Below are 49476 nucleotides of genomic sequence, written 5' to 3'. Positions count from 1 at the left end.
CATCGCGAACATCGCATCTTCATCGCCGGTCGGCGTCATGTCCTCGATGACGAGATTGGCGCGCGCCTCCGCTACATCTTCACGCCAAAGCGCTACCTGCTCGGGGGAGCCGCGTTCGAAATCCATTTGCCGGACGCGCTCGCGCAGCTTTTCAAGATCGATCTGAGCCACCGCGTCATCCTTTCTTCGGTTAACCAATACGCCTTCCAGCGCGATTTCTCAACAAATCACTCGCCAAAATCGCCATTCCCCTCGTCTCACGCCGCGCCCGAATGGGCGCGGCGTTTCGCGACGGCCGATCAGTATTCGCTCGCGAGCATGATCGTCAGCACCCGCTTTGTCTGCTGTTCATCCCACGGCGCTTCACTGCCATAGGTCAGGCTGGCGTCGTAGTAATCGACCTTCCAGAAAACGGTTTCGCAAATCTCCTTGTCGTCGCCGGGCCGGTCCTGCGTCCATTGCCCTGATCCAAGGCGATAAACCGCACCGAAATCATGCTCGCCATAAGGGTCGTTGTCGCTCTCGAATTGCGAGTAGCTCACAATCGCCGCCAGAGCCGTAAAGCGGTCCGCATCGGGGAGTGCCTGAAAACCTAAGGTGACGTTGGCAATCGAAGCGGTGCCAGGATGGCTCCGCGCCGCGTCGTTCAGTCGACGGATGGCATCTAGATGTTCGGGGATATGCATATCGTTCCTCCTGCTGGCATGGGCCGCAAGGCCACTCGGGCCTCACGGCCCTGCCTTTCCGGCGAGGAACGGGATGGGGAGGGGGAGCGAGAATCTACGCCGCTGGCGCGGGCGAGCCGCCCTAGCGCGGCCGACGCCTGCAGGGGCGACGGGCGCCGCGCTTGGCGGATTACACGGGCGGTAAGATTGTCGTTCGGGAACGAAAGGGCAGGGTGCCCTTGGTGTTCCCCCCGCCGACGCGATGATCGCGACCGGCACAAAGGCGCGGTGCGAATGTCGCACGGCCTTTGGCAAGCGAGGTTTGCTACTCGCGATATTCTGCTTTCGTTCTCGTTCGGACTGACTCATAGAATCGTCATGCCGATCATGGCCGAACATCGCTGGCTCTACCCGATCGACTGGCCCGAGCTGTCGAGGCTTATCCGGTTCGACCGCGCTAAAGGGCGCTGCGAACATTGCCGACGCCCGCATGGCGGTCATGTATTTCATCTAGGCGATGGGCGCTGGTGGGACGCGGCTGCACGGCAATGGCGTGATGGGAGAGGGCGCCGGGTGGGCGTGCCGCGTGCGGATCTTGCGGCAGTCGTGCGGATCACGCGGGTCTATCTGGCCTGCGCGCATCTCAATCATGACCCCACCGACAATGCCGCGCGCAACCTGGCCGCACTTTGTCAGCGATGCCATATGATCCATGACGCGGCCGAACATCGGCGCCGGCGCTGGTTGAATGCCTATCGCCGCCGCGCCTTGGGCGATCTGCTCGATGTTCTCGGCGCGCCCTACGCAGCGCCAACAGGGTGTGCCACATGGCACACCCCTATCCGTATCAGTGACCTGTCGCCGCTGCGCATAATCGCCAAGGCGCCGCCCGTCCCTTGTGGGCGGGCGGCGCGCGCGGGCCTGAAAGGGCCGTGAGCGCGCCCGCACCGCATCGCGGTGCGGGCGCGCCGGCGATGGGCTCGATATGCGGATGCTCTAGCAAACCGGAAAGATGGGAGCCGATTGGAACCGGCCCCCATCCACTCGTCATGCCATTTCGTCGGTCATATCCTCTGCCTCGCTGTCGGCGTCGTCCATATCGGGATCGAAATCGTCCGCCTCGCCCTCGGGCTGATCGAACGCTCCGATCTGCATGGGCGCGGGGAGCCAGTGTGCCGGAAGCCGCTCCGATACATTGACCGCCAAGTCGCTCTTCTTCTTGATGGTGGCGCAATTTTCGGCGCTGGGGGCACCGCATTCCTCGCGCAGCAGGTCGATCAGCGCGGCCCGACGCATCTTGTCGAACAGGGCGATGGGGGCGCTCCAACGGGCGGCGACGTCCACACCGCTTGCACGGGCGATCTGCTCGAACTGATGATGCCGCTGACCGGGGCAACCGCCCGCAAACACCGTCCCGTCCACCGTCATGGCGACCAGTCCGGCCAGCAACGCCATCTTGTCCTCGCTGCTCATGGCGCGGATCGCCTCGAAGCGGCCCTGCGCGGGGATCGACGCGAACCGGGTCGCCATCATATCCTCGACGGGCCGAACATCGCTGGTTGCCATAAGCTCGTCGGGCACATCGGTCGTGACGGTCTTGGCCTGCACTTCAATCGCCATCTGATAGCTATGTGCGCCGTGGAGCAACTGGCCTGCGAGGCTGTCCAGCATGATGTCGAGCGCCAGCGCCGGGTCGGCCGCAACCGCTTCCTGCACGATCTGCGTCTTGATGCGGGTCAGGTCCGCGAACAGGCTGTTGGGATAGAGCGGGGCAGGGCCACCCTGCGCGCCGCCCGCCTTGGGCTTCTTCTCCGCCTTGGCGCGATAGATGCGCTTGCCAAGCGAGCCGTCCCGCTCGATCCAAAGCGCAACGCCACCAATGGCCTTCTGCTCGGCATTGTAGAAGCGCAGCGCGTCGGTGATGGCTTCGCGTTCCGCCATAAGCGGTTCGATGCGGTCGCTGTCTTCGCCCTCGGCTTCGGCAATCGCTTCCATTTCGGCATCCAGTTCCGCCAACCGTGCGGCCTCCGTCTCGGACGGCTCGCGCTCACCGGGATAGAGATAGCCCTTGTTGTAGAGGTCATAGGGCTGGCTGATGGTCGCGCCGACTTCGAACCAACCGATCGCACGATAGTCGGCAGCAAGCGCGTCCAGCTTGGCTTCGGCAAGTTCCTGCACGATTTCGGGCTGATCGGCGTAACCGCCGTCCCCTTGGCTGAACAGGTCCGGGGTGATGGTGCCGCCCTGATCGGCATAGGCGTCGCGCCCGACGAACAGGAACTCACCGCTTTGGGTCGTCAGCTTTTCTTCGGTGAGCATCCGGCGGATGGTATGGGCCTGACCGTTCGACGCCTTGAAAACGCGCATCTGCTCGGCATGGTCGCCGGTGAGGGTGAGCGCCTTGGCCGCGTCGATGGTCAACTGATCCTTGGCGAGAATATCGATCAGCTTGGGATTGAGCGCGGAGAGCCGCAGCATCCGGGCAACATGGCTTTCGCTATAGCCGAACCGGGCAGCAATATCGGAGGGGTCCATGCCGATGTCGCGCATCCCTGCGAACGCGCGGATCGCGTCGGCGGGGTGCATGTCCTCGCGCGCCGCATTTTCGGCATAGGAAAGCTCGATGGCTTCTTCCTTGGTCCGCATCTCGACGGGGAAGAGATCGCTATTGCTGACCTTCTTGCGCTTCACCAATTCCTTGAGCGCCCGATAGCGCCGCCCTCCGGCGAACACCCAGAAAAGGTCATCTTCCTCATAGACGACGAGGTTCTGCAACAGGCCATGTGCGGCGATGTCGTCGGCCATGCTGTCGATGGCGGAAGGCTTCACGCGGCGGCTGTTGAGGGGGGAAAGGCGAAGCTGCGACAGCTTGACGGTGATGATAGCCATGATGAAACTCCTATGATCTGTATCGATGGGGAGGGGTCAGCCTTCGAGGCTCGCGAGTTCGTCAAATTCGACCGATGCGCGCTGGGCGCTTTCGCCCGCGTAGGTCGCGCCGGATCGGGGATAGAAGAAAACCCGGTCGCCCTTGGCGTAGGGGGTGCCGTCCACGCCGGTCCCGTCCACCTTGGCCCGCTTCCAATAGGGGTCGCCCTTGTATCGAGTGTAAGCCATTGTCCTTTCTCCTTCTTTCGAGGCGCAGCCGGTTGCCGCTGCAACCGGGGTTGCCTCTCCGGCGAGGAGCGGGACGGGGAGGGAGGAGGAAAATCGATGGCCTGGTGCGGGCAGGCCGCCCTAGCGCGGCCGACGCCTTCAAGGCGTCGGGTGCCGCGCTTGGCGGACCACACGGGGCTGTCGATTTTGCTTCGGGAACGAAAGGGCAGCAGCCCTGGTGTTCCCTCGCGCCTGACGGGCCTCCGGGGGAGGGCCGTGGGCGCAAACAGGCCAGCACCGCGCCCTGCGCGGCCTTAGGTGTGCCACATGGCACACCTCACGCGAGGATCGTCACCCTCCTGGGACGAGACGCCGGCACGGTGGCTCGGTCGGCGCGCAGCGCCGATAGAGCCGTGCCCGGCAGGGTCGCGCCCGAATTTGTTGTCTTGGGATCGTTGCCGCTCTAGCGTCAGCTCCGCGTCTGCCGGACTGAGCGTGGTTCTCTCGATCGAAGCCGTTGATGCGGGGCTACCCACCCCATGATGCGGGGAGGAATGCGCGCGCGACGATGAGTTGGACCCTGTTCATTGATGAGTCCGGTCAGGATCAGCGCCATTCGCCCTATGAGGTGCTTGCGGGCATCGCGATCGAGGATCGGCGGGTATGGCCACTGATCCGCGATCTGTCCGACGCACAGCAGCATATCTTCGGAATGCGGTTGTTCGAGGCGTATGGCCGGGAAGCCAAGGCGCAGAAGCTCCTTGATCGCAAGACGTTCAAGCATGCGGCGCAGCTCGATGCGTTCGAGCATGCCGAGCGAACCCAGCTCGCGCGCGAATTGCTGATCGACGGGACAGCGGTGACGCGCAATCGGCTGACCGCCTTGGGGCAGGCAAAGATCGAATATTGCCGTTTCAGCCTCGATCTGGCGCGGCGTCATGGCGCGAGGGTCTTTGCAACGATCGTCCCGCGCGAAGCGCCACGGCCCGACCGCAGTGACGCGCTGCGCAAGGATTACGCTTTCCTGTTCGAGCGCTTCTATTATTTCCTGAACGGCCTTCCAGGCGACCCGATGGGCTATATGGTATTCGACGAGCTGGACCGCAGCGCCGCGCATATCCTGCTTGGTCAGGTATCGAGCTATTTCGTGAACACGCGCAACGGCCGAAGCCGTTCACGCCTCATCATTCCCGAGCCGTTTTTTGTGCATAGCGATCTGACGACGCTGATCCAGACGGCTGATATTGTGGCTTACGTCATCAGTTGGGGTCTGCGGCTACGCCGCATGACGGCACCGGCGCGGGAGGAGCTGCGCCCGCTGGTGGATCTTGTCCACCGACTGCAATTCAAACGGGAGACGGAAGGGGGCGATCGGATCTACGGGATGAAGCTGATCAACGATCTACGGCCAAGGCCCTTGGCCTGAAACGAGAGAAGGCAATGCACGCGTCGCCGCGAACAAAGCCTCCGCGATCCTATTTAATCGATTCGCCCCTATTTTCAATTAAGATTCGACGAGATGCCGCGCCGCTCGCCCGCCAGCGGGCGAGCGGCGCGCGATTTCCGGGGTCTGGTTGGGCGCGCCGCCACGCCCCGGCCCTCATCGGGCCGGGATCATGGAGGGCGATCACGCCGCCGCATCCAATTCGGAGACTGTCTCGATCGCCATGCGGCTCAACAGCCAGTCGGAAGCATCCTGCGCGAGCCGCGCGGCGGTGAAGATACACCTTTTGTCATTGCGAAGGGCCGCCAGCCAGCTCGCCAGATAGGCGGCATGGTCCTCGCGGTCGTGGAGTTTGATTCCGATCGTCGCGCTGATGAACGCGGCCCCAAGCTCGGCCACCAATTCCTCGCGGGCATAGTCTTCGCGCTTCGTGGAAATGAGGGTCGAACGGGCGAGCCGATCCACATGGCCGCTGGCGTGACATAGCTCGTGCGCGAGCGTCGAATAATAGTCATCGCTGGTGTGGAAGTCGGCAAATTCCGGCATGACGACATGATCGCCGCTTGGCTGATAATAGGGCTGCGCGCCGTGATGACGCACCGTGACGGGTACGCGGGCAAAGAGCGCATCCAGTTCGGCGTCCCGCTCGTCGGGATTGGTCGCGGTGATGATCGGGGCTGGGGTAGGATATTTCGCCTCGATGCCGTCGATCTGCTCGGCATTGAAGACGGTGTATCGCTTGAGAAACGCCACCTGACGCTTGCCGTCCTCGCCTCCCTGATCGCTGCCACGTTCGCCCTTGTCGGCGTCCACTTCGATCTTGTTGGCATAAACGACGGTCGAGCCCTTTTCGCCCTTGCGGACGCATCCGCCAAGCGCGAGCGCCTGCTTGAATGTTAGCCAATGCGGGGAAGCAAAGCCCTTCGTCATGGCGGCGACCCACAGAGACAGGACATTGATGCCGCGATAGGGCACGCCGGTCGAGCGCAGCGGGATATTCGGCGCGGTGCGGCCGTTCCACGACTTCGACCAAGGCCGGGTGCCTGCCTCGATCATGGCAATCATCTGGTCGGTGATCTCCTGATAGATGTCGGCGCGGTTGTCGTTGATACGTCCCATGATTTTTCCTTTCCTTTGAGGCTGAAAGCCGGTCGCAACAGCAACCGGCTCTGCCTTTCCGGCGAGGAACGGGATGGGGAGGGAGAGCGGGAATCTTTGCCGCTGGCGCGGGCGAGCCGCCCTAGCGCGGCCGACGCCCTGCAAGGGGGTCGGGCGCCGCGCTTGGCGGATTACACGGGCGGTAAGATTGTCGTTCGGGAACGAAAGGGCAGCCGCCCTTGGTGTTCCCCGCGAACGGTGGCGTCCGGGGGACGGCTCCGTGTCGTCACGGGGTCACGCCGCGCCGGAGAGCGCGTCGAATTGATCGAGCAGCGATGCCAGGGTGGACGTTGCGCGATCGGCGCGCTCATGGTTCCAGTCTGTCCGCCGCTCCCGATGAAAGCCACCCTGCATGAAGAACGGGTGCGTGTCGTCGATCAGGGCACAGAGCGGCGATGCGAGGATAAGTCCTTCGGCTTCCGCAGCGGTAGTGGCACGCCGCAGGTCGTGCCCGATAGCGCGGTTGCTCTCGTCGGTATGACCGTGAATGACGAGATAGCATTTCAGCGCCAGCTCGAGCGCGATAGCGAGCCGATAGAAGCGATCCTGTAAGGGGCGATCAATCGTCCCAGGCGACGGATAGCCCAGAAAGCCGCGCGCATTGCCCGCTAACGTCCTTGCGAGATCCAGGTCAGGGTGTGCCATGTGGCACATATGCGGCCGCTCGATCACAGCCATTGCCCCCCAAGCCCGGCCCTGAACTCGTAGGCGAGGACGGCGCCTCCGGCGACCAGGGCGGCGAGCGCGAACAGCGCGAGCCGCGCCGGGATGCCGGGGCGCGATCTGCCGTCATCGGTAATGGCAATGGCGGGGCCGATCACGAGCGCGAGGATCAGCGCCGGCCCCAACTCGTGGAGGACCAGGCCGGGAAGACGGTTCGGGAGCAGGTAGGGGTAATTACGGAGGACACGGCCGATCAGGACCGCGCCGACGACCAGCGACAGCGCCGCGCCCCAACGGCCGATCAGGATCGCCGCCGGGGAACCGCGTTCAAGCATTGGAGCTGTTTCCCGATGAACGCCGCCCGCCCGCAGGGGCGGTCTGCTGTGGCCTAGCCCGATCGTCACCCGGATGGGCGGAAACCCGGTGGCGGGGTTCCGCGGAGCGCCGCGATAGCGGCGCGCAGTAGAGCGCGGGCCGAAGGCAGGCCCGGCCTATTGCTTGATCGTTCCGACGCTGCATCCTTGTGGCACCTGTGCCCGGCGAACTGCGAGTTGACGCATCCGCTCATAATCAACGCCCCATAACCCGGCCCGTCGAGCGGCTGCTTTCTGCATTAGATCAACATACGCCCCGCCAGAAAATACGCGGTAGTCCACCGCATATCCCTGGGCGACCATTGTCGCACCGACACTCGCTTTATTGGCGGGAAACCGGCAGGCGAGGTTGAGACGTCCATAACTTTTGGGGTCCGTCCGGCACTGATTTTCCCGCCGCATCGCATAGTCGAACATCGACACCGAACAGTCCATTCCACCATCGCGCACCGCCAATTCGCTCAGTGCCTCGCTGGAAATCGTCTTGAGCTGCGGCAGATCGTCGTCCGGCGCATCGATCCCGACGATCCGCACCCGTCCATTGGGAAAATCGACTGTATCGCCGTCTATGATCCTCGGGTTAGGCGACGTCAGCCGCGTTTTCGAGACTTCAACAAGCGCCTGCTTGTTCTGCGAAATCGCGTAAGTCGCTACGATCAGGAACGTCGCGCCCATCGTCCATCGCTGGAATCGCGTCGCTCCGGGAAACAGCTTCATAGCGAACGGATCTCGCGCAACAGATCATTCCAGTCGCCAGCATGGGGCGGCGGCTTGGCGACGAGCTGGCGGCCGTCCGCCGTCAGGTGCGGGGTGGCGCGCTCGATCGCGCGCGCTGCCTCGCCGCCATGCTGGCTGTAAATGACGATGGTGTGGATGCTCTGCGGGATGGCGACGGCCTGATACCGCTCGATCCCGAGTACCGGCCATACAAAGTGGCCAGGCCCAAGCAGGTTCATGACGCTCGCGGCATCTTCGACGCCTTCAGCAAGGCGTAGGATGCCGTCACGCGGGATTCCGCCCCAGCGGACGGCCCCAACGCCGGGATTGCCCAGCATCCGCTTGGGCTCGTCCATATCGGCTTTCCAGCGCCCATCGGGCGTCAGGAAGGTCCGGTGGATGGCGATCACGCCGGCGTCTTCCTCGATCGGCACGATCAGCGCTGGCGCAAACGCCTTGGCCGCTCCGGCGCCGCATTGGCAGCGTGGATCGAAACGAGCATTGATCCCATCGGAAATGATCGAGCGTCCCTCCCGCAAATAGCGGTCGGCGAGCGTGCCTGCAAAAGGGTCGGCATGGCGCCAGACCGCCACAGCGAGCTTGTTGAGGTCGGCCTTGCCCTCCTGACGCTGGCCCGGGTCATGGTCGGCGGGTGCGAGGATCTTGCCCGACCGCAGCGCCGCCATGATGGCGTCGGCGGTGCAGCCGGCGAAGCAATGGAACAGCACGGCCCGATCGCCGACACGGATCGACAGGCTGGCCTTGCCGTCTGTGTGGGCCGGACAACGGCACATGGCGAAGTCGCCTTGCCATTTGCCGCCGAGCTGACGGACGATGCGGTCCGCCTGCTCTTCAATCGATGATGTGTCGCGCCGCGCCATCTATGGACACCTCCGTTGCAGGACGGATATTTGGTTACAGCGCGGGGGCGTAGGCGCGCCAGCGAAAACTTATGAAATCGCTTTAGCAGGGTAACAATGGAATTAGAGCTTATACTGGAACGCGAGCTCACGACGCAACGTCCGCCGGGCGGGTCGATAACAGACGTTCATGTCTGCCAGCATGAAACGGGCAAATGGCACATCAATGTTCGCGTGAGTTGGCGCGGCACCGGCCTCTACCATGTCGGCCTCTATGACAAGAAGCGTATCCGATTGTATAAAAAGGCTTCTTCTGCCATTCGCCATATAGTTCTGGGCTATGGTTATGAGGGGGTCATTCACGTCCATCCCTGCCAGGGATTACAGGATGCAAGCAGTTTCTGACCCAAATCGGACTTATCTGCGAACCGTTCTCAAAAAAGGATGAAGCGAGCCATGGGAGCGTTTTCACACTAGCCCCCGGCAACATCGCGATTTAGCCTAAATCACCAGTGGAGTGAAAACATGGCTAATCGCTTGTTTGCGTCGCTCGCGGCTACCGCCCTTGTGGCGGCACCGTTCGCCTCTGCACCCGCCCGTGCTGAAAACACATGGGCCTGTGAGGTGCTGCTGTGCGCCAGCAACCCTGGCGGATGGATGCAGTTTGCCGAGTGCGTTCCGCCGATCCGAAAGCTGATCTCGCATCTGGCGCTCGGGGGAGGGTTCCCGACCTGCAGCGCCGGTGGGGTGAGCAAAGCGGACTATACCAAACCGAAGAACGGGCGGCCTGGCTACGTCATGATGACGATGACCGACGGCACGCGGACGCGCTATACGGTGCCGACAGCAGCGCAGGTGGCTCAGGCGGAAGCCTCGGCCCAACCGGGCGCTCCGCTCGGCTCAGAGACATTGGAGCGGTAATGACGCTCCCCGCCGCAGTCGTCATGGGTCTCGCAGCGCAATGTGCGCCGCAAGTGGCACCCGAAACGATCGCGGCGATTGTGCAGACCGAAAGCCACGGGTTCGAACTGGCGATCGGCGTCAACGGCCTCAAGCGTCAGCCGTCGCCAGCCACGAGCTTGGCGCAGGCAGTCGAGACTGCCCGCTACTATGTCGGCAAGGGTTATTCGGTAGATCTTGGCCTTGGGCAGATCAATTCCCGCAACATGAAGACCCTCGGCCTGACGTGGGACAATGTATTCGACCCATGCACGAACATCGCCGCTGCCGGCGCCGTCTTGTCCGGCAATTACCATAGCGTGCGCGCGGGGCTTCATCCCCAGCGCGCCCTCCGCGTCGCTCTGTCCATGTATAATACCGGGTCGCAGTCGCGCGGCTTCACCAATGGCTATGTCGAGAAGGTCGTCGGCAATGCCGGTGTCTCCGATGGAATCCGCCCCGTCGCAGCGCGCGTGAGCGCGTTCACGGGTGCAGCGAATACCGGCGAAGGGGCGAGCGCCGCTGCGCAGCTCGCCGCGCTGGTCGAGGAAAATACGTCCACTTTGGAGCAGCCTGAGGCTGCGCCATCCCCACCGCCGCCATCGTGGGACGTGTTTGCGAGGGCGGAATATGAGCGAGCGCGGCTCGCCGGAGAAGGAGAAAACCGATGAATCTCGCATCTTTCGGTGGGCCGGCGCTGGCCCTCCGAACCCGCGTCACCAACCATGTCGACGCGATGACCCCGCGCCAGCGCAAGGTCTCGCGGGTGCTGTCGATGTTCGGTCTGGTGGCGCTGACGTCGCTGCTGTCGGCCGAGCCCGCCTTCGCGCAAACCAATCTGGAGAGCTTCGGCAATGCGGTCCTCGGCCTGCTCAGCAACGGGCTTCTGCGTATCGTGGCGATCCTGGCGCTGATCGCAGCGGGCTTCGGGTGGCTCACGGGGCGGGTGAACACCGGCGCGCTCGTCACCGTCATCATCGGCATCGCAATCATCTTCTCGGCGCCGTGGATCGTCGATCAGCTCCAGGGCTGACGCTTATGGAGGCGGGGCGTCCGCGACGCCCCGCTTCATCTCATGTGTCGTGGAGTGCGTAGCGTGGATGAAGAACGGGAAGTGATGGCGCGCAATCCGCTGTTCCTGGCGGTGACGCGGCCTGCGCTGTTCGCCGGTATCCCGATCGAGGCGGCGGTGGTGATCCTCCTGGCCTCGGTCATCACCCTGATCGGCACGACCAATCCCATTTATGGACTGGTCGTCGCCGCGGTGATGTTCGGCATCTCTCGCCTCGTGGTCCGCCACGACGTCAATGCCTTCCGGCTCATCTTCCTATGGGGTCGCACCAAAGCTGCGAACCGCAACCGGGCCTTTTGGGGCGGGTCAAGCTACACGCCGCTTCCTCTGAAAGGCATCAAGCGAAAGGGGTTCGGCCGCAATGGCTAGGGCCAATCGCCTGTCCGATCAGGTGCCGATGAAGGTCGCGCTCAAGGAAGTGATGCCGACCAAGTTCCTGCCGTATGCGCGGCACGTCACCGACGAAATGGTGATGCTGGATTCCGGCGCGATCATGCTGACGTTCGAGCTGCAGGGCCGTGCTTTCGAGACGGCCGACGTGCGCGATCTGAACGACTGGCACGCGAAGCTCAACGGCATGCTGCGCAACCTGCATGACGATCGTCTGTCGATCTGGACGCATCTCGTGCGGGCACGGGTCGAGCAATATCCCGGTGGCAACTTCCGCTCGCGGTTCGCGCGCGAGCTGGACGCTGCCTACTTCGCACGGATGAACAAGGAGCGCCTGTTCATCAACCGCTTCTTCGTGACGCTGGTGCTTCGTCCCTCGGTCCACGGCGCCGACAAGCTGGTCCAGCTCTTCAAGAACAAGGCCAAGGCGGAAGCGGAGGCCGATGAAGTGGATGCCGATCTGCTGGAGGCGCTGGAGGACAAGGCGCGTGACTTCGAGAAGCTGATGGATCGCTGCTCGCCGCGCCGGCTTGCGATCTATGGGCACAACGGCCTCAAATTCTCCGAAACGCTCGAAGTCGTGGAAATGGTGATGACGGGGCGGCATCGCCGCGTCCCGATCATCCGCGGGCATCTGGGCAGCGCGCTCTATCGACAACGGGTCATTTTCGGCGGCGAGACGGTCGAGGTCCGCGATGCTGATCGCAGCGCGTTCGGCGGAATCTTCGGCATTCGCGAATATCCCGCCTTCACGACGCCGCGTCAGTTCGAATCCTTGCTGGCGGTCGATTTCGGCTTCGTGCTGACGCAATCCTTCACCTTCCTTGGCCGCGCAGCGGCATCGGAACGCTTCCGGCTGCGGCAAAAGCAGATGGAGAACGCCGACGACCGCGCCGTCAGCCAGATGCTCGATCTCGTCGGCGCGGCCGACGATCTCATGTCCAACCGCTTCGTCCTGGGCGATCATCACTTCACGCTCGCGGTCTATTCCGACAGCCTCAAGGGGCTGCGCGACAATATGTCGATCGCCCGCGCGGCATTGGCCGACACGGGCATGGTGGCAGCACGCGAGGGCGCGGCGCTGGAAGCGGCCTACTGGAGCCAGCTCGTCGGCAATTTTGCGTGGCGCGCGAGGCCGGCGCCGATCACGTCGCTCAATTTCGCAGCGTTCTCGCCCTTCCACACATATCCCGCTGGCCTCGCGACGGGCAATCATTGGGGCGACGCGATCGCGCTGATGAAGACGAGCGCGCGCAGCCCCTATTTCTTCAGTTTCCACAAGCGCGACATAGGCCACACGCTGATCGTCGGCCCGACCGGGGGCGGCAAGACGGTCATCGTCAATTTCCTGATGGCGCAGGCCGAGAAGACGGGCGCACGCCAGATCTTCATCGACAAGGATCGCGGCGCACAGATTTTCGTGCTGGCATCGGGCGGCACCTATCTGACGCTCGAGAACGGCAAGCCGACGGGTTTCGCGCCCTTGAAGGCGCTCGAAAACACGGCGGAGGATCGAGCCTGGCTGTCGCTTTGGGTGCGCCAGCTCGTCCGTGCGGAAAGCCGCCCAATCACGGTGCAGGAAGAGCGGATGATCGACGAGGGCATCGCCGCAGTGATGCGGCTCCCGCGCGAAGATCGCTCACTCGACGCGCTGCGCACGATGCTCGGCATGGCGGATGCGGGCGGCATCGGCGCCCGCCTCGAAAAATGGACGTCTCGCGGATCGATGGGATGGGTGTTCGACAACCCTTCCGATCTGCTGACTCTCGATGCGCGCTTCATCGGCTTCGACATGACGGACTTTCTCGACAATGGCGAGGTCCGCACGCCGCTGATGCTCTACCTGTTCCATCGGATCGACAAGCTGCTGACCGGCGAGCGCACGATCATCGCCATCGACGAGTTCTGGAAGGCCCTGCAAGACGAGGCGTTCCGGGGCTTCGCGCAGGACGGTTTGAAGACATATCGCAAGCGTAACGCCATGATGGTGTTTGCTACGCAGTCGCCAGCGGACGCGCTCAAGAGCGATATTGCCCATTCGATCCTCGAACAGGTCGCGACCCAGGTGATGCTCCCCAATCCCAAGGGTGCGCGCCGCGACTATGTGGAGGGCTTCTCCCTCACCGATGCCGAATATCAGCTCATTCGCGAGGAATTGTCGCCGGAATCGCGCAAGTTCCTCGTCAAGCAAGGGCACGACAGCGTGGTGGTCGAGCTGGACCTAACCGGCCTCGATGACGAGCTGGCCGTGCTGTCGGGCCGGGCCGAAACGACGTCTATCGCCGTCGCGGCCGCGTCCGAGTTTGGCCCGGACCCCGCCAACTGGCTCCCCGTATTCCACCAACGTCGTCGTCCAAGCTGAAGGAGAAGGGACATGCGTAGATTGAAGGTTTTCGCTCTCGCACTGTCGGCATCGGCACCGATGGTGGGAGGCTCGGCACATGCGCAGGGCATTCCCGTCCACGACGTCAACTCGATCCTCCAGCAGATCGAGCAGGTGCGGCAGGGCGTTCAGGTCATCCAGCAGGGCGCTGACCAAATTCGTGAAGCTCAGAAGCTGTACCAAGACCTCAACAAAGCAACCGACATCGGCAATGTCGCCAGCCAGCTCAAGAACGACGTGCTACGAACCAGCACTGTGTCGTCCAGCAGCCTCGACGGCTATACCAATGGCGACCTCAACGTCATCGGCGGCCTGCGCGGCAAGGCGAACGACGTCTATCAGGATCTTCTCGGCCGCGGCCCGCAAACCATGACGCCGGAACAACGCGCCGCCTATGAACAAGGCTCGCGCGAGGCCGCTGTGACAACGGGCCTGGCCGGGAATGTCGGCGATGCGGTGACGAGCCGGCGCCAGGGCCTCGAAGAGCTGCGCAACCGTCTCAATGGCTCGACGTCGGCTGCTGAGCGCGCCGATATGTCGGCGCGCCTCCAGCTCGAACAGGCGCAGATAATGAACGATCAGATGGGCTTGCAGGCGATCGAGCTTCAGCGCCGCGCGAAGGCTCAAGCCGATTATCAGCGCAGCCTCGCGTCGAACAAGGCCGAGATCGACAAGCTGCGGACTGAGGCCGGGGTCAATCCATGACGAAGGGGCTTTGGATCATCCCCGGCCTGCTGGTGCTGGCAGCGTGCGGCAAGAATGATTCCGTCCCTGAGAATCGCGAGCTGCGATCTGACATGCCGGCTCGGATGACAAAGTATTACCTCCAGCATCGGGATGAACTCGCGGAGATGGATAAGATCTGTGGAGCGTGGCGAGCGTCTCAACGCCCGCCCGCTTCATGGCCCGCCGTGGTCATTGGCAATTGCAACAGTGTGAATGCGGCAAAAACGTCAATTTCAAATGGTGCCGAGACGGACAAGCTTCGCAAGGAAGCCGGCATCTAATTTACGTTTAACAATCCGGGGTCGGGTGATGGGTTTCAATATCTACACGGAGATGTTCAACCAACTCAACGCTGCTTTAGCGGGCGTGATCGCCACCTATGCGGGCGTGATCGGTTGGATTTCCGGCCCGCTCCGGGTGGGTGTGACGATCTACATCATCCTCCTCGGCTTCGCGATTTTGCGCGGCGCGGTCGAGTATCCGTTCCGAGAGTTCGTCTATCGCGGCATGAAGCTCGCCGCCCTCGTGTTCGCGGTGACGACGCTCTACGGCGCTTCGGTCGGGCTGCTCGCTATGAATGGTCTGCCAAGGGAAGTTGCGAACGCCGTTGGCGCACAGGACGTTAATGGCCTGGGCGGCTTTTTCGATGGCATTCTGAAGGGCGCGGTTCGCGCTATCGCAAACATCAAAGAGATCGTGGCTGCCCACACTGCTGAGGAAGGAGAGAATCTCGTCGGAATCCCAAATAATTGGGATGAGATCATTGTCAGCGAGATCATCAACGTCGTCATCATGCTGGCCGCGTTACTGGCCTCGGCCCTTGGCTTCGCGATCTGCGCATTCGCCCTTTTCGCGCTGTCTCTTCTCGCTGCTGTTGGGCCACTTTTCGTCGCCGCGCTGCTATTCGATTCAACCCGGCCATTCTTTTTCCAGTGGCTCGGCAGCATCGTAAATTACGTCATCCTCGTGGCTTTTTCGCTATTGGTGACGGTATTCATCGCCAACGCTGCTGACGCCTTTATCGACGCTATCACGCAAGACGACTCTCTGATCCTTGCGGCAGTCAAAGCCCTTGGATTCTACGCGCTCGGGTTTTTCTTCTTCCTACAAATACCGGCCATGGCAGCGGGTCTCGGCGGCGGCGGCGCTTCATTGGCATCGCAGTTTGCCAACGCCGCAACAGGCGGCATCGCACCGATGATCGGACGCGCATGGTCAAACGCACCGCAGCGTGCCCTCAATCGCTGGCAGCAAAGTCGTGCTCGGCGAGCTGAATCACGTGCCGCTGGCGGCACCCTCTACAATAACAGCTAACGGGAGACCCGGCATGAAGCTCGGCTCGGCACTGGCCTTTCTCGCCCTCGCGGCCCTTACTCCATCGGTCCCGGCAAGCGCCGCCAAGGACGAAAAGCTGCCTCGCTGTAACGGGCGGCAAAAACGGCCTGCCAACCCTTATGGGACGGTGTTGCCGACGATCCCGGCCCGGAACGCAGCCTCGGCCGCCACGGTGCCGTCCGCTGGAGGTGTGCCACGTGGCACACCCTCGCCACAGCCTGCGCCTCCGCCCACTACCAACCTTTTCCCTCCTGAGAGCGCCACGCCGGCCCCTATAGGGCCGGACACGTCGCGCAACGAGAAGGTGCCCCCTATCGGCGCCTCCGCCACAGGCACCGGCCCCGCCGTGGCGCTCCACACCTCATATGCGAGTTGCTGACATGGCGATCGGCGTGAAGGATAAAGAGGAAGATCTGAAGGCTTACTTCGCGGAAGCGGAAAGCTGGGACAGGGACCGGTTTGTTGCTGCGGTCCGCTCGCGGCGGATTGCCTGGATCGTCGCGGTCGTCGCGATTGTGTTTGCCGCGATCTGCGCCGCCGCCGTGCTGGCGCTGTCGCCGCTCAAGACGGTCGTGCCCTATGTCGTGACCGTCGACCGCTCAACGGGGGCCACGGAAGTCACCCAGGAGCTGCGCGGTGACAAGACGATCACCTATGACGAGGCGATCCGTAAATATTTCCTCGCGGACTATGTGCGCGCTCGGGAGGGCTGGATTCCCCAAGCGCGCGAGGAGTTCTTCCGCAAAGTGTTGGCGCTGTCGGCGCGGGAGGAACAGACTCGTTGGACGGCCTTCTACAAGAAGGACAATCCAGATTCTCCGCAAAATCAATTCACCGCCAGCGATGCGGTGTTCGTAGCGATCAAGTCGGTCGCCTTTATCTCGCCGAACGTGGCGCAGGTCCGGTTCATCAAGCGGCTCCAGCGCGATCAGCAGGTGATCGAGACACCAGCCATCGCCACCATCACTTTCGATGTGCTGTCGAAGCCGGAAACGGAGTCCGGTCGCTACGCCAATCCGCTCGGATTTCAGGTGAAGACATACCGGGCCGACGTGGAGGTTCCCGCACGATGAAGACGATCCTGCTTCTGGCCGCGGCGATCGGCGCCGCGACGGCCACACCGGCGCTGGCACAGACCCCGGCGCAGCGCGGCCCCGACGCCCGCATCCGCGAGGTCAATTACACCGACGGTAACGTGATCCAAATTCGGAGCGCGTTCCGGACCGCGACGCAGATTGAGTTTGCTCCCGGTGAGGTCATCAAGTTCGTAGCGATGGGCGACACGGTTTCCTGGGAGGTCGCGCCGGCTGAAAACTCCCTCTTTGTGAAGCCTCGCGAGCGTGCTGGTGCCACAAACCTGATTGTGGTGACGGATTTCCAAGGGACCAAGCGCAATTACACTTTCGAACTATCGGCGGTCGCGTCCGCGCGGTCGCCGGGTACGTTCTTCAAGGTCCGACTCCGCTACCCTGAATATGAAGCTGCGCAGGCCCGGTTGGCGGCGCAGCGCCAACAGCTTGCCGCCGCCCTCGCAGCGCAGAACGGCGCGATCAAGGCGGCGCTCGATATAGGCGTCCTCGAAGGCACGCGCAATCTCAACTACAAGGTCCAGGGCTCGTCCGACCTTCAACCGTCCGAAGTTAGCGACAACGGGCAATTCACGGTCCTGCGCTTCCCAAACCAGCGCGAGATCCCCGCCATCTTCACCGTCAATCCGGACGGAAGCGAGGCAACTGCGCCGTTCGACGTTCGCGACGAGTTTGTCGTCATCCACGGTGTTTACAAGGAATTGCGCCTCCGCCGGGGGAAGGTGGTGCTGTGCATCTACAACGAAAGCCCGAGCTTCTACGGCCGCGATCCCAAGACGGACACGGCCTCGGAAGCGGTTGAGCGCACGACGGAGAACTGACGTGTCCGATAAAAGATTCGACGTCGATGCGACGCCCGACGTGAATGAAATCGACCGCGCCCCTGCAGCCGATCGTCCGAACCGCATCCCGTCGCTCAATGCCGTCCAATGGGACAATAAGAAGATGGTGGTGGGCGCGGCCCTGGCCGGCGCTGTCGTGTTCGGCGTTCTGTCGCTCGTCACCGGCTCGGGGAGCGACAACAAGGCGCTCGAAGCTCGCAAGGCTCCTCCTCCCGCTGCGGAAGCGCCCTACGATCCCAATTCGGTCATAGCGCCGACGCTGGCGACGGCGCCCCGCGACCCGAACGCCCCGGTCCAGCTCGCCGGCGAACAGGTGCCGGCGATCGGCCCCGATGGACAGCCGATCACGCCCTATGGATCAGCAGGCGGTCAGCAAAGTCGGGGCGTCAGCGAAGCCGAGCGGCGCGCTAACGAGGCGCGTGAGCTGCGCGACAATGCCCGGCGATCGACCCTGATCGCCTACAATGCCAATCAGGGCGTCAGCCGCGCGCTGAGCGACGTCGCCGGCGTTGCCTCCGGCAATGGTCAGAACGACGGAGGTAGCACGCCACCCCGGACGACGAACCTCGATACGCTGAAACAAACCTCGTCGATCGGCACGGCCTCGGCGCGCATGATCGGGGACCGTAACTATCTCGTCACCGCAGGCGCCATCATCCCCTGCACGCTGCAGATCGCAATGGACAGCAGCGTGCCCGGCTACACGACATGCATCATTCCTCGGGACGTCTATTCCGATAATGGTCGTGTCGTTCTGCTCGAGAAAGGCACGCGGGTCTTCGGTGAGTATCAGGGCGGATTGCAGCGCGGCCAAAATCGGCTGTTCGCGATGTGGACCCGCGCTGTCACCCCTCGTGGCGTCGCGATCGACATCGGCTCGCCGGCCTCCGATCCGCTCGGCCGCGCCGGCATCACCGGCAAGATCGATCGATTCTTCTGGCAGCGCTTCGGCGCCGCGATGCTGTTCAGCGTGCTTGACGCTGGCGGGCAAATCGCCGGCCAGGCCGTCAGTCCGCAAGGCTCGTCAGTGTTCCGCACGCCGGGCGATACGACCTCGCAAATTCTCCAGGACACCCAGAACATTCGCCCGATCGTGCGCGTCAACCAAGGGTCCGAGCTGGCGATCACCGTCGCCAAGGACTTCGATTTCTCGCAAGTCTATGGCCTGGGTCTGAAATGAACGCCCCGTTCCGCAACACGGCAATCCTCGATCATGCCGTTCGGCCGCTTCGGCGCTACCTCGATGACGACGGCGTTACCGAAGTCATCATCAACGAGCCTACAATCATCGGCGTCGAGCGGCGCGGAGGCTGGACCTGGGAGAGCGAAGAGGATCTGACGCTCGAAGCGCTCAACCAACTCGCGCGCGCAGCGGCGGCCTTCACTTCGCAGGACGTGACGCGCGAAAATCCGATCTGCTCGACAATTTTTCCGACCGGCGAGCGCGTCCAGCTCGTGCTGCCTCCTGTGGTGCCCGACGGCACGGTGTCGATCACGATCCGCAAGCCGTCGACGAAGACGCTCACCATGCAGGATTTTGAGGCGGGCGGCCTGTTCGCGGACACGAAGGTCGCGAGCAAGCGCGTCAGCCCCGTCGAAGAAAGGCTACTCGGCCTGCTCCATGCGGGGAGGCACGTGGAGTTTTTCGAACTCGCAGTGCGCAGCCGGCTCAACATTCTGATTTCCGGCGCCACGGGCTCAGGCAAAACGACATTTTCCAAGGGCCTGATCCAGCTCATCCCGGAGCATGAGCGCCTGCTGACGATCGAGGACACGCGCGAACTGGTGGTGCCGCACAAGAATGTGGTCCACATGATCTACAGCAAGGATGGCACCGGCACCGCCAAGGTGACAGCCAAGGAACTGCTGGAAAGCGCGCTGCGCATGAGGCCAGACCGGATCCTGCTCCAAGAGCTGCGCGACGGCACAGCATTCTTCTATCTCCGCAACGTCAACAGCGGCCACCCCGGCTCGATCACCACCATCCACGCGGACTCGGCCGAGCTGGCGTTTGAGCAATTGACCCTACTCGTGAAGGAAAGCGAGGGCGGCGCTGACCTCGCACGCGACGACATCCGCTCGTTGCTGAAAATCCTCGTCGATGTCGTGGTGCAGATGAAAAAGGAGGAAGGCGAGTTTCGGATCACCGAGATCTACTATGATCCGGCAGGGCGCCATGCAGCCTAGAAAGGGCACCATCCTCGCGATGGGCATTCCCGTCGCGCTGGTCGTCGCCTTCCTCATCGCATCGGTCGTGGCGTGGATTTACCTCGGCCTCCCCAGCGCAAAGTTCGACATTTTCAAGATGCCGGCGTTCTTCTGGTATTATCGGCATGATCCGGTCGTGCTGAAGGCCCTCGCCGGCGGTGGCTTGGTTGGTGTTCTCATCGCGCGCCTCATGCTGTGGTGGGTCTTGAAGCGGAAGCCGCCGCTGCACGGCGCGGCGCGCTTCGCGAAGGAAGGCGAGATCCGCCACGCCGGTTTCCGTGCCGGCAGCGGCATCGTCCTTGGCAAGAAGGGTGGCAAATTCCTCACATTCGGCGGGAGCGAACATTGCATCGTCGAGGCCCCTACCCGTTCGGGCAAAGGTGTCGGCATTGTCATTCCGAACCTGTTGTCGTGGCAGGAATCCGTCGTGGTTCTCGACGTGAAGCGCGAGAATTGGGACGCCACGGCAGGGTTTCGGCAAACCTATGGGCAAGCGGTTTATCTGTTCAACCCGACCGACCCGGAAGGGCGGACCGCTCGCTACAATCCCCTCGGCTATATTGATCGCACCGACACCGACCAAGTGGTGATCGAGCTGCAGAAGATCGCCACCATGCTGTTCGTGCCGCCTGAGCGTGGCGAGCCCTTCTGGACGGACTCGGCGCGCACGGCCTTTGTCGGCGTCGGGGCGTATCTCGCGGTTGCCGATCAGCCGTTCACCATCGGCGCGATCTACCGGCTGATGACGACCGGCGACACGCGGGGCTTTTTCCGCCGCGTTCTTGACGATCGCTCGCTCGTTCTTTCGCAGGGGTGCCGTAATGCGCTCGCAGATTTCACATCGGGCGCGGACAACACGTTCGCCGGCATCGTCCAGACCGTCACCTCCAAATTGAGCCTTTGGCTCAACCCGCGCGTCGATGCGGCAACAGAAGAGTGCGACTTCGATCTGCGCGAACTGCGCACCAAGCCCATGTCGATCTATCTTGGCGTCTCGCCCGACGAACTGGATCGGGTCGCCCCCCTCTATAATCTCCTTTTCCAGCAGCTCGTCGATCTGAACGTGCGCGATCTGCCGGATGAAACCACGCCCCTGAAAATCCTCGTCATTCTCGACGAGTTTGCGCGCATCGGCCGCGCCCAGGTGATCGCCAGCGCCTTCTCCTATGTCGCCGGCTACGGCATCCGTCTTCTTCCGGTGATCCAGTCCCGATCGCAGCTCCGCGCCGTCTATGGCGAGCATGTCGCCAACGAAATCGTCGCCAATTGCGGTGTCGAAGTCGCCTTCACGCCCAAAGAGCTGCGGGTCGCTAATGAGTTATCCGAGCGGATCGGCTACATCGGACAGGAGTCCATCACCAAATCGCTTACGATACACGGCGTCCTCGCCAACCGCTCCAAGTCGATGTCGGACCAGCGCCGTGCGCTCCTGCTCCCGCAAGAGCTGATGCAGTTTCCCGACGACGAACTATTGCTGCTGCGCGGCGGAATCCCGCCGATTCATGGCGACAAAATCCGCTACTATGCCGACAGCCTGTTCCGCGCGCGCGTGCATCCCGCGCCCGTGGTGCCGCAGATTCCGCGAACGCTGCGCGACGATGAGGACCTGCCCGATTGCGTCATGCCGACGTTCGACCAGCTAACCGATCCTGATCCTTTCACGTTCGCGATGGATTGCGTCGTCACCCAAGATCACCCGGACATGCTCATCGACGTGTTGGCCGAGCAACGTGGCAACGAGGTTGTAGGTGTAATCGAACAGGAGCGGTGACATGGTTGAGAATGTCGAAGCGACCGGCGCTGGCAAGGAAGGCGAAAGCCGTCGCCGGCGACCGATGGAAGTGCCTGCTGAGCTGGACTCTCGGTTCCTCCGCGTCGGGAACAAGCTCTATCGCAGCGCGCATGACAAAGAGGCTGTGGCCACACTCACCCCCGATCGGATCAAGGCAAAGGATCGGGACTCACTGCCCGACCTGATCCGGCTCGCCAAGGAAAACGGATGGACATCGATCAAGGTCAGCGGCGATGCCGAGTTTCAGCGCGCCGCCTACCTCGCCGCCTCGGCGCAGGGGATCAAAGTCGATGGCTATAAGCCTGATGAGAAGACCAGGGCTGCGGCTGAACGCGAGCAAGCGCGTCAGGCCGGCACCCCCGACAACCAAGCCCGATCTACGCGAACGGCGAACCAGGCTCGCGATACGAAAGAACAGGCCGAGCCTCGCTCCGATCTGGCCGAGCGCTTCCGTCGGCAGTCTGATGTGCAAAACGCGAAAGACCCCGAGCTGCGCAAGGCGCAAAGCCATGTTGCGCTTGCTATGGCAGTCGCGACCGAACGCTTCCCCGACGATCACGCGAAGCGCCGCGAGTTCGTGGCGGAACGCAAGGAAGAGGTGGCGGCTCGGCTCGGCCGCGGTGAGGCGATCGCCGGCATCGAGGTGAAGACGCGGCAGGAACAGCGCGTTCGCGAGATGGCCCAGGACCAGATATTGCAGAAATCACGATCGAGATGATGACCACATGTGAGATTTGGGGATTGCGGCCACGAAGCTGATAAGCCGCGCGTCGCGCGCGCCAATGCCGACCTCGGCTTTGAACCATTGGCGGTCATCGGCGATTAGATTGACGACTGCGATCGGGGCGCCAAGCGCCTCGGCGGCCAATTTTACAACGTCGTCAAAATCGCTTTCGCGCGCGGTATCGAGAATCTGATAACGCCGAAGTGCCGCAATTCTATCAGTTTCTCGCAAACTCGTACTCACCGCCTCACCGCCCTGCCAATGCAACTTAGCAGACGGTCGAAAAAAATCGAGAATTTGCGCTGCCGATGCCTCATCTCAGCGCCGCCTCGTGGGAGGAGGTGTGCCACGTGGCACACCCCGATCAGGGGGTCGCCGATCCTGATCTGTCCGCTCCTGGGCAACTTTCACGCGCGCCTCCGCCTCGCGCAACATGCGATCGGGGAGTGTTTCGATGCTGGCACGCTCCTGAATGAACTGCCGCACGTCACGCGCGAGCTTTCGATCCTCGTGGTCGGCGCTGCGATCGAGCTGTTGAGCCGCCACTTCGTAGCGTTGTTTGGTGTCCTGCCACCGCTCTCGCGTCTTCGAGACGAACGCAGGTTGCTCAGCTTTACCAAGGGCGATCTGCATCGCCTCGCGCGCTTGGCGTAGGTCTGTTTCGGTAGGCTGACGAGACGCGCCGCTGCGAATACGCGCACGCAACTGGGTCAGCGCCATGCTGGTCCCCGCCCTCCCCTGTCCGCGTGTATAGCGCGGCGTTGCCTCCGCCTCGACGCCACGGCTGCGCAGCGCTTCGGCAAACGCTTCTCGAAACCGAAACAGATCCTCGCGCCTCGGATCGAAGCGCGTGCGATTAAGCCCCTCCGCCTGCACCGTTAGATGGACATGCGGGCGCGGCGTATCCGTATGAAGCGCCATAAGATAATCGTGATTGTCGCCGATCATGCGTTCCGCCGTCTCGCGCACCGCTTGTTTCACGGTCTCCGGATCGGTGCCGGCAGGCATGGAGAACACCATCGCCACGGCTGAAACCGTTGTGCCGCGCCGCCAATAAAGCGCATCGGACCACTCATCGGCGATCTGCTGCACGTCGTCCTTGGTAGCGACGAACTCGCCGTCCCGCGTTTCAAGCGGAATATCCCCGTGGCGGCCGATATAGTCGAGATGAGCGGCGAGATGCTTGGCCCCCTTCTTGCGCCCCGTGACTTTGACCAGCACCTCCGGGGTGCGTCGGACAACGCGCGCGAGCGTGGCCTTGGCCGAGCCTCGCAAGCTCGCATGTATCGACGAGGCTGCTGATCGGGCCGCGAATGGGCCGGTGCCGTTGACCAGGTGCCGCGCATAGCGAATGTTTGGATCGCTCACGAGACGGGGCTTGAAGCTCGGCTTCAATGCGCCCCACAGCTCATCCTCGCGATCTCCAAACGGCATTAGTCGACTACCTCCCAAAAGGCGGTCTCGCCACGCAGCACGTCCGCCAGCGCGGCGATCTGCTCGTTGATCTCTTCACGCATGTCGGCAATGCGGCGCAGCTCGCGATCGATTTGCAACCCGCTGTCCGCCATCATCGCGGCGTTCCCCGCCTTCATGGCCTGGTTGAGATTTCGACCGATCCGCGTGAGCTGCATCCGGATCGGGGCCACCGCATCGCGCAGGCCATCGTCGACGCTACCCTTGAGGCCAAGATGGCGGCGCACAAGCGCCTTGATCCATCCCGCTCGATCAACACCGCGCTGGGCCGCCTTGTGATCGAGGACAGACGTTTCTGCATCGGTGAAGCGCAGGTTCACGCGATTGCTGGGGCTTTCTGCCCTCGGCGCGATCCGGGGAGCATCGGCAACGTGCTTCAACGACTGTTGCAGGACCGTGCGAAGAAGGGCGCTGCGCCCTCCCCTGCCCTCTGCCACGGCGTCGAAGGCCGCCAGCAGCTCGCGATCGACACGCGCCGTCAACATCGCTGATTCCTTGGTGGGGGATGCAGGGTGCGACGAGGTTGGCATGGCCCGCATAGGGATAATGTAATACATCCGACACCGCAACACCTATCCTGCCATTAAACATACCCCACCAAAATCAACCTTCAAGTGTGCCACGTGGCACACCCAATCCGTCTTGGAAGTGATGAAGTCGCGGAAAGGAAGGATGGGACCAGGGCGTGAGTGTCGGCCGCTGCCGACGCTCTCCGTTTCAACCGTCGATCAGCGCCAGCTTACGATCCGCGGTTCTGTTTCACCGTCGAAATGCACCAGCGCTTCGACGACCATCGCACGCTTGCCCTCGATCTCGATCGTCGGTCGCTCCACTCGCTGCTTGCCGCCCTTCGGCTTGGACGCAGCGCGCGGGGCAGGGGCCTCGCCGATCGTTGGCGCAACCGGAACGATCGTCTCGTCCAACGCGCGATCGGCTTCGTCGTCCCTGATCTCGTCCGTTGTTGCTCCTGACGGCGAGGTGATGGGCGTAGCGTCAGAGGTCCCGTCGGATTGCGGAACAGAGGGCAGCGTCTCCTCCTCAAAGGCCGGCGCTGGCTTCGGCGCGGACTTCTTCGCGCCAACCTCACGCGCGAACCGCTCGCACGCCAGCACGGTCATATCCTCGGGCGCGGTGTTAGCGACGAACGCGCGAGTTGCCGCATCGTCGGTCTTGGCGGCTTGGGTGAGCGCGACGGCGCTTCTCATCGAAATATCGGCGAACAGACCTGCGATATAGTCGGGAGCCTTGGCGAGTCCTTGATAGCGGGTAAGCAACGTCCTGTTGCGGCCCGTCGCCCGCGCCAGCTCGGCGAGCGAACGCCCCTTCGCGACCTGGCCGGTGACAAACCGGATCATGTCGGCCGTCGATAGATCCTCGCGCTGATCGTTCTCGATGAACTGATCGATGCGAACCTGCTCAACATCATCAGTCTTGCTGACTATCGCGCGGACCTGAACGCCCAGCTTCTGGCACGCCCGCCAGCGCCGCTCGCCGAACATGATCCGATAGCGCCCATCGGCATCCTTCCGCGCAACGGTGATCGGTTGGAGCTGCCCGCGCTCTTTGATGGTCTCGGCCATCTCGTCGATCGTCGCGTCGTCGATATGGCTGCGAACATTCTCCGGATCGGGATAGAGCAGTTCGGTATCGAGGAGCTGGACGCGATCGGCGTCCGCAACCGCCGCCTTCTCGCTGAAAACGTCAAAGCCGGTAAAGTCTGTCATGCGTGGCTCCCGATCCGGGTCATGGCTTCCTCGAGAAAGGCGCGCATCGGGGGAAGCGAGGTCCGCACGTCCTTTTCGAACCGCCACACCGGCACATGCTCTTGGATGGCCTGGCTGTAATGTGCGCGTTCCGGAAGATAGGTGCTGAATAGGTTGCGGCCGATCTTGCTCTTGATCGCGGCCAGCATGTCCATCTGATGCCTGTCATTGGCCCGCACGCGGTTGGGGATCAGCCCGACGACATGGATCGGAGTTCGGCGCTTGCTGTTCACCGTCGCGATCGAATCCGAAACCTGCTTGGTTGCGGCGGGACCGAACGGCCCCAGCTCGACGGGCACGATCAGGTGATTACACACTAAGAGTGCTGCGAAGTTGATCCACGACCACGAAGGGGGCGTGTCGATGACGCAATAGTCAAAATACGGATCGAGCGCCGGAAAGTTCGCACTGAGATTGGTGAGCGCGCGCGGGTAATCGGCGTCATACTCGCCGCCCATACGGTTCGAGTAAATCGCAAGTCGAGGAAAGCTGGCAGGCGGCACATAGCCCGGTTCGAACAGCGGCTTACAGGTGCCAAGACTTTCGAAGTCGGCGAGCGCATCGGTCGCGTTGCACTGGCGATCGAGATCAAGAAACAGCACGCGATGGCCCGCGTCTGCGAGATGCCATGCCACATGGCAGGCGATCATCGTCTTTCCGGCACCGCCCTTTTCCACATTGATGGCAATCGTCTTCACGCCTTACCAGCCTCGGTCGGAATTGTTGTTCCAGTGGTCGTAACCGCGATAATTCGAATCGGTGCGCGTATTGCGACGCGCCTCCTCATCCGGCGTATCTCCGCTCCAGATGCGCGGATTATCGCCACCACCGCCCCTAAGGACGGCCCAAGCGATCAGGACGAACAGCCCGATCGTCAGCAGATTACCCAACATGGCCTTCGCCTCCGTCGCCTTGATAAAAGGCCCAACCTGTAATAAGTGGTATCTGAAATGACGTCAATAGGTGGTATCAGAAATATGCGTACCTCGCGATGACCACTAGCAAATCTGGAACGGCAGGTCGCCCACGGATTAACGCGGAAAAGACGATGGCGCGATTTCCGGAAGGGACGTTGGGCCGGATCAAGGCCGCGCTGCGCGATGGTGAGAACCAGTCGGACTTCATGCGCGAGGCCGTTGAACTGGAACTTCGCCGGCGAGAGGGGCCGCCGGTAGGCGGCCCCGACCGCTCTTAGTCGCGATCCTCCGTGCCCTTGGCGAGAACCGCGAAGCCGTCCGCGATCAGCTCCACCGTGTAGCGCCGGCCTTCGGCGCTGTCGTATGAGTTCTGGCGGACGCGGCCCGTGATATGCACCAAGTCACCCTTCTGAGCCTTGGCGGCGCGCTCGATCAGCTTGCCGAACAGCGTCACCTCGTTCCAGTGCGTGTCCGTGACCCATTCGCCATTTTCCTGGCGGTTATAGTTGGCGGCGACGTTCACCTTCGTCACCTTGTCATGCTCTGTGATCTTGCCGATCCGGCCGATAATCCGAAATTCCGCGATATTTTGCATGGTCCTGTCCTTTTAAGCGATCAGGCTCATTCCTGATGGGATTTGAAGGGGCGTGCAGGCGCCGCGATCAAGCGAAAAAACGGAGGGTCCGCGTAGCGGAAACCGTAGGCGCAGCCGGTTATTTGCTTGATCGTAGAAGGCGGCCAGCGCCCATTTTCCCATCGATCCAGGAATAGCCAATCAGAAGGCAACGGGCTGTGATTTTCGCGCCACGGATCTCGCGCCGGAAAGTGGATGATGGCGTGGCAAGATGATGGTCGACCAGGCCGCCACGGCCGCGGCGAATTTGGACGGCGGAAACGTCTGAAAAGAGGACGTCGGCGCCGATCGTGCGCTCCCCGACGCTGGAGGCATGGCGCTACGGTCGCGTTCGTCGATGAAAAACGCCTGCACCAAGCACGAAGGCGGCCATTTGAGCGCGACGGTAAACGCTTGCTCCTCTCGGGAGCATCGCGACGCGAAGCGGCGCGTCCGACGGTTTGGCTTGGTGCTGTTGGTGCCATTCGGGCTCTGAGGGTTCGATCAGGACCGTCTGCGCCGTCAGGCGTTAGAGCGTTGGCCGACTAGGCCAACTCCATCTGTGCTTAGATTATATGAATCTAGGAGCGGTTGACCATTTTTTTGAGACTCTTGTTTCTCGATCGCGATGGCGAGACTGTCGAGTACGCGCCGCAGGCCCTCATCCTCAATTTCCTCGGCAACGACTTGGCGGGGCGTGCGCCAAAGACGCATGGCCTCGATCTCTTCGATCCGATCGACCTCCCGCTGCACCACATCGTCGGGGAGGGGAACGGGCCGGAGAAAGCGCGGAAGGAAGCGGGCGAGCCGGTTGGGGAAACTCATGCGATAGACGTTCGACGTCTGCGCATTGCGCGCTTTGGGGCGATCGGCGGGCGGGTCGATCGGAACGCATCGACGCTGCTTCTCGAGCAGGCCCATTGTGGCGAGGATCGACAAGCCGCGGCCTACGCTGGCGCGGGACAGGCCGGTTGCGGTCTCGATCCATTCCCAGGTCGGGAACACCTTGCCGGCGCAGGTTCGGGCGAGGGTGGTAAGCTGCTCGAACACACGGACGGCTGCCGGCGTGATCAGCGTGACAAGCCGCTCATCCTCGGTGAGTTGACGCCCCTCGGCGCGGGCGAGCCGACGCACAGCGTTCTTGCGCTTCAACAACTCCACGGCCTTCTTGTAGAGCCGATCGGTTTCGCCCTTTGCGTAGCTGTAGAAGAAGTCCTCTTCGAACGTGCCGGCCTTCCGGCTGTTCGGATGAACATGCGCACGAGTGGGATTTGATGCGCCCGATCGCGATCGTGGACGCGCTCGCTCGATGCGGTCGAGCGCCATGAAGCTCGCCCTCGCGAGTGTAACAGCTCCCATCTTCCGTCCCCTTCTTGGGGCCGGGACCAGGCAAAACTAGAGCGTGGCGCGAAGTGCGCTCCCTTGAACCAAGGCTCAGGAACAGGTATGAGGGGGGTGTCTTACGTCCCGATCGATGCCGCCAAGCATCGCTCATCACGTTCCAGGATGCCCGGCCTTCGTGCCGGGCTTTCTTTTATGTGGTCACAGCTGCTCCCCGTCAGGCCGAACGCAGGATGCTTTCGGCACCCGGTTATTTTTGGCGAATTAAGAGGTGCCGCGAAACAGTTGAAGTTCGTGCTTTCGCTGACCGACTCGAACAAATTTTCGTGCTTTCGCCGACCGATTGCGGGGGCGTTCGTGCTTTTGCCGACCCGACTTCATGCTTTCGCTGACCGAAGTTCGTGCTTTTGCCGACCGATCAGTTCGACACCGCCAAGCTGATTCGCAATACCGAATAAAGGAGGCGGTTAGACAGTCGCCAGAAGGGGGCGGGGAGTAATCTTGACGCGATCAGCGCCGGCATTTCGACGCGAGCGGCCCTTGTCTGATGTTGGCGCCCCTTCGATCAAATCGAAGGCGAAGCCCGGGATGCCGTCTTCGTCGGCTATTCGTTTCAGCTCATAGCGGAAATGCTTGAGCGAGCTTTGATAGCCGAGCTGCAACCGCAGCTCGTCAAGATCAACATCGACCGCGCCATGCACACATGCCGATCGCGCGACTTCATACAGCCGGCGCTCGATCGGGCCGAGCTGAAAATAGGTGGGCGCATAGTCCAGCACCCGCCGATCGCGCAGAATGGCTCGATAGAGCCAATCACACAGGCGGACCTTCACGGCTTTCAGCCGTTTATCGCCGGTCTTCGTCTTGGTGTAATGAAGCTGCGCTTCGGACAGCCAAGAGAAAAAGCCGGCCTGGCCTTCGCCTCCTGCCTCGATATTCGTCTTGATCTGCGTGCCCTGCAGCCGCTCCAGTGCGTCCGACAGTCGAGAATAGGAGCGGGCCGAACCGTTGACGCCGGTGACACGGAACAGATCATGCGCGGTAAAATAGAAGTCCTGCGACACGCCCACCCCGGCGTCCAGCTTTGCCACCATGAGACTGGCGATATAAAGCAGAACCTCTTTGTCGTAGATCGTGGCCACGCCCTTTGCGGTCGCCACGATCTCGATCGACACCGTTTCGGTCTTATAGGCGAGCGGCTTGGTCCATTTCCCTTTGCTCAATGCGAAGAAGGGAAAGGCCATCAACGAACGCTCGCCGCGAACCTCGGTCAGCAAAGGGCTGTCGAGCGCAAACAAGTCGCCCTGGATCGATGTAGCGTCGCTCATCGCTTCGCCGCTCCGGTTTGGCGATCGGTCGCCAAAAGCACGAAGATCAGACGGGAATCGGCCTGTCCCCACCGTCCCGGCCCCGATTGAAGGCAAAAGTTCGTGCTTTTGATGACCGTTCGCCGCTGAGCCTGACCGCGTTCGTGCTTTTGGCGACCGCGGCAACGGGCGTGTCTCGCAAACGATCGATTATGAGACGGGGCCATGTGAGAACGTGTAGCAGGCGTGCAGCACGTATCAAAACACTTTCTCGATTGAGCTGGATCGTGGTAGGCGCGAAAGATGAGTTTTGAGAACCATTCATGCTGATCGGCTATGCGCGCGTCTCGACGCCGGAACAGGATCTAACGCCCCAGCTCGACGCGCTGCGCGAGGCGGGCTGTGAGAAGATATTCAGCGACAAGGCGAGCGGTGCCAAGGCGAACCGTGCCGGCCTGGCCGAAGCTTTGTCACACGCGCGCGCCGGCGACGTGATGGTGATCTGGAAGCTGGATCGGCTCGGCCGAACCTCCAAAGGTCTGATCGACCTCGCGACGGAGCTGGAAGAGCGCAACGTCGGCCTTCGCTCGATTACCGATGGGATCGACACTTCCGGAACGGCGGGAAAGTTCGTGTTCCGCATCCTCGCCGCGCTGGCCGAAATGGAACGCGATCTCATCCGCGAGCGGACGACGGCGGCGCTGATGGTGGCGAAGCGCGAGGGCAGGACAGGCGGTCGCAAGACAGTGATGACGCCGAAGCGGATCGAGGCCGCGCGCAAACTGCTCGCTTCGGGCATGACGGCGCGCGAAGTCGCGCCGGCAATCGGAGTCTCGGTGCCCACCCTCTACCGCCATCTTCCGGCGCCGATGCAGGACGCGATCGGCGTGGAAGGGGAAGGCGCGGAAGCGTGAACGTCTTGCTTTTCAGCGGCGGGGACGGGCTGTCCGCCCTGACGATCGACGCGGAAAGGCGAGCCTTCCTGACGAGCAAGATGCCATCGCGCTGATCGGGGAATATGGATTCTGCTGTTTCGAGGGCCGTCAGACCAGATTTTCCCTCGGCGCCGACGGCACCAGATTTAGACTCAACCGGCATGGGAACGGCTCCCCGAGCCGTCGTGTTCATCATCGCCGTGTACCTCCAGACGTCCGAGCAGCCACCCGTCCGGGCACGTCTTGCCGGGGTGAGGTCAGGGAAAAGGGAACCGTTTCGTTTCTTTATCGTTCCAGCCACTGATTTCGCTTACTACTTGACAACAACAACGGAGGTATCGATGAAGATTGCTATTGTCGCTGCTCTGCTCACCCTTGCGCCGGTTCCAGTGTTGGCGCAGGCCGTTTCGCCCGCCACTCCGGGAACTATGACCAGCGCCGACGTCGGCGTCTCGCCGATCTCGAGCCAGAGCGGACCCAATTACGTGCTCGCCGCGGCCGACGCCAACCTCTACCAGATCAAGGCCGCGCAGCTCGCCGCGACGCGGGCGCAGCGAGACGACGTCAAGGCCTACGCGAAGCGCGTGCTGGCGGAAACGCAGAGCAGCCACAAGGCGTTGCTGGCAGCGCTGAAGAATGATCAGCGCACGATCAAGGCGCCGCCCTCGAGCCTGTCCGCCGACCGCGCTGCCCTCCTCAAGCTGCTCCAGAAGGCACCCAAGGGTGCCTTTGACAACCTGTATCTGACCCAGTCGGCGCAGGTCCAGCAGGCCGCCTGGGCGGTGAACAAGGGTTATGCGCAGGACGGAACCGACCCGGCGCTTCAGCAGATTGCCGGTACTGCGGTTCCGATGCTGGAGAACGAACTCACCACCGGCAAGTCGCTGACCCCCTCCGGGCTTGCAGGATAGGTGATACCCGCCGGGCCAGGTCGATGAAGCCCCCCTTCGATCTGGTCCGGTACCTGTTTGCGGCGCTTACTGCCGGGAGTGCAGCCTGCGAAATTGCTCCCGCGCCTCACCGCGCATGAGATGCTGCATTAGGATCCAGTAGCCCGTGACGGCTGTGTCTCCTGCCGCCGGATACGAGCCCGCCATGTTGCGCCTAAGGTCCTCGAAAAGCGCTTGCTCTAGCGCACGTCCCTCTTCGGTAAGCGACAGCAGCTTCTGCTGTCGATCGCGCTCCCCGACCCGCCCGCAGACGAGCCCGCGATCCATCAGATCCCGCATCACCCTGCCAAGCGATTGCTTCGTGACGCAAAGAACGTCCAGCAGCTCGCTGACCGAAATTTCCGGGAACCTGCCGAGGAAGTACAGGGCGCGGTGATGCGCCCGCCCGAGGGTACGCGTCGCCAGCTCGGCATCGGCATGCGCCAGATGGGATCTGTGGGCGAAGAACATCAGATCCATCCTCCCCTGATCGCGTCATCACGCAGATACTGGGCAGGAGGCGGCAAAAGCGGAGCCACCCCGCGGTCGGTGCTCTCCCCTCGCATCATTGCAAGACCGTCACTTCTGGCTCCACCCAAGTCCCATCGCCTTTTGGAGGGCGACAAAGGCCCGATCAAGCTCGCCAGTCGCTTCCAGCACCGACTGTTCGGCAGCTAGCGCCGCGCGTTCGGCATCGATGGACGTGGTCAGCGGTATCGCTCCCTGCGCGTATCGCTGCCCGGCATAGGACGCTGACTGCCTGGCACCGTTCCGGCTCGCGATAGACGAAAACAGGTTCCGGCGCTGATTGCCGAAGCGGGTCAGGCTGGTTTCCGCGTCCGACAGCGCGCCGAGAATCGCCTTGCGATATTGCGCTTCCGCCTCGTCGCGATCGGCCTGCGCCTGCTCGACCCGGGCACGATTGCGGCCGAAGTCGAGGAAACTCCAGCTGATCCGCGGCAGGAAAAGGCCCGCGAAGCTGTCAGGATCGACCACATCGGCAATATTGGGACCACCGAGGCCGATGATACCCATGATGCTGACCGACGGGAACTGCCGGGCAACGTCGACTCCGATCTGCGCGTTCGATGCCGCCAGCTGCCGCTCGGCCGCGCGAATGTCGGGCCGGCGTCGCAGCATGGCGGCAGGATCGCCGATCGCGACAGTCCTTGGGATCAGCGGAATCGGGGCAGGGGTAGACAGTAAGGCATCGTGCGCACCGGGCTCATCGCCGGTGAGCAGGGCGAGCTGGTCCAGCGTGGTCGCGATCTGTCCCTCGAGCGGCAACAGTCCGGCCTCCGTGCGGGTCAGCTCGGTCTTCAGCCGAACCACCTCGTCGCGCGACGATGCACCGAGTTGCTCGCGCTGTTGAAGTAGGGCGAGTGATCGCTGCTGAAGCTGCGCGGAGCGGCGGGCCAGGATCAGGCGCTGCTGAAGTTCGCGCAGGGTCACATAATTCTGGGCAACCTCCGCCGAGAGGCGAACCTGCGCATCGGCCCTGTTAGCTTCGGCCGCCTGAGCCTGGGCCTCGGCACCTTCGGCAGCGCGGCGTCGCCCGCCGAACAGATCGATCTCCCACGACGCGTCCAGGCCGGCGTTGTAGAATTCGGCCCTGACACGATCGGATTGCTCGCCTTGCGTCGGCAGCGCGAGCGAGCCTGCGGGAAGATCAGCGACGATCGATGTCCCTGACGCCGAGACGGTGGGAAGCTGGTTCGCGCGCTGTTCGCGCAAGCTGGCGCGCGCCTTGCGGATGCGCGCCTCGGCGATCGCCACGTCCGGATTTGAGGCTAGCGCGCGGTCGATCAGCATCGTGAGCTGTGCGTCGCCCATGCCTTCCCACCAGCGTGCGACAGGGGGCTGCGGTGACGTGACAGCCTGATCCGCGCGGCGAAATGTCGATCCCGGCCGCTCGCCGCTCGCAACGCCCGGCGGGCCTTCATAGTTGGGTCCGACAACGCATCCGGTTAGGAGTGTGGGGAGAATGGCCCAGCCAAGTCGCTTCATCAGTGCATCGCCATCTGCGTGTCGGAGGAGATCGGGCGGAGAAACAGCGCCAGCGGCGTCGTGATCGCGACCGCGACGCTCAGCGCGAAGAACAGGTCGTTATAGGCCATGACGGTAGACTGCTCGAGGAGTTGACCTGCGAGCTGCCGATAGGCGCCGGCTTCACCGGACGGCATGGTCATGGCTCTAGCGAACCATTCCTGCGTGGTGGCCGCATTGGCCGACACCGTCTCACCCAGCCGGTTGAAATGAAGGAAAGTCTGCCGATCCTGGAGGGTCGCCATCAGGGCAAGGCCGATCGATCCGCCGAGGTTGCGCCCCGCGTTGAACAGCGCGGACGCATCGCCGGCATCCTCGGGCGCCACGGCGCTGATCGCGGCCTGGTTGAGGAACATCATGGCGAAGATCTGCCCGAAGCCGCGGACGAGCTGGGAATCCGTCAGATCGCCCCCGGCCGACTGGGCGGTGAGATGCCAATCCATCGCGCAACTGACGCCCATCAGCGCCATGCCGACAAAAACCGCCAGCCGGACGTCGAGGTATTTGAACGCGAGCGGCAGGAACGGCATCAGCATCAGGGCGGGGATGCCGGAGACGAAGACCACCTTGCCCGATTGCAGCGCGCTGTAATCCGCCATCGACGAGAGGAACTGGGGGATGAGGAAGGTCACGCCGTAGAGCACGACGCCGATGATGAGGCTGAGGACGAAGACGCTGCCGAAGGAGCGGCTGAAGATCAGCGACAGCTTGAGCACCGGATACGCGGAGCGGACCTGTCCGATCGTGATGAGCGCGAAGCCGAAGACCGTTGCGATCGCAAGCTTCACGATCAAGGCGGACTCGAACCACATCTCTCGCTGACCCTCCTCGAGCATGACGGTTAGCGCACCCAGGCCGATTGCGAGCCCTGCGATCCCGAGCCAGTCGGCATGGCGCAGCTGGTCGAGCCGCAGACGCTCATGCTTGAGCCCGAACAACAGGAGCAGGACGAGCCCGGCACAGACCGGCACGTTCAGGAAAAAGGCGTAGTGCCAGCTATAGTTGTCGGTGAGCCAGCCGCCGATGATCGGCCCGAGCACCGGACCGAGGATCGCGGTGCCGCCGAACGCGGCGGTGCCGATCGGCTGCTGCGATGGCGGGAGCCGCGTCGCGATGATGGTCATCGCGGTCGGGATCAGGGCACCGCCGGTGAAGCCTTGGCCCACGCGCCCGGCGACCATCATCGGCAATGTCGTTGAAATGCCGCACACTATGGAGAAGCCAGTGAAGCTGACCGCAGCGCCGAGAAGGAAGTTGCGCAGCCCGAAAAGCCGTACGAGGAAGGGGCTGAGCGGGATCATGACGATCTCCGCTACGAGATAGGCGGTCGCGACCCAGGTGCCCTCCGTTCCGCTCGCGCCGATCTCGCCCTGGATGGTTGGCAAGGCCGCATTGACGATCGAGATGTCGAGCAGCGCCATGAACGACCCGATCGTGCCAGCCGCGACGGCGAGCCAATCGCGCAGGCCTGCGCGTTGGGCTGCCATCAGCGCGGGTCCTGCGTCTCGCCGCGCTTCAAACGCTTGGTTTCCTGCTCGATCCGTTCCCGGCTGCCCTTGGCACCGATCGTATCGACCGTGACCTCGACCGACAGACCGGGACGCAGCACCCGGCGCGCCTCCGGGCCCGCCTCGATGCTGATGCGCACGGGCACCCGCTGGACGATCTTGGTGAAGTTGCCGGTGGCGTTCTCAGGCGGGATCAGTGAAAACTGCGCGCCCGTCCCCGGAGAGAAACTGGCGACCCGGCCTCGCAGTTCGGCGCCGTCCAGTGCATCCACCTTGATGGTGACCGGCTGTCCGACGCGCATCAGCGCGACCTGCGTCTCCTTGAAGTTAGCCTCGATGTACAGTTGATCGACCGGCACCACCGACATCAGCCGGGTCGCCGGCTGGACATATTGCCCGGCCCGCACCGCCTTGTCGGCGACAACGCCGTCGATGCTGCTGCGGATCTCGACGGCGCCGAGATCCGTCGAGGCGCGCGCAAGCTGCGCCTGCGCGGTGCCGCGCTGCGCCTCCGCTTGGTCGATGCGAGCCGCTTGTGTCGCGACACTGCGACGGGCGGCGAGGTAGGCCGCGCGCTGCGCGCGCAGCTCCGCGCCGGCTCGATCACGCTGCAGGACAAGGTTGGCGAGGCGCTCGCGCGATTCCGCTCCTGTGCGGGTAAGCGGTTCGTAACGTCTTACCTCGTTCTCTGCCGCTGCCGCGGCAGCCGCGGCGCTCGCGACCTGGGCGGCGGCCTGGGCGACCGTGGCCTGCTGCTCGTCAAGCGTCCGGCGCGCGGTCGTGATGTTGGCGCCGGCAGCGGCGATCTGGGCTTGCGCCTGTTCGACATTGGCGCGGTAGTCACGAGGATCGAGGACGGCGAGCAGCTGGCCGCGGCGGACGGGCTGGTTGTCGGCGACGAGGACACGCTCGACATAGCCGCCGACCTTCGGTGAGACGGTCACGAAGTCCGCGCGCACATAGGCGTTGTTGGTCGACTGCAGGTACTGGCCCCGCTGCCGATAGTTGATGTACCAGAAAGCCGCCGCGACAATCCCGAGGATCAGGGCTCCGATCAGGACGTAGCGGATGATCGGATAACGCTCGAGAAGCCCGGGCTTGTTGTCCTTCTTGCCGTCCTCGTCCTTCCGGTCGTCGCCCCCTTGATCGGATCGAGACCCATCCCGGCTGCGCTCGTCCGATCCCTGCCTGTCGGACCCATGCTCGCCGCACTCGGTCTGCGCGTCAGCCACTCTGCAACCTTGTAATATGTAAACCGTTTCGTATCATAGACGCTTCGTCTGAGCGTTTCCACCGTGTTCTCACAAAGAACCGAACAGGGGCAGGGAGGCCCACGATTTCTGATGAAAGTGCAAGGTTTGACATCCCTTGGAACCGCGGCGGCCTTTGCATTCGGCCTGGCCTCGGCCGTGCCGGCACGCGCGCAGTCGGAGGACACCGGCGCCCCCGATCGTTCCCGCCTAACGATCGGCGTGGGCGCGGCCACGCTGCCTGACTATGAAGGGGCCGACAAGAACAACATCACCCCCGGAGTGGTTCTGATCGGCAAGGTTGCCGACCATGACTTCTTCACGCGCGGCACTCAACTGTATGTGAACCTGATTCCGAGCCGCTCGGGACCAGGTACCAACGTCGAGCTTGGCGTGATCGGCGCGGCGCGGCTTGACCGGACCAACAAGGTCGACAACCTCCAAGTGCGTGCACTCGGCAAGATCGACACCGCGTGGGAAGCCGGCGGCTATGTCGGGATCAGCCGGACGGGCGTGATCACCAGCGATTACGACACGCTGACCGTCCGCGTGGCCTATGTCCACGACCTGTCGGACGTTCACGACAGCTACGTCGTGACGCCGCAGATCAACTACGCGACGCCGCTGTCCACCCGCACGCTTGTTTCGGTCGGAGCTTCGGCGGACTATGTGGGGAAGGGCTACGGCCGCACCTACTTCGCGGTCACGCCCGCAGGGTCGCTCGCTAGCGGCTTGCGGACCTATTCTATCAATGACAGCGGTTGGAAGCGGTACAACCTGTCCGCCTTCATCCTGCAAAGCCTGAGTGGCGACCTCCGTCGCGGCTTCGGACTCGGGGCCGGCGTGCTCTATGGTCGCATGCTGGGCAAGTACAAGCGCAGCCCTATAGTCAGCGACGTGGGCGATGCTGACCAGCTCGCCGCCGCGGTCGGGCTGACCTACACCTTCTAGATCGCCGGGGGGGGGCGGTCCAGCACCCGGCGGCCGCCACATACAGGCGAGTGACGGTCAGATATAGCCGCTCGCGCTTTCACCAGAGTGAACAGCGCGGGCTGAAAAGCCGTTCGGTTTCGCGAACCTGGAGAATACCCCAAATCCCGCCATCCAGCTCAGCATGGCCACGCACGACCGGCGGGCCGATGGAGCAATCGACTGGCTGAAGAAGCTGGTGTTTTCGGTTTCCGCCGCCTGAAGGCCTCAAGCAACTAGGGCGAATTCAAACTGCGCGGTGCAGACGGGCTCTGCTCTGCCCTCTTGGAACGCTTCAGCCTCCATCGCCGCGACGCGTCGCCCGACGCGTCTGATCGCCGGGGCGGTGCGCAGGGGTGCCTGCCGTGCCGCCGAGAAGAACTGAAGATGGGTGCTGATCAACCGCGGAGGCCGCGAGAGAGCCAGCGTGCGCAGCAGGGTCAACCCCGCCGACAGCTCCAGGAACGAGGTGATCGCGCCACCGTGAAGTGCGGGCAGCATCGGATTGCCGATCAGGTCGCCTGCGGGCTCAAGCACGAAACGGCCCTCGCGTTCCGTCATCATGGCGTCGAGCATCTGGGCGAAGCTGCCCGGCGTCGGGCATGCCGGCGGGCGATCCGGCGTCACAGCGCGACCCGGTTGATCGAGAACACGCCCTGGGCTGTCGCGGTCAGATGGGAGGGGTCGGTGTCCCAGACCTCGGTACGGACGAACGCCAGATGGTCGGTTGCGTCGTAGCAGTGCGCCCATGCCGTTGCAGCACATCGCGTCGCAATGGGACGGATGTGGTCCACCTTCAGGTTTAGCGTCGAGATCGCCAGCCGCTTGCCCAGCCGGGACATCACCGCCACGCCGCATGCCTGATCGATGAGGCTCGTCAGGACACCGGAGGCAAGCACCTCGTCGTCGTCGGCCAGATCCTGACGCCAGGCGATCCTCATCGAGCTTAACCCGTCACCCGCCGAGATCAGCTCGATCGCGAGCCAGTTGCTCCACGGAATCCCGGCCGGTTGCAGCATCCAATCCTCGCCCATGCGCTAGCTCCTCTCGAGCGGTAGTCTCCACCTGGTCGCCCCGGCACATCAAGAGATTATCAAAGGAACAGTACGGTTTACATTCTCGAACCTCGACCTATCCTGTTCGTCGTCCATGGAAACGCGGTCGAACAAATTTCTGGTGCTCGTGGTGACCGGCTTTCTGCTGGGCACGCTCCTGATCTTCACGCTGTGGTTGTTCGATGCGCGCGATGGAGACGGAAATCCCTATCTGATCCGCTTTACTGGAAGCGTTGCCGGTCTGGAGAAGGGGTCGCCGGTGACCTTCTCGGGCGTTCCGGCCGGCCATGTCACGTCGATACGGTTCGACAAGGAGGACCCGTCAGCGGTTCTCGTGACCGTCAGCCTCGAGCCTCGAATCCCCGTCGTCGCAGGCGTGAAAGCGTCGCTCGCACGATCGGCACTTACCGGAACCGCGAACATCAGCCTCGATGGCGCCCGGTCTGGTGCGCCCCCGATCGTTGCGGCGAACGACGGGGAGCTTCCCGTCATCCCCGCCAAGGAAGGCGGGCTCCTTAGCGGCGGAGGGGACCCCGTTGCACTGGTCGAGAAGATCAGCCGCACCGTGGACTCTGTCACGCGCAACCTCGGCGCCGCTCAGCAGCAGCGGGCCAGCGATCGGCTGGCGGCGCTCGCGGAGAGTTCCGCCGGTTGGGCAGACAGGGCCGGAGGGGCGTCCGATAAGCTTTCCGGCGCGCGCGGTCGCGTCGTGGCCGTAGGGAACGCCTTGCAACGATCCGGCGACAGCGCACAACGGTTGAGAGCTGTCCTGGACGAACGTCGCGCGACCGTTCTCGCGAAAGCGAACCGCACGTTGCTGAACGCTCGAGACGGAGCTGAGCAATTTACGGCGCGCGTAGAGGCGGTTCGGCCCACGATCCGCAGCGCGACTGCCAAACAGGCCCAACTGCGTGAGACCATTCGTTCAGCAAGGAACAAGGTCGGTGCTGTCAGGGATACGGCCGTTCGCATCGATCAGGAGGGGCTGGGAGTGGGTGCTCCGTCCCTCCCGACCTACAAGCCGGGGTCACGGCAGTGATCGACCGCGAGACGATAGGACAGTCCTGGGCTGAGCTCGGGATGGCAGGCGGCCGGCCGTCCCGGCGTGATTTCTCGTCAACCGGTCCGGATCGCGCTATCCTCGATCCAGGAGAACGAGATGAGCGATGAAGATAGAAAGGGGCGGCGCCCAAGGAAGATGGGCAGACCGACGACTGAGGCCGCGCTCCGCCTGACCTCACACATCCTCAAGAGCGCCCGCGAACTGTTCTTCGAACACGGGTTCGACGGCGCCAGTGCCGACATGATCGCCGAACAGGCGCGCATCTCCAAGCGGACCCTGTACGCGCGCTTCGGCAGCAAGGCGCGCGTGTTTGAGGCGGTGATCCTCGACGAGATCGACACGCAGCTGCGCGCGCTCGAACCCTCCGGCAGTGATGAACCCGACATCGGCCCGCGACTGCGCGTGATCGCCGATCGCCTGCTCGAGTGGCTCCTGACGCCCCGGATCGCTTCCATGGAACGTGTCGTCATCGCGCAAGCCGTGCGCTTTCCCGCGCTTGCGGCGAACATCCACGATTTCGGTTACCAGCGGGCCGTCCAGTGGGTGGCATCGATTCTCGCCCATGCCAATGCCAAGGGAGAGCTTTCGCTGGCCGACCCAGTATTTGCTGCCGAGCAGTTCGTCACGCTCGTCGTGGTCGCCCCCATGCGCCGTGCAGCGCTGGGGTTGTCTCCGCCAGCGTATGACGAGGCGGCGCGCGATCGTGTCACACGCGGTATCGACCTGTTTCTTGATGGCTGCCGCCCGCGGCAGGGGGATGATTGCAGCGCGTGATGCCCACCACGGACGACGAGCCTCAGATCGGTGAGCGCGCGCGCCTGGCCGAGCTTATCCAGATCATGGGGCGCCACGGCCTGAACGGGCTCGCCTCGCGCTTGGGTCTGCTGCCCGGTCGCTCGGAGCAGCCGGTGGACGTCGGTACGCCCGAGCGGGTCGTCGCGCTGCTGCGGGACCTTGGACCTGTCGCGGTCAAGCTGGGGCAGGTGCTCGCGACCCGTGAAGACCTGCTCGGGCCGGAATGGGTGCGCGCGCTGTCGACGCTGCAGGACCGGGTTACCCCGCTGCCGTTCGAGGCGCTGGAGTCGACGATCCTGACCGCGCTTGGCTCCCCGATCGCGGACGTGTTCGCGAGCTTCGACCGCGAGCCGATCGCCGCGGCCTCGATCGCGCAGGTTCATGGTGCCACCCTGCTCGACGGAACCGAGGTAGTGGTCAAGGTGCGCCGGCCGGGGATCGCGGAACGCGTCGATGCCGACCTGAAGCTGCTCCGCCGCGTCGCGCGGCTCGCGGCGAGGCACTCACCGGAGATTCGCCGCCTCAAGCCCGACGACCTGCTCCGGTTCTTCGCGGAGAGCCTGTCGCAGGAAATGGACCTCAGCGCCGAAGCAGCAGCCTGCGAGAGCATCGGCGCCTTCCTGCAGCCGCTCGGCGTTCGCACGCCCGCCTTCTACTGGGATCAGGTCGGCCGCCGGATGAACGTGCAGGAGCGGCTTAACGGCATGCCGGTCCGCGCGATCCTCGACGGGGCGGGTGAGGGCGGTGCGGACGTCGCCAGCAGATACGCCGATGCGGTGCTGCGGATGATCATGTTCAACGGCCGGTTCCACGCGGACCCCCATCCCGGCAACGTCTTCGTCCTGGCCGATGGGTCGCTGGCGTTCATCGACTTTGGCGCGGTCGGCGTGCTCAGTCCCGCCCGGCGGAACGAGGTTGTCACGCTCGTCCTTGCCATCGCGAGCGAGGACACGCGATCGGTGACGGACGTGCTGCTTCAATGGTCGGGCGAAACCGACGTCGATCGCCAGGCGCTGACCCGCGACCTCGACGCGCTGATCGGCCAGTTCCGCGGGGCAGTACTCCGGCAGATCGAGCTGGCGGACATCTTCGGACGCGTGTTCGCGCTGCTGCGCACCTACCGCCTGGCGCTGCCACCCGACCTCGCCCTGCTGCTGCGCACCCTGCTGATCGCCGAAGGTTTCGTGCGACGGCTCGATCCCGGCTTCGACATCGCGGCGCGCGCCGCACCGATCGCGCGCGAACTGTTGCGGGAGCGGATCGGCCCCGCCGGCCTCAAGCGGGGCGGACGCCGGCTGGCCACGAGCCTTGGCCGTCTGGCCGCCGCCTCGCCCGAGCTGGTGGCCTTCGCCGAGCGGGTTGCGCGGTCGGGCGCGCTGCCGATCGAATTGCAGGGAGGCGCGGTTTCCTCAACTCCGGCATCGCCCCGGCGCGCCGATCCCAACGTCCTGTCGGCCGGCCTGCTGGTCGCTGGCGCGATCCTTCAGCGCGACCATGATGTTGTCGGCGCAATGTTGATGGCGTCTGCGGTGCTGCCTGCAGGCTGGGCTTGGTTTTCGAGCAGGCAGAGGCGCTGACTTCCTGCTGCCCAACCTTCCGCATACCCGATTCCCCACCCTTGCCCTATCGCGCGCTCGTTCGCCTATCGGGCTTCATCGCTGAGGAGTGGAACAATCCAAAGGAGGCGGCGTTCCCGAACAAGTAAACCAGTCGGTGTATAATCGGCACCCCTGGTTCGATCGAGCAAGGGCTTTTGCGTGTCGGAACAACCGGATCACGAACTGCATGTACCGACTGAGGAGTGGCGTGACTTCGGTGCTGCACTGAGCGACCTGATGCCCAGGCTGGCGAGCTACGCGCGATCGCTGGCCAGAAACCCCGATACTGCACAGGACCTTGTTCAGGAAACCTTGCTGAAAGCCTGGCGCAGCCGCGCGTCGTTCGAGCCCGGTACGAATTTGAAGGCTTGGACCTTCCGTATCCTCCACAACTCCTTTCTGTCACAGGTGCGTCGTCGAGGCGCAGGACAAGCGGGCGAGACCGCCGAACTCATCGATGTTCCGGTGGCGTCAAATCAGGAATCGGTCGTGACGTTGAGCGATGTCCGCCGCGTGTGGCCGCGCCTGACGCCTGAGCAGCAGCGGTGCATTCGATTCATCGGGATCGAGGGGCTAAGCTACGAGGAGGCGGCCACAATCGAGCGGGTTCCCGTCGGCACGATCAAAAGCCGCGTGGTGAGAGGGCGGCAGATGCTGCGCGCACTCTTGGATCAAACGAACAGCGTACCAGCCAAGGGAACAGCATCCCGGATCCTGTCGGTCGATTCGCCCCCTCGGTATGAACCTTCGCCCGTTGATGATGCACACTCAAAACAGATCGAACTGCTGCGAAGCTGGCGCGCGAAGCGTGCGGCCGCTCGCTGCGCCGTCGGATGACTTCTTGGGATCCGCCTGATCCCATTTGTGTCCCCTCCGTTTAGACCTGCGATGGACTGCCGTAGCGCCACGAGTTGGTGATAGCACGATGGCGATGCCGGCGGTTCGCGCGATGACGGCATAGCGGGCGGCATGGATGCGTCGTGCCCGATGGCCACGATCCCGATGTCGCGCACCGTGTCGAGCCGTTCGACGATCCCTTTCAGGTTGGCGGCCGATGGTGCTTCTGGCCGGCATCGCGCTGGGATGAGTTGATGCCGTGGGCTTGGCAGCCTGGCGATCCGATGATCGCGCAAGCCGCCTGATACCTCGCAGCAAAACCGCTCATTGCGGGCGTCAAACGATCATGTAAGCTGTCCGCTACGATCGCGTGCGAAGGGAGCTAGCGATGAATCCGATCCTGGTGGGATTAATAGCGGGCGTCCTCTTCGGCTGCGTTGACGTTGCCCTCATGCTGCCGATGGACTTCCCGGACAAGAAGGCCGCTCTCATCGCGGCTTTCTGCAGCCGTTTTGCAATCGGATTTCTGATCCCGCTTATAAGGATGCCAATCCCCCCCTGTTGCCGTCGGTGTGTTGGTCGGATTGCTGATCAGCTTACCAGACGCCATTATCACCAAATCCTACGTCCCCATCCTGGCCAGTGGCATCATCGGCGGCGCAATCATCGGATGGGCCGCGTCCCGATATACCGCGTGAAGCCACAGCTCCTCGCTTAGCGCGCTACGTGGCAGATGCGGCCTTCAGACACCGCTTACCGCTCGGCGATGTTGTTGTCGATCTCGGCCGTGCCCTCGTCGAGGAAGCGGGTGAGCGCCTCCCAGCGCCGGCGGCCATAAGCGAGCGCCTGGGCCATCGCCGATTTGGGCGACAGGCGGCGAAGGGCATTGTCGATCGCGACGCGCAGGTCCTCGATCTGTGGACGGCTGCGCTCCTGCCGGCATCGCTCCCGGACATCTGGCGGCGCGCCTCGTATCTCGTCCTCTAACCCACCTTTTAATGCTGAGCTTGTTGCCGTGAGCTCATCAGAGACGACAGCCTCGGGATATGGCGGCTCCCCGTAAAAAGCCCCGCCGCGCAAACCCCGCATCGATTGCGGTATTCAGGCGACGTTGCGCTGGGGCTGCGCCTGTTATTTCCCTCACCAAGCCACGAAAGGGTATGATCGAGTTGACAATCGTCTTTCCACCAGCTTCCGCTACTTTACCAAGACGATTTTCGTTACGGTCCGCTCCTACATCGAAATCCGGTCCGAGAACATCGTCCAACTCAGCGATATTACGCTTTATCTCGTTGCAGGTGCGGGTCGATGCCCGATCGTATGGGTTAGAAGAAGCGCTTAAGAGAACGGGTGGGATATCCTGCTTTACCGCTCCAACGTCTTTAGCTGGTTGGGAGGCAATAGATCGAACTGAATCCGGTCCGGTATTTTTGGATTCCTTGTGTCCCTCCTGAGCCGCGCCGGCAGACGCAAAAGTCAGTACCAAGATTGTAAAGGCAGCTGAAACTTTCCTCATATCTGTCCCTATCTACTATGATAAAATTCAGATATTCCTGTACCACAGGGTAATCTCTTGTGTGATATTGGAGACACCGGCACGGTAAGCTGCAACGATGGACGTCACTGTAGCATCAGTGGCTCTTGTTCGAGATTCGAAGGACCGCACTGCCACATCACGTGCTGCCCCGCTTGCAACCTCTGCGCGCACGACAATAGTGATCAATGGGGGAGCCTTCAGTCCCTGATCAAAGGTGGCCGTGAACTGCGAAATTTCCGCCGACATGATGTCCGCCGGTTTTTGGAAGTCGCTTCGCGCAACTCGCGTTCGGGAAGACTGCTCCAGCTGGTCAATCAGAGCTAGACGGAACATCTCCGGGACGGGTTGGGACCAACGTGCTTTTGCGAGAGCAGCAACCCGCGAGTTGGCATTGGTTTCAATGCTGTCAGGCCGTAGATTATTCGGAAATGAGAATTGGCGGACAGCAACAACCCGTGCATTGGCATCAGGCTGCCTTTGCGGGGGCTCACTGCGAAAGGAATATAGGTCCGCAGGCTTACCTCCGCCCAGAAGCCCACCAACACAGCCCGACAGCGAGACTAAGAGGAGCGCTGAAGAGATTTTCAACGTATTTTTCACTTTGGCAGCTCCATTTCTCGCGCTTTCCCCCTTCCGAGAACAGAGCGGGGATCTTGCTGTATTTGTCGGGTAAGTCGATCAAGTGACTCGGCAGCCTTTTCCAGCCCACGTAGAGCCCCCGCCACGCGATTACCTTCTGGCCCCTCAAGACCTTCTGCACTCGCGTTCAACTTAGCTATAAAAGCCCGAGCATCGTTCGTCGCGCTCTTCGCATTCGCGGCCGCTTCTCGGATGTCTGCAAAGGCTTGCGTACCATCGCCCTGAATAGCGGTTCTCGCAGCCGCCGCAGCCTGCTCGATGTCACCCGACGCTGAATCAAGGCGACGGATTGCATTTTGAGCATCCGCAAACATTGCCTTTCGACTGTTAAGTTCTGCCGTCACTGATCTGATGTCAGCGAGCATGCCATCGACCTTTGCGATATTTCGGTCAGAAAGTACCCGATTGACCCGATCGAATGATTCAGAAACCTTAGCGAGGGTCTGCCCTCCCGCCTCCAGCACCGAATCCAACGATCCGGGCTTCGCTCTTATTATCGGGGGCTGCTCACGCGACGCATCGCGAAGCAGTGGCCTTGTAGGCGAACCAGGAGTTAACTGGATAATGCTGACCCCTGTCACACCTTGGGACTCTTTTGAGGCAAATGTATCTACCCTTATCGGCGTATCCTCTTCGACCTTCACATCGATAATCACGCGGCGAGAGTTTGATGGATCTACACGAAGCTTTGTGATCTCCCCGACCTTGATGCCATTAAAGTCAACTTCGCTACCTTCGGTTAGGCCGCGCACAGGTCCGTCAAAAACAGCTCGATAATGGTCGAAGCCTTTACCAAATTGGTCATTACCTAGCCAGAGAATGAAGACGATCGCTGCGACCAGCAGACCAACTGTCAAACTACCTACTAGAGCGTAATTGGCATGTCTCTCCATTTAGTTGCCACCCGAGTTGAATCGCCGTGCTCTTCGGCTTTGGAAATAAGAGCGTGTCCATTCGTCTTCAGAATCACGTAGTTTTTCGACTGCGTCAGACGCGACGATTTTTTTGTCCGCCAGAACTGCTACTCGATCAGAGATTTGAAACAGGCTGTCCAGGTCGTGGGTGACCATGACGACAGTCAACTCCAAGGCATCACGCAGCGATACGATCAAGTCGTCAAATTCTGCAGCAGCGAGGGGATCCAGGCCTGCCGTTGGCTCATCTAGAAAAAGAAGCTTCGGGTCGAGCGCTAGTGCACGTGCAACGCCGGCGCGTTTCTTCATGCCGCCTGAAAGTTCTGCCGGCCGCTTATATGCGGCATCATTAGCAAGCCCGACCAAAGAGATTTTCATCTGGGCCAATCGGCTTAGAAATTCGCCTCGGATCTCGGTATGTTCAAGAAACGGCGCTTCGACATTCTCCTGAAGCGTCAGGGATGAAAATAGCGCGCCGTTTTGAAACATCACGCCCATGTTTGATGCAAGCCATTTTCGATCAGGATTATTGAAGATGTCCTGACCGCCTACTACTACCGATCCAGAAATCGGTCGCTGTAATCCCAACATCGTATTGAGCAAAACGGACTTTCCTCCGCCCGAAGCACCAACTATTCCCAGAATCTCCCCGCGATAGACGTCGAGGTCTAAATCTTCGTGGATTACCGTTTTACCGAACGCTGTTTTAAGGTCGCGTACCTCGATCACCCTTTCCCGCTCGGCCATCACAGGTCCAGTTTCATGAAAACGAGGGCGAAAGCCGCATCGAGAAGAATGATAGCGAACAATGCCTGCACGACTGCGGTCGTGACGTTTCTACCCAATACCTCGACGTCGCCCCGTACGGCCATTCCTTGGCGGCAGCCAGTGAGTGCAATGATGATGGCCATTACAGGTGTCTTGATCAGACCAAGCCAGAAATGCTGGAGGTCCACCGTCTGCCGAAGACGCTCTACGAAAAACACTGGTGAAATATCCAAAGAAGCCCAGCTCACAAGCAGGCCACCAAGAATGCCGGCAATCATCGCTGCGACTGATAATAGCGGGAGAGTAATGATCATCGCCAGCACGCGTGGGGTTACAAGCGCCTCTGTGAGATCGACACCCATGACCACCATTGCATCTGTTTCTTGGTTCATTCGCATAGCGCCGATTTGAGCAGCGAATGTAGACGTCGATCGGCCAGCCAGAAGAATTGCCGGTATTAGCACCCCAAACTCGCGCAATACCGACACCCCAACGAGTTGAACGGTAAAGACCGATGCGCCCAAGTTCTGCAATAGGTTCGTGCCGACCAATGCGACCACTGCCCCGATGAAGAATGTCATCGTCATGATGATTGGCAGCGCCTCGAGACTTCCCTGCTGCATCACGCTGACTAGCGCTCGTACGCGTAACCTGCGAGGGTTGATAACCGCTCTTCCAACGCCCACCTCAGAGCGGCCCAGGAACACGATATTACCATATAGCTCGCCCAGCGCTGTAACCACTTTGCGGCCCAAGCCTGTGAAAAAACCGTAGGACTTCCTGGGCTTTTTAGTCGCATGTTCCTGCATCGCTGGGGCAACGATGTCTAAGACACGCCGAAGCTGCTCTGGGACGTTGTCCCCTAAATCTCTGACACCAAGCGCATGAAGGAGCGCAAATGCGCCAGCACTGTCTACCCGCCCTAATTGGCTCCAGTCGATCTGATCAACTGCTGCCAGCGCATGGCCATTGGCGTTTTCTTCTACCGATTGAACCGTAGTGGCCAACCAATCGCCCGAAATTTTCGTTGCGTTGTTTTCGGTAAGAACGGCTGGTTCAGAGACAGGCAAAATGGCACCTATAGCCGTTTACGGTACGGTACGGTATACTTATTGCGAGAGCCTATGCAATAGGGAGTTCGCACTGCACGGGGGGCCGGGCTGAGCTGGCCGCTGCCGCACGGGATGAGCGACGGCGCGCTGGCGCTAAACCGCGAAGCGGGCAACAAGACCGGCTATCGGCGGTACCCCGAAGCCCGACTGGCCCCGGCTCCATCGCGAGATGCAGTGCAAGCATGTGACGCTGCAGATCTTGTTGCGGCCCTCAACACTGTCAGCGGCTACGATCTTTGTCGCGCGGCGCCGGCGATTGCGTCGGCGGCGCCGCGCTTCCTATTTCCGCGTCCAGCGAGCCTCCCGACTTGATCCGGTCAGCGACGAGCTGGCGGGTCGACTCTCCGATCGTCCCGACCATGCGTGCGCTCTCGCCCCGCTCGCGCGCGGTCTGCATGGCGGCATCGACGATCGCCTGCGCCGGCGCAAGGCGAGGATCGGCGTGATTCATCTCGGCAGTGTTCTTCAGAAATGCCGCGGCGAGCCGTTCCTGGCCCGGTGCATGCCCCGGCGGGAGAACCGGCTTTTCCAAGGCTCGGACCGCCCGCTGTAGCTGCGCCTGCTGTTGGGAATTGATCTGGATACCAAGCGCGGCCCCAATCTCCCGCACACGCTCTAGCGGCGTCTGCTGCGGGCTTATAATGGCATCGACCTGCCGCACCCCTAGGTAGGTCAGAAGGTGCGATTGATAGACCGGCCCCTTGGCGTGGCGAACATAGGCAAGCTCGGTGCGTGCGCTCGCGATAGCGGCCGACGACCCATCATCGTTGATGAGGCCACGCAGCCGCTCGGCCGCCTGCTGGCGCGCTGCGGGCAGATAGCGATCCAGTTCCTCGCGCACCTTGGTCAGCGTCAAGCGGTAGCGTTGCCCCTCGGGCGGCGCCCGCTTGGGGAGCATCGCGATCCCGGCGGGACCGATGCGCGCTTCGGGCGCGAGGTCGCGCCGTACTGCTGCGGCCGCGAGGACGGCGGCCATGCCGCGATGATCGCCCGTCAGGAAGCCGTGGCGGGACGCCTCCATCCATTTATCCTTGTCGATCGCGGCGACGCGGATCGGATGCCCCGCCTCGCGCGCGATCTGCGCCGCATGATGGCGCATCGTGCGCCCATTGCCTTCGCGGAAGGGATGGATGGCGTTGATCTCGTTGATGTGATTGCCAAGCCGGTCGAAAAACTCATCTCGCGGAAGGCCTCGAAAGCTATTCTGCTGGCCTACGTCCCCGAACCGCTTGTCGAGTTCGCGCGCAAGGTAAGGGACGGCGGCAAAACTCGATCCTCCCTTGGCTATGTTCACCGTGCGGTCCTGGCCCGCCCAATCGTAGAGGTCTTGAAACAGATGCTTGTGAAGCGCGCGATAGCCCTCAGCGGTCGCCGGAAACGTCAGGCGCGCAGCCTCAGCCCCGCGCGCCAGCATCAAGCGCCGCTCGGCCTCGGTGAGCATTTTATCATCGGTGATCCCCAGCTTGTTCCGAAGCGTCTCGGTGCCGGGATACGTGTAGGGATCGNATAGATGTAGGGATCGCTTGCCAATGTCAGGCAGCGATTTGGCGGGTTCCGGGCTGATAAAGGCTGAGGATGATCGATGCCATGAGGGCAGGCGGAACGCCCTCGTCGAGCATCATCGCGAACAT

Annotated in this window: 55 protein-coding genes and 1 pseudogene; 26 read left to right on the top strand and 30 right to left on the bottom strand. The window is 62.6% G+C overall.

The genetic code is table 11. From position 1 onward, the window contains the following. Positions 1 to 299 precede the first annotated feature (299 nt). On the bottom strand, positions 300 to 686 hold the full coding sequence (locus tag ACFFJC_RS19830) for a DUF3768 domain-containing protein (protein ID WP_214202513.1): 387 nt from the start codon (positions 684 to 686) through the stop codon (positions 300 to 302). A 273-nt stretch (positions 687 to 959) separates the two neighbouring features. On the opposite strand from ACFFJC_RS19830, the gene ACFFJC_RS19825 reads away from it, so the two are divergent. Beyond that, on the top strand, positions 960 to 1601 hold the full coding sequence (locus ACFFJC_RS19825) for a hypothetical protein (RefSeq protein ID WP_246544411.1): 642 nt from the start codon (positions 960 to 962) through the stop codon (positions 1599 to 1601). 111 nt (positions 1602 to 1712) lie between these two features. Here ACFFJC_RS19825 and ACFFJC_RS19820 read toward each other — a convergent pair whose 3' ends face one another. Beyond that, a complete protein-coding gene (locus ACFFJC_RS19820; protein WP_214202512.1) occupies positions 1713 to 3554 on the bottom strand; it encodes a ParB/RepB/Spo0J family partition protein in 1842 nt (613 codons plus the stop codon). Between the two features lie 36 nt (positions 3555 to 3590). Then, complete coding sequence (locus ACFFJC_RS19815) at positions 3591 to 3782, bottom strand: hypothetical protein (RefSeq protein WP_214202511.1); 192 nt, start codon at positions 3780 to 3782, stop codon at positions 3591 to 3593. 547 nt (positions 3783 to 4329) lie between these two features. Between ACFFJC_RS19815 and ACFFJC_RS19810 the strand changes: the two genes are divergently transcribed. Beyond that, a complete protein-coding gene (locus ACFFJC_RS19810; protein WP_214202510.1) occupies positions 4330 to 5187 on the top strand; it encodes a DUF3800 domain-containing protein in 858 nt (285 codons plus the stop codon). Between the two features lie 201 nt (positions 5188 to 5388). On the opposite strand, the gene ACFFJC_RS19805 is transcribed toward ACFFJC_RS19810, so the two are convergent. From ACFFJC_RS19805 to ACFFJC_RS19785, 5 genes are all read right to left on the bottom strand, one after another. Next, the gene (locus ACFFJC_RS19805) at positions 5389 to 6324 is read right to left on the bottom strand and encodes an ArdC family protein (RefSeq protein ID WP_214202509.1); all 936 of its coding nucleotides are present in this window, start codon (positions 6322 to 6324) and stop codon (positions 5389 to 5391) included. Positions 6325 to 6597: 273 nt separating this feature from the next. Then, positions 6598 to 7041, bottom strand: coding sequence for a hypothetical protein (locus ACFFJC_RS19800; RefSeq protein ID WP_214202508.1), 444 nt, complete (start codon positions 7039 to 7041; stop codon positions 6598 to 6600). Further along, the gene (locus tag ACFFJC_RS19795) at positions 7032 to 7361 is read right to left on the bottom strand and encodes a hypothetical protein (RefSeq protein WP_214202507.1); all 330 of its coding nucleotides are present in this window, start codon (positions 7359 to 7361) and stop codon (positions 7032 to 7034) included. Before ACFFJC_RS19795 ends, ACFFJC_RS19800 begins: the two co-directional genes overlap by 10 nt. 156 nt (positions 7362 to 7517) lie before the next feature. Beyond that, on the bottom strand, positions 7518 to 8117 hold the full coding sequence (locus ACFFJC_RS19790; protein WP_379489111.1) for a thermonuclease family protein: 600 nt from the start codon (positions 8115 to 8117) through the stop codon (positions 7518 to 7520). After that, positions 8114 to 8998: a DUF7146 domain-containing protein gene (locus ACFFJC_RS19785; protein WP_379489110.1), complete on the bottom strand. Its 885-nt coding sequence runs from the start codon at positions 8996 to 8998 to the stop codon at positions 8114 to 8116. Before ACFFJC_RS19785 ends, ACFFJC_RS19790 begins: the two co-directional genes overlap by 4 nt. A gap of 96 nt (positions 8999 to 9094) precedes the next feature. Here ACFFJC_RS19785 and ACFFJC_RS19780 point away from each other — a divergent pair, with 96 nt between their 5' ends. The 15 genes from ACFFJC_RS19780 (at position 9095) to ACFFJC_RS19710 (ending at position 22470) form a co-directional block, all read left to right on the top strand. After that, positions 9095 to 9382, top strand: coding sequence for a hypothetical protein (locus ACFFJC_RS19780; RefSeq protein ID WP_379489109.1), 288 nt, complete (start codon positions 9095 to 9097; stop codon positions 9380 to 9382). Between the two features lie 120 nt (positions 9383 to 9502). Beyond that, a complete protein-coding gene (locus ACFFJC_RS19775; RefSeq protein ID WP_379489108.1) occupies positions 9503 to 9898 on the top strand; it encodes a hypothetical protein in 396 nt (131 codons plus the stop codon). Next, a complete protein-coding gene (locus ACFFJC_RS19770) occupies positions 9898 to 10587 on the top strand; it encodes a lytic transglycosylase domain-containing protein (protein WP_379489107.1) in 690 nt (229 codons plus the stop codon). The genes ACFFJC_RS19775 and ACFFJC_RS19770 overlap by 1 nt, the downstream gene beginning before the upstream one ends. Next, a complete protein-coding gene (locus tag ACFFJC_RS19765; protein WP_379489106.1) occupies positions 10584 to 10949 on the top strand; it encodes a TrbC/VirB2 family protein in 366 nt (121 codons plus the stop codon). Before ACFFJC_RS19770 ends, ACFFJC_RS19765 begins: the two co-directional genes overlap by 4 nt. Positions 10950 to 11012: 63 nt before the next feature. Next, on the top strand, positions 11013 to 11357 hold the full coding sequence (locus ACFFJC_RS19760) for a VirB3 family type IV secretion system protein (RefSeq protein ID WP_379489105.1): 345 nt from the start codon (positions 11013 to 11015) through the stop codon (positions 11355 to 11357). Then, complete coding sequence (locus ACFFJC_RS19755; protein WP_379489104.1) at positions 11350 to 13740, top strand: VirB4 family type IV secretion/conjugal transfer ATPase; 2391 nt, start codon at positions 11350 to 11352, stop codon at positions 13738 to 13740. Before ACFFJC_RS19760 ends, ACFFJC_RS19755 begins: the two co-directional genes overlap by 8 nt. Before the next feature lie 12 nt (positions 13741 to 13752). Beyond that, positions 13753 to 14466: a type IV secretion system protein gene (locus ACFFJC_RS19750; RefSeq protein ID WP_379489103.1), complete on the top strand. Its 714-nt coding sequence runs from the start codon at positions 13753 to 13755 to the stop codon at positions 14464 to 14466. Then, complete coding sequence (locus ACFFJC_RS19745) at positions 14463 to 14768, top strand: hypothetical protein (RefSeq protein WP_379489102.1); 306 nt, start codon at positions 14463 to 14465, stop codon at positions 14766 to 14768. The genes ACFFJC_RS19750 and ACFFJC_RS19745 overlap by 4 nt, the downstream gene beginning before the upstream one ends. 28 nt (positions 14769 to 14796) lie before the next feature. Then, positions 14797 to 15801: a type IV secretion system protein gene (locus ACFFJC_RS19740; protein ID WP_379489101.1), complete on the top strand. Its 1005-nt coding sequence runs from the start codon at positions 14797 to 14799 to the stop codon at positions 15799 to 15801. Between the two features lie 401 nt (positions 15802 to 16202). Then, on the top strand, positions 16203 to 16895 hold the full coding sequence (locus ACFFJC_RS19735) for a VirB8 family type IV secretion system protein (protein ID WP_379489100.1): 693 nt from the start codon (positions 16203 to 16205) through the stop codon (positions 16893 to 16895). Then, positions 16892 to 17731 (top strand): TrbG/VirB9 family P-type conjugative transfer protein, encoded by an 840-nt coding sequence (locus ACFFJC_RS19730; RefSeq protein WP_379489099.1) that lies wholly within the window; start codon positions 16892 to 16894, stop codon positions 17729 to 17731. Before ACFFJC_RS19735 ends, ACFFJC_RS19730 begins: the two co-directional genes overlap by 4 nt. Before the next feature lies 1 nt (position 17732). Beyond that, a complete protein-coding gene (gene virB10 / locus ACFFJC_RS19725; RefSeq protein WP_379489098.1) occupies positions 17733 to 18932 on the top strand; it encodes a type IV secretion system protein VirB10 in 1200 nt (399 codons plus the stop codon). Then, entirely contained in the window at positions 18929 to 19939 is a 1011-nt protein-coding gene (virB11, locus tag ACFFJC_RS19720) for a P-type DNA transfer ATPase VirB11 (protein ID WP_379489097.1), read from the top strand. The genes virB10 and virB11 overlap by 4 nt, the downstream gene beginning before the upstream one ends. After that, entirely contained in the window at positions 19911 to 21731 is a 1821-nt protein-coding gene (locus ACFFJC_RS19715) for a type IV secretory system conjugative DNA transfer family protein (protein WP_379489096.1), read from the top strand. Before virB11 ends, ACFFJC_RS19715 begins: the two co-directional genes overlap by 29 nt. 1 nt (position 21732) lies before the next feature. Then, positions 21733 to 22470 carry an LPD7 domain-containing protein gene (locus ACFFJC_RS19710; protein ID WP_379489095.1) on the top strand — a complete coding sequence of 246 codons (738 nt, stop codon included), beginning with the start codon at positions 21733 to 21735 and terminating at the stop codon, positions 22468 to 22470. On the opposite strand, the gene ACFFJC_RS19705 is transcribed toward ACFFJC_RS19710, so the two are convergent. The 6 genes from ACFFJC_RS19705 to ACFFJC_RS19680 all read right to left on the bottom strand — a co-directional run bounded on the left by ACFFJC_RS19705 (position 22456) and on the right by ACFFJC_RS19680 (position 26605). Next, positions 22456 to 22707: a hypothetical protein gene (locus ACFFJC_RS19705; RefSeq protein ID WP_379489094.1), complete on the bottom strand. Its 252-nt coding sequence runs from the start codon at positions 22705 to 22707 to the stop codon at positions 22456 to 22458. The genes ACFFJC_RS19710 and ACFFJC_RS19705 overlap by 15 nt on opposite strands. An 87-nt stretch (positions 22708 to 22794) precedes the next feature. Beyond that, the gene (locus tag ACFFJC_RS19700; RefSeq protein ID WP_379489093.1) at positions 22795 to 23910 is read right to left on the bottom strand and encodes a relaxase/mobilization nuclease domain-containing protein; all 1116 of its coding nucleotides are present in this window, start codon (positions 23908 to 23910) and stop codon (positions 22795 to 22797) included. Then, positions 23910 to 24434, bottom strand: coding sequence for a plasmid mobilization protein (locus ACFFJC_RS19695; RefSeq protein WP_379489092.1), 525 nt, complete (start codon positions 24432 to 24434; stop codon positions 23910 to 23912). The genes ACFFJC_RS19700 and ACFFJC_RS19695 overlap by 1 nt, the downstream gene beginning before the upstream one ends. A gap of 243 nt (positions 24435 to 24677) precedes the next feature. After that, positions 24678 to 25673: a ParB/RepB/Spo0J family partition protein gene (locus ACFFJC_RS19690; RefSeq protein WP_379489091.1), complete on the bottom strand. Its 996-nt coding sequence runs from the start codon at positions 25671 to 25673 to the stop codon at positions 24678 to 24680. Then, complete coding sequence (locus tag ACFFJC_RS19685) at positions 25670 to 26410, bottom strand: ParA family protein (protein WP_379489090.1); 741 nt, start codon at positions 26408 to 26410, stop codon at positions 25670 to 25672. The genes ACFFJC_RS19690 and ACFFJC_RS19685 overlap by 4 nt, the downstream gene beginning before the upstream one ends. A 3-nt stretch (positions 26411 to 26413) precedes the next feature. Continuing rightward, positions 26414 to 26605, bottom strand: coding sequence for a hypothetical protein (locus ACFFJC_RS19680; RefSeq protein ID WP_379489089.1), 192 nt, complete (start codon positions 26603 to 26605; stop codon positions 26414 to 26416). 155 nt (positions 26606 to 26760) lie between these two features. On the opposite strand from ACFFJC_RS19680, the gene ACFFJC_RS19675 reads away from it, so the two are divergent. After that, positions 26761 to 26907: a YlcI/YnfO family protein gene (locus tag ACFFJC_RS19675; RefSeq protein ID WP_379489088.1), complete on the top strand. Its 147-nt coding sequence runs from the start codon at positions 26761 to 26763 to the stop codon at positions 26905 to 26907. On the opposite strand, the gene ACFFJC_RS19670 is transcribed toward ACFFJC_RS19675, so the two are convergent. The 3 genes from ACFFJC_RS19670 to ACFFJC_RS19660 form a co-directional block, all read right to left on the bottom strand. Continuing rightward, a complete protein-coding gene (locus ACFFJC_RS19670) occupies positions 26904 to 27224 on the bottom strand; it encodes a single-stranded DNA-binding protein (RefSeq protein WP_379489087.1) in 321 nt (106 codons plus the stop codon). The two genes, ACFFJC_RS19675 and ACFFJC_RS19670, sit on opposite strands and share 4 nt — an antisense overlap. 540 nt (positions 27225 to 27764) lie before the next feature. After that, complete coding sequence (locus ACFFJC_RS19665; RefSeq protein ID WP_379489086.1) at positions 27765 to 28568, bottom strand: RNA replicase; 804 nt, start codon at positions 28566 to 28568, stop codon at positions 27765 to 27767. A gap of 482 nt (positions 28569 to 29050) precedes the next feature. Further along, positions 29051 to 29911: a replication initiator protein A gene (locus tag ACFFJC_RS19660; protein WP_379489085.1), complete on the bottom strand. Its 861-nt coding sequence runs from the start codon at positions 29909 to 29911 to the stop codon at positions 29051 to 29053. A gap of 302 nt (positions 29912 to 30213) precedes the next feature. Between ACFFJC_RS19660 and ACFFJC_RS19655 the strand changes: the two genes are divergently transcribed. Both ACFFJC_RS19655 and ACFFJC_RS19650 read left to right on the top strand, forming a co-directional pair. Further along, positions 30214 to 30804 carry a recombinase family protein gene (locus tag ACFFJC_RS19655; protein ID WP_379489084.1) on the top strand — a complete coding sequence of 197 codons (591 nt, stop codon included), beginning with the start codon at positions 30214 to 30216 and terminating at the stop codon, positions 30802 to 30804. A 206-nt stretch (positions 30805 to 31010) separates the two neighbouring features. Continuing rightward, the gene (locus tag ACFFJC_RS19650; protein WP_379489083.1) at positions 31011 to 31736 is read left to right on the top strand and encodes a DUF4142 domain-containing protein; all 726 of its coding nucleotides are present in this window, start codon (positions 31011 to 31013) and stop codon (positions 31734 to 31736) included. Positions 31737 to 31802: 66 nt separating this feature from the next. On the opposite strand, the gene ACFFJC_RS19645 is transcribed toward ACFFJC_RS19650, so the two are convergent. From ACFFJC_RS19645 to ACFFJC_RS19630, 4 genes are all read right to left on the bottom strand, one after another. After that, positions 31803 to 32234, bottom strand: a complete 432-nt coding sequence (locus ACFFJC_RS19645; RefSeq protein ID WP_379489082.1) for a MarR family winged helix-turn-helix transcriptional regulator — start codon at positions 32232 to 32234, stop codon at positions 31803 to 31805. 99 nt (positions 32235 to 32333) lie between these two features. Then, on the bottom strand, positions 32334 to 33761 hold the full coding sequence (locus tag ACFFJC_RS19640) for an efflux transporter outer membrane subunit (RefSeq protein ID WP_379489081.1): 1428 nt from the start codon (positions 33759 to 33761) through the stop codon (positions 32334 to 32336). Next, positions 33761 to 35287 carry a DHA2 family efflux MFS transporter permease subunit gene (locus tag ACFFJC_RS19635; RefSeq protein WP_379489080.1) on the bottom strand — a complete coding sequence of 509 codons (1527 nt, stop codon included), beginning with the start codon at positions 35285 to 35287 and terminating at the stop codon, positions 33761 to 33763. Before ACFFJC_RS19635 ends, ACFFJC_RS19640 begins: the two co-directional genes overlap by 1 nt. Beyond that, positions 35287 to 36540, bottom strand: coding sequence for an HlyD family secretion protein (locus tag ACFFJC_RS19630; protein WP_379489079.1), 1254 nt, complete (start codon positions 36538 to 36540; stop codon positions 35287 to 35289). Before ACFFJC_RS19630 ends, ACFFJC_RS19635 begins: the two co-directional genes overlap by 1 nt. Positions 36541 to 36651: 111 nt before the next feature. On the opposite strand from ACFFJC_RS19630, the gene ACFFJC_RS19625 reads away from it, so the two are divergent. Continuing rightward, positions 36652 to 37509 carry a MipA/OmpV family protein gene (locus ACFFJC_RS19625; RefSeq protein WP_214202526.1) on the top strand — a complete coding sequence of 286 codons (858 nt, stop codon included), beginning with the start codon at positions 36652 to 36654 and terminating at the stop codon, positions 37507 to 37509. A 246-nt stretch (positions 37510 to 37755) separates the two neighbouring features. On the opposite strand, the gene ACFFJC_RS19620 is transcribed toward ACFFJC_RS19625, so the two are convergent. Together ACFFJC_RS19620 and ACFFJC_RS19615 are read right to left on the bottom strand one after the other, a co-directional pair. Next, positions 37756 to 38103, bottom strand: coding sequence for a PaaI family thioesterase (locus ACFFJC_RS19620; RefSeq protein WP_214202525.1), 348 nt, complete (start codon positions 38101 to 38103; stop codon positions 37756 to 37758). Between the two features lie 47 nt (positions 38104 to 38150). Next, positions 38151 to 38561 carry a PaaI family thioesterase gene (locus tag ACFFJC_RS19615; protein ID WP_214202524.1) on the bottom strand — a complete coding sequence of 137 codons (411 nt, stop codon included), beginning with the start codon at positions 38559 to 38561 and terminating at the stop codon, positions 38151 to 38153. 115 nt (positions 38562 to 38676) lie between these two features. Between ACFFJC_RS19615 and ACFFJC_RS19610 the strand changes: the two genes are divergently transcribed. From ACFFJC_RS19610 to ACFFJC_RS19590, 5 genes are all read left to right on the top strand, one after another. Further along, the gene (locus ACFFJC_RS19610; RefSeq protein WP_214202523.1) at positions 38677 to 39621 is read left to right on the top strand and encodes an MlaD family protein; all 945 of its coding nucleotides are present in this window, start codon (positions 38677 to 38679) and stop codon (positions 39619 to 39621) included. Positions 39622 to 39741: 120 nt separating this feature from the next. Next, complete coding sequence (locus ACFFJC_RS19605) at positions 39742 to 40419, top strand: TetR/AcrR family transcriptional regulator (RefSeq protein ID WP_214202522.1); 678 nt, start codon at positions 39742 to 39744, stop codon at positions 40417 to 40419. Further along, positions 40419 to 42017: an ABC1 kinase family protein gene (locus ACFFJC_RS19600; protein WP_379489078.1), complete on the top strand. Its 1599-nt coding sequence runs from the start codon at positions 40419 to 40421 to the stop codon at positions 42015 to 42017. Before ACFFJC_RS19605 ends, ACFFJC_RS19600 begins: the two co-directional genes overlap by 1 nt. 180 nt (positions 42018 to 42197) lie before the next feature. Beyond that, positions 42198 to 42875 carry a sigma-70 family RNA polymerase sigma factor gene (locus ACFFJC_RS19595; protein ID WP_343222314.1) on the top strand — a complete coding sequence of 226 codons (678 nt, stop codon included), beginning with the start codon at positions 42198 to 42200 and terminating at the stop codon, positions 42873 to 42875. A 143-nt stretch (positions 42876 to 43018) separates the two neighbouring features. After that, positions 43019 to 43180 (top strand): hypothetical protein, encoded by a 162-nt coding sequence (locus ACFFJC_RS19590; RefSeq protein ID WP_214202520.1) that lies wholly within the window; start codon positions 43019 to 43021, stop codon positions 43178 to 43180. A gap of 104 nt (positions 43181 to 43284) precedes the next feature. On the opposite strand, the gene ACFFJC_RS19585 is transcribed toward ACFFJC_RS19590, so the two are convergent. The 7 genes and pseudogenes from ACFFJC_RS19585 to ACFFJC_RS19555 form a co-directional block, all read right to left on the bottom strand. Beyond that, on the bottom strand, positions 43285 to 43485 hold the full coding sequence (locus ACFFJC_RS19585) for a hypothetical protein (protein WP_214202519.1): 201 nt from the start codon (positions 43483 to 43485) through the stop codon (positions 43285 to 43287). Positions 43486 to 43631: 146 nt separating this feature from the next. Further along, positions 43632 to 43862: pseudogene (locus tag ACFFJC_RS19580) on the bottom strand (IS66 family transposase); the annotation flags it as partial. Positions 43863 to 44418: 556 nt separating this feature from the next. Then, on the bottom strand, positions 44419 to 45012 hold the full coding sequence (locus tag ACFFJC_RS19575) for an ABC-type transport auxiliary lipoprotein family protein (RefSeq protein ID WP_214202518.1): 594 nt from the start codon (positions 45010 to 45012) through the stop codon (positions 44419 to 44421). Beyond that, the gene (locus ACFFJC_RS19570) at positions 45009 to 45944 is read right to left on the bottom strand and encodes an MlaD family protein (RefSeq protein WP_214202517.1); all 936 of its coding nucleotides are present in this window, start codon (positions 45942 to 45944) and stop codon (positions 45009 to 45011) included. The genes ACFFJC_RS19575 and ACFFJC_RS19570 overlap by 4 nt, the downstream gene beginning before the upstream one ends. Next, a complete protein-coding gene (locus tag ACFFJC_RS19565) occupies positions 45945 to 46712 on the bottom strand; it encodes an ABC transporter ATP-binding protein (protein ID WP_214202516.1) in 768 nt (255 codons plus the stop codon). It lies immediately after the preceding gene. After that, positions 46712 to 47803, bottom strand: a complete 1092-nt coding sequence (locus tag ACFFJC_RS19560) for an MlaE family ABC transporter permease (protein WP_246544413.1) — start codon at positions 47801 to 47803, stop codon at positions 46712 to 46714. The genes ACFFJC_RS19565 and ACFFJC_RS19560 overlap by 1 nt, the downstream gene beginning before the upstream one ends. A gap of 262 nt (positions 47804 to 48065) precedes the next feature. Next, a complete protein-coding gene (locus ACFFJC_RS19555; RefSeq protein ID WP_379489077.1) occupies positions 48066 to 49286 on the bottom strand; it encodes a Fic/DOC family protein in 1221 nt (406 codons plus the stop codon). Positions 49287 to 49476 lie beyond the last annotated feature (190 nt).

The sequence above is a fragment of the Novosphingobium soli genome (assembly GCF_042432915.1).
Classification (GTDB): Bacteria; Pseudomonadota; Alphaproteobacteria; order Sphingomonadales; family Sphingomonadaceae; genus Novosphingobium; species Novosphingobium soli.
Note: the sequence above shows the minus strand (reverse complement) of the source record. Positions and strands in the feature narration are given on the sequence as shown.

Coding starts and splice junctions, on each gene's coding strand:
- ACFFJC_RS19830 (WP_214202513.1), bottom strand. CDS start 686: ATGCATATCCCCGAACATCTAGATGCCATCCGTCGACTGAACGACGCG.
- ACFFJC_RS19825 (WP_246544411.1), top strand. CDS start 960: ATGTCGCACGGCCTTTGGCAAGCGAGGTTTGCTACTCGCGATATTCTG.
- ACFFJC_RS19820 (WP_214202512.1), bottom strand. CDS start 3,554: ATGGCTATCATCACCGTCAAGCTGTCGCAGCTTCGCCTTTCCCCCCTC.
- ACFFJC_RS19815 (WP_214202511.1), bottom strand. CDS start 3,782: ATGGCTTACACTCGATACAAGGGCGACCCCTATTGGAAGCGGGCCAAG.
- ACFFJC_RS19810 (WP_214202510.1), top strand. CDS start 4,330: ATGAGTTGGACCCTGTTCATTGATGAGTCCGGTCAGGATCAGCGCCAT.
- ACFFJC_RS19805 (WP_214202509.1), bottom strand. CDS start 6,324: ATGGGACGTATCAACGACAACCGCGCCGACATCTATCAGGAGATCACC.
- ACFFJC_RS19800 (WP_214202508.1), bottom strand. CDS start 7,041: ATGGCTGTGATCGAGCGGCCGCATATGTGCCACATGGCACACCCTGAC.
- ACFFJC_RS19795 (WP_214202507.1), bottom strand. CDS start 7,361: ATGCTTGAACGCGGTTCCCCGGCGGCGATCCTGATCGGCCGTTGGGGC.
- ACFFJC_RS19790 (WP_379489111.1), bottom strand. CDS start 8,117: ATGAAGCTGTTTCCCGGAGCGACGCGATTCCAGCGATGGACGATGGGC.
- ACFFJC_RS19785 (WP_379489110.1), bottom strand. CDS start 8,998: ATGGCGCGGCGCGACACATCATCGATTGAAGAGCAGGCGGACCGCATC.
- ACFFJC_RS19780 (WP_379489109.1), top strand. CDS start 9,095: ATGGAATTAGAGCTTATACTGGAACGCGAGCTCACGACGCAACGTCCG.
- ACFFJC_RS19775 (WP_379489108.1), top strand. CDS start 9,503: ATGGCTAATCGCTTGTTTGCGTCGCTCGCGGCTACCGCCCTTGTGGCG.
- ACFFJC_RS19770 (WP_379489107.1), top strand. CDS start 9,898: ATGACGCTCCCCGCCGCAGTCGTCATGGGTCTCGCAGCGCAATGTGCG.
- ACFFJC_RS19765 (WP_379489106.1), top strand. CDS start 10,584: ATGAATCTCGCATCTTTCGGTGGGCCGGCGCTGGCCCTCCGAACCCGC.
- ACFFJC_RS19755 (WP_379489104.1), top strand. CDS start 11,350: ATGGCTAGGGCCAATCGCCTGTCCGATCAGGTGCCGATGAAGGTCGCG.
- ACFFJC_RS19750 (WP_379489103.1), top strand. CDS start 13,753: ATGCGTAGATTGAAGGTTTTCGCTCTCGCACTGTCGGCATCGGCACCG.
- ACFFJC_RS19745 (WP_379489102.1), top strand. CDS start 14,463: ATGACGAAGGGGCTTTGGATCATCCCCGGCCTGCTGGTGCTGGCAGCG.
- ACFFJC_RS19740 (WP_379489101.1), top strand. CDS start 14,797: ATGGGTTTCAATATCTACACGGAGATGTTCAACCAACTCAACGCTGCT.
- ACFFJC_RS19735 (WP_379489100.1), top strand. CDS start 16,203: ATGGCGATCGGCGTGAAGGATAAAGAGGAAGATCTGAAGGCTTACTTC.
- ACFFJC_RS19730 (WP_379489099.1), top strand. CDS start 16,892: ATGAAGACGATCCTGCTTCTGGCCGCGGCGATCGGCGCCGCGACGGCC.
- virB11 (WP_379489097.1), top strand. CDS start 18,929: ATGAACGCCCCGTTCCGCAACACGGCAATCCTCGATCATGCCGTTCGG.
- ACFFJC_RS19715 (WP_379489096.1), top strand. CDS start 19,911: ATGATCCGGCAGGGCGCCATGCAGCCTAGAAAGGGCACCATCCTCGCG.
- ACFFJC_RS19710 (WP_379489095.1), top strand. CDS start 21,733: ATGGTTGAGAATGTCGAAGCGACCGGCGCTGGCAAGGAAGGCGAAAGC.
- ACFFJC_RS19700 (WP_379489093.1), bottom strand. CDS start 23,910: ATGCCGTTTGGAGATCGCGAGGATGAGCTGTGGGGCGCATTGAAGCCG.
- ACFFJC_RS19695 (WP_379489092.1), bottom strand. CDS start 24,434: ATGTTGACGGCGCGTGTCGATCGCGAGCTGCTGGCGGCCTTCGACGCC.
- ACFFJC_RS19690 (WP_379489091.1), bottom strand. CDS start 25,673: ATGACAGACTTTACCGGCTTTGACGTTTTCAGCGAGAAGGCGGCGGTT.
- ACFFJC_RS19680 (WP_379489089.1), bottom strand. CDS start 26,605: ATGTTGGGTAATCTGCTGACGATCGGGCTGTTCGTCCTGATCGCTTGG.
- ACFFJC_RS19675 (WP_379489088.1), top strand. CDS start 26,761: ATGGCGCGATTTCCGGAAGGGACGTTGGGCCGGATCAAGGCCGCGCTG.
- ACFFJC_RS19670 (WP_379489087.1), bottom strand. CDS start 27,224: ATGCAAAATATCGCGGAATTTCGGATTATCGGCCGGATCGGCAAGATC.
- ACFFJC_RS19665 (WP_379489086.1), bottom strand. CDS start 28,568: ATGGCGCTCGACCGCATCGAGCGAGCGCGTCCACGATCGCGATCGGGC.
- ACFFJC_RS19660 (WP_379489085.1), bottom strand. CDS start 29,911: ATGAGCGACGCTACATCGATCCAGGGCGACTTGTTTGCGCTCGACAGC.
- ACFFJC_RS19655 (WP_379489084.1), top strand. CDS start 30,214: ATGCTGATCGGCTATGCGCGCGTCTCGACGCCGGAACAGGATCTAACG.
- ACFFJC_RS19645 (WP_379489082.1), bottom strand. CDS start 32,234: ATGGATCTGATGTTCTTCGCCCACAGATCCCATCTGGCGCATGCCGAT.
- ACFFJC_RS19640 (WP_379489081.1), bottom strand. CDS start 33,761: ATGAAGCGACTTGGCTGGGCCATTCTCCCCACACTCCTAACCGGATGC.
- ACFFJC_RS19635 (WP_379489080.1), bottom strand. CDS start 35,287: ATGGCAGCCCAACGCGCAGGCCTGCGCGATTGGCTCGCCGTCGCGGCT.
- ACFFJC_RS19625 (WP_214202526.1), top strand. CDS start 36,652: ATGAAAGTGCAAGGTTTGACATCCCTTGGAACCGCGGCGGCCTTTGCA.
- ACFFJC_RS19620 (WP_214202525.1), bottom strand. CDS start 38,103: ATGCTCGACGCCATGATGACGGAACGCGAGGGCCGTTTCGTGCTTGAG.
- ACFFJC_RS19615 (WP_214202524.1), bottom strand. CDS start 38,561: ATGGGCGAGGATTGGATGCTGCAACCGGCCGGGATTCCGTGGAGCAAC.
- ACFFJC_RS19610 (WP_214202523.1), top strand. CDS start 38,677: ATGGAAACGCGGTCGAACAAATTTCTGGTGCTCGTGGTGACCGGCTTT.
- ACFFJC_RS19605 (WP_214202522.1), top strand. CDS start 39,742: ATGAGCGATGAAGATAGAAAGGGGCGGCGCCCAAGGAAGATGGGCAGA.
- ACFFJC_RS19600 (WP_379489078.1), top strand. CDS start 40,419: ATGCCCACCACGGACGACGAGCCTCAGATCGGTGAGCGCGCGCGCCTG.
- ACFFJC_RS19585 (WP_214202519.1), bottom strand. CDS start 43,485: ATGGCGTCTGGTAAGCTGATCAGCAATCCGACCAACACACCGACGGCA.
- ACFFJC_RS19570 (WP_214202517.1), bottom strand. CDS start 45,944: ATGGAGAGACATGCCAATTACGCTCTAGTAGGTAGTTTGACAGTTGGT.
- ACFFJC_RS19565 (WP_214202516.1), bottom strand. CDS start 46,712: ATGGCCGAGCGGGAAAGGGTGATCGAGGTACGCGACCTTAAAACAGCG.
- ACFFJC_RS19555 (WP_379489077.1), bottom strand. CDS start 49,286: ATGCTCACCGAGGCCGAGCGGCGCTTGATGCTGGCGCGCGGGGCTGAG.